General features: G+C 65.0%; 57 protein-coding genes, 2 tRNA genes and 1 pseudogene (1 of these 60 only partly in view). 31 read left to right on the top strand and 29 right to left on the bottom strand.

Annotation, left to right across the window (positions count from 1 at the left end; translation table 11 throughout):
- The 6 genes from V7066_RS03080 to V7066_RS03055 form a co-directional block, all read right to left on the bottom strand.
- A protein-coding gene (locus tag V7066_RS03080; protein ID WP_334181776.1) for a helix-turn-helix domain-containing protein crosses the window boundary here: on the bottom strand, window positions 1–198 show its 5' portion. The gene continues 24 nt to the left of window position 1, outside the view; the window shows 198 of its 222 coding nt (coding positions 1–198); its start codon is at window positions 196–198; its stop codon lies beyond the left edge, outside the window.
- Window positions 195–614 carry a CopG family transcriptional regulator gene (locus V7066_RS03075; RefSeq protein WP_334181775.1) on the bottom strand — a complete coding sequence of 140 codons (420 nt, stop codon included), beginning with the start codon at window positions 612–614 and terminating at the stop codon, window positions 195–197. Before V7066_RS03075 ends, V7066_RS03080 begins: the two co-directional genes overlap by 4 nt.
- A gap of 84 nt (window positions 615–698) precedes the next feature.
- On the bottom strand, window positions 699–2711 hold the full coding sequence (gene rlxS, locus V7066_RS03070; RefSeq protein WP_334181774.1) for a relaxase/mobilization nuclease RlxS: 2013 nt from the start codon (window positions 2709–2711) through the stop codon (window positions 699–701).
- Between the two features lie 540 nt (window positions 2712–3251).
- Window positions 3252–4160, bottom strand: coding sequence for a nucleotidyltransferase and HEPN domain-containing protein (locus V7066_RS03065; RefSeq protein ID WP_334181773.1), 909 nt, complete (start codon window positions 4158–4160; stop codon window positions 3252–3254).
- A 57-nt stretch (window positions 4161–4217) separates the two neighbouring features.
- Entirely contained in the window at window positions 4218–4463 is a 246-nt protein-coding gene (locus V7066_RS03060) for an RNA polymerase sigma factor (RefSeq protein ID WP_334181772.1), read from the bottom strand.
- Window positions 4464–4534: 71 nt separating this feature from the next.
- Entirely contained in the window at window positions 4535–5422 is an 888-nt protein-coding gene (locus V7066_RS03055) for an ArdC family protein (protein ID WP_334181771.1), read from the bottom strand.
- 413 nt (window positions 5423–5835) lie between these two features.
- Here V7066_RS03055 and V7066_RS03050 point away from each other — a divergent pair, with 413 nt between their 5' ends.
- The gene (locus V7066_RS03050) at window positions 5836–6006 is read left to right on the top strand and encodes a hypothetical protein (protein WP_334181770.1); all 171 of its coding nucleotides are present in this window, start codon (window positions 5836–5838) and stop codon (window positions 6004–6006) included.
- A 579-nt stretch (window positions 6007–6585) separates the two neighbouring features.
- On the opposite strand, the gene V7066_RS03045 is transcribed toward V7066_RS03050, so the two are convergent.
- Complete coding sequence (locus tag V7066_RS03045) at window positions 6586–6936, bottom strand: LysR substrate-binding domain-containing protein (RefSeq protein WP_334181769.1); 351 nt, start codon at window positions 6934–6936, stop codon at window positions 6586–6588.
- On the opposite strand from V7066_RS03045, the gene V7066_RS03040 reads away from it, so the two are divergent.
- From V7066_RS03040 to V7066_RS03025, 4 genes are all read left to right on the top strand, one after another.
- A complete protein-coding gene (locus V7066_RS03040; protein WP_334181768.1) occupies window positions 6929–7327 on the top strand; it encodes an excalibur calcium-binding domain-containing protein in 399 nt (132 codons plus the stop codon). The two genes, V7066_RS03045 and V7066_RS03040, sit on opposite strands and share 8 nt — an antisense overlap.
- Window positions 7328–7675: 348 nt before the next feature.
- Entirely contained in the window at window positions 7676–8257 is a 582-nt protein-coding gene (locus tag V7066_RS03035) for a hypothetical protein (RefSeq protein ID WP_334181767.1), read from the top strand.
- A gap of 327 nt (window positions 8258–8584) precedes the next feature.
- The gene (locus tag V7066_RS03030; RefSeq protein ID WP_334181766.1) at window positions 8585–8785 is read left to right on the top strand and encodes a helix-turn-helix transcriptional regulator; all 201 of its coding nucleotides are present in this window, start codon (window positions 8585–8587) and stop codon (window positions 8783–8785) included.
- Between the two features lie 106 nt (window positions 8786–8891).
- Window positions 8892–9218, top strand: coding sequence for a hypothetical protein (locus V7066_RS03025; RefSeq protein ID WP_334181765.1), 327 nt, complete (start codon window positions 8892–8894; stop codon window positions 9216–9218).
- 39 nt (window positions 9219–9257) lie between these two features.
- Here V7066_RS03025 and V7066_RS03020 read toward each other — a convergent pair whose 3' ends face one another.
- The 3 genes from V7066_RS03020 to V7066_RS03010 form a co-directional block, all read right to left on the bottom strand.
- Window positions 9258–9866, bottom strand: coding sequence for a glutathione S-transferase (locus V7066_RS03020; RefSeq protein WP_334181963.1), 609 nt, complete (start codon window positions 9864–9866; stop codon window positions 9258–9260).
- The gene (trhO, locus tag V7066_RS03015; protein WP_334181764.1) at window positions 9856–10854 is read right to left on the bottom strand and encodes an oxygen-dependent tRNA uridine(34) hydroxylase TrhO; all 999 of its coding nucleotides are present in this window, start codon (window positions 10852–10854) and stop codon (window positions 9856–9858) included. The genes V7066_RS03020 and trhO overlap by 11 nt, the downstream gene beginning before the upstream one ends.
- A 135-nt stretch (window positions 10855–10989) precedes the next feature.
- Entirely contained in the window at window positions 10990–12900 is a 1911-nt protein-coding gene (locus tag V7066_RS03010; RefSeq protein WP_334181962.1) for a ribonucleoside-diphosphate reductase subunit alpha, read from the bottom strand.
- Window positions 12901–13884: 984 nt separating this feature from the next.
- Here V7066_RS03010 and V7066_RS03005 point away from each other — a divergent pair.
- Genes V7066_RS03005 through V7066_RS02995 form a run of 3 tightly spaced genes read left to right on the top strand, consistent with a single transcriptional unit; the run spans window position 13885 to window position 14585 of the window.
- Window positions 13885–14130, top strand: a complete 246-nt coding sequence (locus tag V7066_RS03005; RefSeq protein WP_334181763.1) for a GlsB/YeaQ/YmgE family stress response membrane protein — start codon at window positions 13885–13887, stop codon at window positions 14128–14130.
- A gap of 51 nt (window positions 14131–14181) precedes the next feature.
- The gene (locus V7066_RS03000; protein WP_334181762.1) at window positions 14182–14379 is read left to right on the top strand and encodes a DUF4169 family protein; all 198 of its coding nucleotides are present in this window, start codon (window positions 14182–14184) and stop codon (window positions 14377–14379) included.
- A complete protein-coding gene (locus tag V7066_RS02995) occupies window positions 14379–14585 on the top strand; it encodes a hypothetical protein (RefSeq protein WP_334181761.1) in 207 nt (68 codons plus the stop codon). Before V7066_RS03000 ends, V7066_RS02995 begins: the two co-directional genes overlap by 1 nt.
- Window positions 14586–14603: 18 nt before the next feature.
- Here V7066_RS02995 and V7066_RS02990 read toward each other — a convergent pair whose 3' ends face one another.
- Window positions 14604–15098, bottom strand: a complete 495-nt coding sequence (locus V7066_RS02990; protein ID WP_334181760.1) for a hypothetical protein — start codon at window positions 15096–15098, stop codon at window positions 14604–14606.
- 185 nt (window positions 15099–15283) lie between these two features.
- The gene (locus V7066_RS02985; protein WP_334181759.1) at window positions 15284–16345 is read right to left on the bottom strand and encodes a L,D-transpeptidase family protein; all 1062 of its coding nucleotides are present in this window, start codon (window positions 16343–16345) and stop codon (window positions 15284–15286) included.
- A 148-nt stretch (window positions 16346–16493) separates the two neighbouring features.
- Here V7066_RS02985 and bioF point away from each other — a divergent pair, with 148 nt between their 5' ends.
- The 5 genes from bioF to V7066_RS02960 are packed head-to-tail and all read left to right on the top strand — an operon-like array spanning window position 16494 to window position 20926.
- The gene (bioF, locus tag V7066_RS02980; protein WP_334181758.1) at window positions 16494–17687 is read left to right on the top strand and encodes an 8-amino-7-oxononanoate synthase; all 1194 of its coding nucleotides are present in this window, start codon (window positions 16494–16496) and stop codon (window positions 17685–17687) included.
- Window positions 17684–18304 (top strand): alpha/beta fold hydrolase, encoded by a 621-nt coding sequence (locus tag V7066_RS02975; RefSeq protein WP_334181757.1) that lies wholly within the window; start codon window positions 17684–17686, stop codon window positions 18302–18304. The genes bioF and V7066_RS02975 overlap by 4 nt, the downstream gene beginning before the upstream one ends.
- Complete coding sequence (locus tag V7066_RS02970) at window positions 18301–19050, top strand: methyltransferase domain-containing protein (RefSeq protein ID WP_334181756.1); 750 nt, start codon at window positions 18301–18303, stop codon at window positions 19048–19050. The genes V7066_RS02975 and V7066_RS02970 overlap by 4 nt, the downstream gene beginning before the upstream one ends.
- Complete coding sequence (bioD, locus tag V7066_RS02965; RefSeq protein WP_334181755.1) at window positions 19047–19676, top strand: dethiobiotin synthase; 630 nt, start codon at window positions 19047–19049, stop codon at window positions 19674–19676. The genes V7066_RS02970 and bioD overlap by 4 nt, the downstream gene beginning before the upstream one ends.
- Entirely contained in the window at window positions 19673–20926 is a 1254-nt protein-coding gene (locus V7066_RS02960) for an adenosylmethionine--8-amino-7-oxononanoate transaminase (protein ID WP_334181754.1), read from the top strand. The genes bioD and V7066_RS02960 overlap by 4 nt, the downstream gene beginning before the upstream one ends.
- 215 nt (window positions 20927–21141) lie before the next feature.
- Here the strand turns inward: V7066_RS02960 and V7066_RS02955 are convergent.
- Together V7066_RS02955 and V7066_RS02950 are read right to left on the bottom strand one after the other, a co-directional pair.
- Window positions 21142–21216, bottom strand: a tRNA-Gly gene (locus V7066_RS02955).
- A 47-nt stretch (window positions 21217–21263) separates the two neighbouring features.
- Window positions 21264–21338: transfer RNA gene (locus V7066_RS02950), tRNA-Gly, on the bottom strand.
- Window positions 21339–21620: 282 nt separating this feature from the next.
- Here V7066_RS02950 and V7066_RS02945 point away from each other — a divergent pair.
- A complete protein-coding gene (locus V7066_RS02945; protein WP_334181961.1) occupies window positions 21621–22523 on the top strand; it encodes a tetratricopeptide repeat protein in 903 nt (300 codons plus the stop codon).
- Window position 22524: 1 nt separating this feature from the next.
- The gene (locus V7066_RS02940; RefSeq protein ID WP_334181753.1) at window positions 22525–23136 is read left to right on the top strand and encodes an LON peptidase substrate-binding domain-containing protein; all 612 of its coding nucleotides are present in this window, start codon (window positions 22525–22527) and stop codon (window positions 23134–23136) included.
- 2 nt (window positions 23137–23138) lie between these two features.
- Here V7066_RS02940 and V7066_RS02935 read toward each other — a convergent pair whose 3' ends face one another.
- The 8 genes from V7066_RS02935 to V7066_RS02900 all read right to left on the bottom strand — a co-directional run bounded on the left by V7066_RS02935 (window position 23139) and on the right by V7066_RS02900 (window position 28563).
- The gene (locus tag V7066_RS02935) at window positions 23139–23507 is read right to left on the bottom strand and encodes a hypothetical protein (protein WP_334181752.1); all 369 of its coding nucleotides are present in this window, start codon (window positions 23505–23507) and stop codon (window positions 23139–23141) included.
- Window positions 23508–23574: 67 nt separating this feature from the next.
- A complete protein-coding gene (locus V7066_RS02930; protein WP_334181751.1) occupies window positions 23575–24210 on the bottom strand; it encodes a MarC family protein in 636 nt (211 codons plus the stop codon).
- Between the two features lie 23 nt (window positions 24211–24233).
- Window positions 24234–24971, bottom strand: coding sequence for a hypothetical protein (locus V7066_RS02925; RefSeq protein WP_334181750.1), 738 nt, complete (start codon window positions 24969–24971; stop codon window positions 24234–24236).
- Window positions 24968–25864, bottom strand: a complete 897-nt coding sequence (folD, locus tag V7066_RS02920; protein ID WP_334181749.1) for a bifunctional methylenetetrahydrofolate dehydrogenase/methenyltetrahydrofolate cyclohydrolase FolD — start codon at window positions 25862–25864, stop codon at window positions 24968–24970. Before folD ends, V7066_RS02925 begins: the two co-directional genes overlap by 4 nt.
- 1 nt (window position 25865) lies before the next feature.
- Window positions 25866–26150: a YggT family protein gene (locus V7066_RS02915; RefSeq protein ID WP_147216720.1), complete on the bottom strand. Its 285-nt coding sequence runs from the start codon at window positions 26148–26150 to the stop codon at window positions 25866–25868.
- Between the two features lie 171 nt (window positions 26151–26321).
- Window positions 26322–26873: a hypothetical protein gene (locus V7066_RS02910; RefSeq protein WP_334181748.1), complete on the bottom strand. Its 552-nt coding sequence runs from the start codon at window positions 26871–26873 to the stop codon at window positions 26322–26324.
- Window positions 26874–26919: 46 nt separating this feature from the next.
- The gene (gene argB, locus V7066_RS02905) at window positions 26920–27819 is read right to left on the bottom strand and encodes an acetylglutamate kinase (RefSeq protein ID WP_334181747.1); all 900 of its coding nucleotides are present in this window, start codon (window positions 27817–27819) and stop codon (window positions 26920–26922) included.
- Window positions 27820–27885: 66 nt separating this feature from the next.
- Entirely contained in the window at window positions 27886–28563 is a 678-nt protein-coding gene (locus V7066_RS02900) for a queuosine precursor transporter (RefSeq protein WP_334181746.1), read from the bottom strand.
- 103 nt (window positions 28564–28666) lie between these two features.
- Here V7066_RS02900 and V7066_RS02895 point away from each other — a divergent pair, with 103 nt between their 5' ends.
- The 3 genes from V7066_RS02895 (at window position 28667) to V7066_RS02885 (ending at window position 32054) form a co-directional block, all read left to right on the top strand.
- The gene (locus V7066_RS02895; RefSeq protein WP_334181745.1) at window positions 28667–30007 is read left to right on the top strand and encodes a NupC/NupG family nucleoside CNT transporter; all 1341 of its coding nucleotides are present in this window, start codon (window positions 28667–28669) and stop codon (window positions 30005–30007) included.
- A 98-nt stretch (window positions 30008–30105) separates the two neighbouring features.
- Window positions 30106–31524, top strand: coding sequence for a metalloprotease TldD (tldD, locus tag V7066_RS02890; protein WP_334181744.1), 1419 nt, complete (start codon window positions 30106–30108; stop codon window positions 31522–31524).
- Between the two features lie 113 nt (window positions 31525–31637).
- Window positions 31638–32054: a hypothetical protein gene (locus tag V7066_RS02885; RefSeq protein WP_442947295.1), complete on the top strand. Its 417-nt coding sequence runs from the start codon at window positions 31638–31640 to the stop codon at window positions 32052–32054.
- A 60-nt stretch (window positions 32055–32114) separates the two neighbouring features.
- On the opposite strand, the gene V7066_RS02880 is transcribed toward V7066_RS02885, so the two are convergent.
- On the bottom strand, window positions 32115–32531 hold the full coding sequence (locus V7066_RS02880) for a GNAT family acetyltransferase (protein ID WP_334181743.1): 417 nt from the start codon (window positions 32529–32531) through the stop codon (window positions 32115–32117).
- Window positions 32532–32664: 133 nt separating this feature from the next.
- Here V7066_RS02880 and V7066_RS02875 point away from each other — a divergent pair, with 133 nt between their 5' ends.
- Entirely contained in the window at window positions 32665–33156 is a 492-nt protein-coding gene (locus V7066_RS02875; protein ID WP_334181742.1) for a methylated-DNA--[protein]-cysteine S-methyltransferase, read from the top strand.
- 62 nt (window positions 33157–33218) lie between these two features.
- Here V7066_RS02875 and guaA read toward each other — a convergent pair whose 3' ends face one another.
- The gene (guaA, locus tag V7066_RS02870; protein WP_334181741.1) at window positions 33219–34799 is read right to left on the bottom strand and encodes a glutamine-hydrolyzing GMP synthase; all 1581 of its coding nucleotides are present in this window, start codon (window positions 34797–34799) and stop codon (window positions 33219–33221) included.
- Between the two features lie 199 nt (window positions 34800–34998).
- Here guaA and V7066_RS02865 point away from each other — a divergent pair, with 199 nt between their 5' ends.
- The 3 genes from V7066_RS02865 to V7066_RS02855 all read left to right on the top strand — a co-directional run bounded on the left by V7066_RS02865 (window position 34999) and on the right by V7066_RS02855 (window position 38584).
- Window positions 34999–35124, top strand: a complete 126-nt coding sequence (locus V7066_RS02865; RefSeq protein ID WP_334181740.1) for a hypothetical protein — start codon at window positions 34999–35001, stop codon at window positions 35122–35124.
- A 234-nt stretch (window positions 35125–35358) separates the two neighbouring features.
- Window positions 35359–37896: a DNA topoisomerase (ATP-hydrolyzing) subunit B gene (gyrB, locus tag V7066_RS02860; RefSeq protein WP_334181739.1), complete on the top strand. Its 2538-nt coding sequence runs from the start codon at window positions 35359–35361 to the stop codon at window positions 37894–37896.
- A gap of 94 nt (window positions 37897–37990) precedes the next feature.
- A complete protein-coding gene (locus V7066_RS02855; protein WP_334181738.1) occupies window positions 37991–38584 on the top strand; it encodes a lysozyme in 594 nt (197 codons plus the stop codon).
- A gap of 13 nt (window positions 38585–38597) precedes the next feature.
- On the opposite strand, the gene V7066_RS02850 is transcribed toward V7066_RS02855, so the two are convergent.
- Together V7066_RS02850 and V7066_RS02845 are read right to left on the bottom strand one after the other, a co-directional pair.
- Window positions 38598–39437, bottom strand: coding sequence for an arginyltransferase (locus V7066_RS02850; RefSeq protein WP_334181737.1), 840 nt, complete (start codon window positions 39435–39437; stop codon window positions 38598–38600).
- Between the two features lie 399 nt (window positions 39438–39836).
- Entirely contained in the window at window positions 39837–41090 is a 1254-nt protein-coding gene (locus V7066_RS02845; protein WP_334181736.1) for a threonine ammonia-lyase, read from the bottom strand.
- A 207-nt stretch (window positions 41091–41297) separates the two neighbouring features.
- On the opposite strand from V7066_RS02845, the gene V7066_RS02840 reads away from it, so the two are divergent.
- From V7066_RS02840 to V7066_RS02830, 3 genes are all read left to right on the top strand, one after another.
- Window positions 41298–42194 (top strand): NAD(P)-dependent oxidoreductase, encoded by an 897-nt coding sequence (locus tag V7066_RS02840; RefSeq protein WP_334181735.1) that lies wholly within the window; start codon window positions 41298–41300, stop codon window positions 42192–42194.
- A 26-nt stretch (window positions 42195–42220) separates the two neighbouring features.
- Entirely contained in the window at window positions 42221–43945 is a 1725-nt protein-coding gene (locus V7066_RS02835; protein WP_442947301.1) for an amidohydrolase, read from the top strand.
- Window positions 43946–44069: 124 nt separating this feature from the next.
- Window positions 44070–45824: a cation:proton antiporter domain-containing protein gene (locus V7066_RS02830; protein WP_334181734.1), complete on the top strand. Its 1755-nt coding sequence runs from the start codon at window positions 44070–44072 to the stop codon at window positions 45822–45824.
- Between the two features lie 21 nt (window positions 45825–45845).
- On the opposite strand, the gene V7066_RS02825 is transcribed toward V7066_RS02830, so the two are convergent.
- Window positions 45846–46301: an Lrp/AsnC family transcriptional regulator gene (locus tag V7066_RS02825; protein ID WP_334181958.1), complete on the bottom strand. Its 456-nt coding sequence runs from the start codon at window positions 46299–46301 to the stop codon at window positions 45846–45848.
- Window positions 46302–46436: 135 nt separating this feature from the next.
- Here V7066_RS02825 and ald point away from each other — a divergent pair, with 135 nt between their 5' ends.
- A complete protein-coding gene (gene ald, locus V7066_RS02820; RefSeq protein ID WP_334181733.1) occupies window positions 46437–47552 on the top strand; it encodes an alanine dehydrogenase in 1116 nt (371 codons plus the stop codon).
- 227 nt (window positions 47553–47779) lie between these two features.
- Here the strand turns inward: ald and V7066_RS02815 are convergent, their stop codons facing one another.
- Both V7066_RS02815 and V7066_RS02810 read right to left on the bottom strand, forming a co-directional pair.
- Window positions 47780–48184 (bottom strand): acyl-CoA thioesterase, encoded by a 405-nt coding sequence (locus V7066_RS02815; RefSeq protein WP_334181732.1) that lies wholly within the window; start codon window positions 48182–48184, stop codon window positions 47780–47782.
- A complete protein-coding gene (locus V7066_RS02810) occupies window positions 48181–50277 on the bottom strand; it encodes a S9 family peptidase (RefSeq protein WP_442947294.1) in 2097 nt (698 codons plus the stop codon). The genes V7066_RS02815 and V7066_RS02810 overlap by 4 nt, the downstream gene beginning before the upstream one ends.
- Window positions 50278–50328: 51 nt before the next feature.
- Here V7066_RS02810 and V7066_RS02805 point away from each other — a divergent pair, with 51 nt between their 5' ends.
- From V7066_RS02805 to V7066_RS02785, 5 genes and pseudogenes are all read left to right on the top strand, one after another.
- Window positions 50329–52149, top strand: a complete 1821-nt coding sequence (locus tag V7066_RS02805) for an aminopeptidase P family protein (protein WP_334181730.1) — start codon at window positions 50329–50331, stop codon at window positions 52147–52149.
- 82 nt (window positions 52150–52231) lie between these two features.
- Window positions 52232–52633 carry a cupin domain-containing protein gene (locus tag V7066_RS02800; RefSeq protein ID WP_334181729.1) on the top strand — a complete coding sequence of 134 codons (402 nt, stop codon included), beginning with the start codon at window positions 52232–52234 and terminating at the stop codon, window positions 52631–52633.
- Window positions 52634–52829: 196 nt separating this feature from the next.
- Window positions 52830–53528 (top strand): EF-hand domain-containing protein, encoded by a 699-nt coding sequence (locus V7066_RS02795; RefSeq protein ID WP_334181728.1) that lies wholly within the window; start codon window positions 52830–52832, stop codon window positions 53526–53528.
- A gap of 36 nt (window positions 53529–53564) precedes the next feature.
- The gene (locus V7066_RS02790; RefSeq protein ID WP_334181727.1) at window positions 53565–54299 is read left to right on the top strand and encodes a response regulator; all 735 of its coding nucleotides are present in this window, start codon (window positions 53565–53567) and stop codon (window positions 54297–54299) included.
- A gap of 13 nt (window positions 54300–54312) precedes the next feature.
- Window positions 54313–54945, top strand: a pseudogene (locus tag V7066_RS02785) (two-component sensor histidine kinase); the annotation flags it as partial.

The following is a 54945-nucleotide window of genomic DNA, read 5'->3' as shown; positions in this document are numbered from 1 at the left end:
GAGTGTTCGCATTGGCACCAGAGTGATCGCTCCGACCTTGATGGTCTCGATGTCACCGCGGGCGATCATCTGATAGAGCTTCGAGCGTCCGATCCCGGTCAAGCGGCAAGCTTCGGGAATTCGAACGGCCAGAGGTTCGGTCAGCGGCTGATGGACGTGCTTGCTGCTAGTTGCTCGTGCCCGTTCTTCATCCATCATTTCGCTCCTTTGTTCGGGATCCGACCTTCACCCGCCTTTTCGCCTCCGCTTCGAGCGGCCTGCTCCGCAACCAGCCGGACGAAGGCGTCATATCGAGCCTGACCCAGCTTTCGGGTCACCGCATCGAATCCCGGATGGTGCGCCGTCAGCGTCAGTTGATGTCGTACGAAGAGCCCAACCACTTCGGTGAGGTAATCGAGCCTCCGCTCGATTCGCTCGACCACCCTCACCTGCTGCGCCAGCTTCTTCCCGAACTGTCTCTCCGCGTCGACATCCTCACGGCGCTCGAACCAGGTGCCAAGCGCCTCGGTCATGATCGCGGTCTTGGAATTGTTCGGCGCCGCCGCCAGCGCGTCGAGGCGCGCCGAGAGGTGATCGGGCAGGTAAAGCTGATGGCGGGTCTTGCGCGTCTGCATGCCCGCCAGGATGCCAGCCGGCCAGCCGCCGAGAAAGATACTCTCTGGTGCACCCAGGGTACTTTCCGCGGCATCTCGTGACCATCATGAGATTTCGGGCCCACCGCGATCGAGCCCGCGCCGCCAGGTGATTCCCGCTTCGCGCATGATCCCCGACACCTGCTGGTTCAGGTTCCTCTCCAGTTCGGGGCGCCAAGGCACCAGCGTAAATTCCCGCGATTTTTCGATCAGGGCAAACTTCTCACCGCCGATTTCCACGGCCCGGCGATAGGTGCCATCGATATGGGCATGCCGGTTTTCCGCGAAGGGAATGCCCAGTTCCTCCGAGAGCTGACCAGCCACGCGGCGAAGCTCGCGCTGCTGAAGATTGGCAAGGAGGTTCGCCTTGAAGCGGACCGTGTTGCCGTCCTGCTCGGCGAGATCCTGCTCGATCAGCCATTGCCGGCGCTGCTGAAGCGCACCGCGTACCTCGCCCCCCATTCGGCCCTGAAGCTGCTCGGGATCTTTCGCAACGCATTGCCGGTCGAGCCAGGTCGGCCCATCATGGCGAACCAACTGCTCCAGGGGCCGTTCGGCCAGAACCTCCACTGTGACCGGACGGCTTTGCTTCAAGCGCTGTTCGTACTGCTTAACCCGCTCAAGATGATCTGCGGGAATTGTCCAGCTGCCGTCGAGATGCCGCTCCACCCCGCCCTGCGCCCGCCGAACGGCCTCAAGACGCCGCACATGGGCCTGGGCATATTCGTGGGTGGCCGTAGGGTCATGAGCAAGGTGCTTCGCGGCGCTGTAGGCCCCGCCATTGGCAGCGGCGATTTCGGCGACGTTGCGATCGGCAATGCGGGTGCCGAAGCGCGCCTGCTCGATCCTGACCAACCGACCCTGCATGGCACCATCCGCCAGTTCGTGTCCAAGGTCGACGTAGTGGGTGCGGCCGTCGGTGGCCTCGACGATCATGTAATGGCGATCCCGGTGCTCGTCGGAGAGCCCGCGAGCCTCGATGCGTCCGACGATAGCGCGGTCCGTGCCGGGCTCGAAGATGGCGTAGTCGTGGGGGGCCAGTTCCGGACGTGCTTTCAGGCGCTCATGCATGGTGGCGATGATGTCGCCGCGCCTTCCCATCGTCCGCAGGGTACTCTCGATATCGGGATCGAGGCGGTAGCGGCCCTTCTCCTCTTCGATTGCGAGCCCCATGCGAACGAGCGTGCCAAGGCGCGCTGCGCGCAGGCCCTGCTCGACAGGATCACGGTGCCAGGCGGGCGCCAGTCCTTGCTCATCGAGCGATGTCAGCAAAGTTCGATCGAGGCGGGTGAAGCGTTCGGCAGTAATCTCGGAGCGCCGCGCTTCCTGTATTTCCAGTTCGGTGCGCGGGCCGAGATCGAGGCTGACGATCTCCGAAGCACGGGCGGCAATACCGCTGCTGATATAGTCGCGGGCGATGATCAGGTCCTGGCCGCGCTCGTCGACGCCGCGCACGACGATGTGGGTATGGGGATGGCCGGTGTTGTAGTGATCGACCGCCACCCATTCGAGGCGGGTATCGAGGTCCTTTTCGACCTGCTGCATCAGCCGGCGCGTGAGGTGTTTCAAATCCTCGTAGTGCTGGCCGTCCTCGGGCGAGACGATGAAGCGGAACTGGTGGCGATCGCCGGCACCGCGCTCGAGAAAGGCCTTGCCATCCGCAGCTTCGATTTCCGGACCGTAGAGCGTGCCGCGCTCGCCCTCACGGGTGGTGCCGTCACGCTGAAGGTAACGCAGATGCGCGGCGGCGGCCTTCGCGCCTTTTCCGGCCAGCTTCACATAGCGGGTCTTGACGATGACCCGGCGCGAGCGCGGCCCGCCAAACCGATCGCCGCTTCCCAGCAACTTTCCGGTAACGCCGCCACGGCCAGTCCGACTGCCGGTGAAACGCCCCTTCCCGCCACCCGAGGTTCGCCGCGCCCCTCCGGCCTGATTGATAGCGCGGCGCAGGTCATGCCGAAGAGGCCGTTCCTTGCCGACATGGCCTAGCCATACCTGGAAGTCATCATCCATCGCCCGTACCTCACCGGCAAAGACCTCGATGAAGGATTGCGCGCGCCTGGCTTCAAGGGCCTCCATCGCCGTAGCAGCCCAAACCCTTGGAATCGCGCCATTTCCGTGGCAAAACCTCCACCGGTGGAGGCAAGGTTCAGCCATTCCACACCCCGAGTCTCGCAAAAAACGATGTGCAGACAACAAGTTGGGTCGCTGCGCGAGACGACGCCTTTTAACTTGCCCTCCCCCTTCTTACCCTCTCCTGTCCTCCCCCCCTCTCCTCTGCCATGTTCTCCGAAGCGCCAGGCCGCCTTCCGACGGCAAGCATACGGCAACATCAAGAACCCTGCTTGTTGCCACTTCCACAGGTCTGCAGGTTTTCAGCGGCGGTGCCGGACGGGGCCTGCTGGGTGATATCGGGTCAAAGCTCGCCGATTTGGTCTCGCTCGCAGGTGCCGCACATACTCCTTTCGGGGTGTAACCAGGCCGCCAAAGGAGAAGAATTTCAAGCAGCGAACCGATCGGATCACGCCGATTTTCGCAACGAAAACCTGACAGAGAAACGGCGTCGCCGGTCACGGCGACGCCCTGGATTCGGCGCTCGATTTGAAGGAACCAGCGCGCCTAGATGTGGCTGCCGTTCTTCCTCAGATGGGTCTCGCAGACCTCTTTCGTCAGCGCATGGAGCATTTCCACGCGCTGGACGACCCACTCCAGTTCGACGTCCCGGATCGTGTAGTAAGGCGAGTATCTTGCCTTGACGTAGGCTTGCTGGAGCAGCTCGAAACATCGCCGAGCGAACTTTGTGTCTCGCGGCCATACCGGGATCAGATCGCGGGCGATGTCCTCGCTCTTGTTCCGCAGAAACTCGATATTGTGCGATTTCGGACTGTAAAGCGTCAGCGTCAACAGGACGGCGTGATAGGCATGCTCTGTCGCCTGATGGAGCAGGAAAGCCGCGCGATTCTTGTACCCTTTCTTTATTGCATCATGAGAAAGATCCAGGAACTCGGCGGCACTCCCAAACCACTGCTTGTAGTTATGCTCGGCCTCCAGGAATGCCACCGCCGTATCCAGCGGCTTGGGCATCTCGAAGTGCTGCTCTTCGAGCGAGTAGAGAACCACGCCCTCGCGCACGACATCCATGAAAAAGGGACGGCTGCGCGAGAGCTGACCATTCACATCGGCCATGCTGTGGACCACCATGCCCACCGGCGCCGAGATGCGCTTGGCGATGCTCCATTCGCGCATCAAGTGATCCTGCGCACGGTGCCAATACTCCGGGTCGGCCAGCCGCTCGTCGTTGACGATCACGAGGATATCGTAATCGGAATAATACCCGCCCTCGTGATCCTCGATCCAGTTTCCCCGGGCGTAGGAGCCATAGAGAATGATCTGGGCGATCCGCCCTTCCCGCTTCCACTTCTGGGTGGAAAGCGCGCGTGCATCCTCGAATTCCGAAAAGATGATCTGCACCACGCGTTCGAGATCGTGGCGCTTGCGGTCGGGGAGATGGTCGAGATCGGTCTTCATGGGCTTGGCTCGACTGTGGGCGTAAGGGGTGGCACGTGCAAGGAAAAGACGGCGGGGCTAAACCCCGCCGCTCTCCTCCAGCATTCGGGTGATGGCGCCAATGGCCCTGCTCATCCGTTTCTCGATGTCCTTCACCGAACGGCCGGTGCGCCGGGCGATTTCCACATAGCTCATGTTGTCGATACGCACGGCAAGGAACACTTCACGATCCACGGCAGGCAGTGCTGCCATGACCGCTTCCAGCCGCTCCACCAGTCCGGGCGGCGGCTCCCCCAACGCTTCCAGATCGATGGCGTGGGGCAAGATCGGCTGCGCAGGAGGTACGCGAAGAGCGCCCCTGCCCCTGCGCCACCGCAGCGAAAAGCGAAGGCCTCTCATGCCGCTTCCTCCCCGAATGCGAGGAGGAAATCGGCCGCCTTGCTGGCGGCACTGGCCGCCCGGAAGATCGCCTTTTCATCGGCACGCAGAACCTCAAGCCAGGACCCGATATAGTCCGAATGCCGCACCGTCGGATGGATCCCGAGCGAGGCGCAAGCGAAGGCCGCCGTCATCTCCGCGACCAGTTCTTCCCTGGCGTACGAGGCCGATCCAAACCGCCCGGTATGATCCCGGTTCAAACGACTGGTATGCCCGCTCCAGTGCCCCAGCTCATGCAGTGCGGTGCGAAACCAGTTAACCGGTTCATGGAAGGCAGCCTGCGGCGGAACCTGCACATAGTCGTGCTTGGGGGAGTAATAGGCCTCATCCCCGCCAATCCGAAAATCTGCGCCGGTAGCGGCAATCAGCCGGTCGACCTCGGCAATCGCAAGAATCGGATCCGGCACCGTACCGGCCTCCTCGAACCGCTCTGGCAGCCCGTCGATCTGATCCAGATTGAAGACGACAAAGCGCTTGAGAAAGGCAATCGTCCTTACCTCCCGGTCCTCGCCGCGCGCCTTGTCCGCCTCGTCCTGGGGCGTGAAGCGATCGGCATAACAAATGACCGTCCCCTTCTCGCCGCGCCGGACATTCCCGCCAGCCTGCTGTGCCTGCCGGTAGGTCAACCAGCGTTGCGAAGCGAACTCGCGTTCGACCGCCTCGCACCACAGGATCAGGACATTGATCCCGGAATAGATCCGCCCGGACACCGCATTGCGCGGCATCATGCAGGGACACCGCGTGCTGTCCCACGGCCGCACCCAGGGAAGCCGCCCCTCTTCAAGCTCGGCGATGATGCGGGAAGTGACCTCTTCATACAGGCCAAGACGCTGAATCTGGCTCATTACCCTACTCCTTTCTTCAACCGCCAATGACCGGCGCCGGGGTGGCGGGGGGCGGCAGGAGCGGACCAAGAGCCTCGCCAGGATGGCGGGGTGCACCCGAAGGGCCGGAACGAAGAGGAGGACCTGGCAACGCCCAGGTTGCGGCGCGCCATGGCGGGGCTATCGGTCCGTGACGCCCCCCGTCACCCTGGAGCCGAGGCATACGCCGCCGGGCCGCAAGGCACGGCGACAACATCCGGCCCACCAGGCCGCCCCTGTCAGGGATCGTCACCCGTCAGGGACGAGACGCCGTAAGGCGGCTCGGTTGAGCGCAGCGAAATAGAGCCCGGCCGCGCGGCGCGCGGGACAGCCGGACTTCAATCTGGATTATCCACTCAATACAAATTCAGGCCCCTGCCCACGAAGGACGACCCATGTCGCGCTACTATCCTGCATGGAACGGTATCCAGGTTCTGCCCGAAGACCTCATCAGGTTTGCCTGGTCCGAACCGATGCACGACCTTGCCACCAAGATCGGCATGTCCGACGTGGGTCTCAGAAAACTGTTCGTCTCGATGGGCATCGTCCCCCCGCCCCAGGGCTAACGGTTGTCAACACACGCCGGTCCTTCGAGTGCCCTGAAGCATGCAAAAACAAGGTATGAAATTTGCTCCAGGACTCGAACTTCTGCCAATTTGTACAAAAATTTTTTTGGGGGCCTATCAGGGGGCTTACTAGGCTAGCCTAAAATATAAATCATTTTTATTCAGCATGTTAGACATGACTTTCGAGTCACGTAAGCGCACTACCTTGCCCTCTCAGATCGTCTCAAACGCTCACGCCCGGGAATCTTCTTAATCGCGGTCCACTACTCAAGTTTTTGCCAGCGATTGCCCAACGAGCATTACTCAACCCGATCTTCCATGGTCTGCCGGACAAGCCGGTCACGAAAATACTGCATCGCTGGCTCCATCTTGCGCGAATACAGCTTGGTCAGCCAGTAGAACCCCGTATCGACATCGACCGAAAAGGTTGGATCAGGCGCTCCCCCGCGATCTCGCGCATGAACATGGTCGCCGGCGCGAGAGCTTCACCAAGTCCCGCCATCGCCGCGCTCACATCGATACGGAGCTGTCGAATATCGGCCCGCGCAGGACGGGTGACGGGATACCTGCGAGATCGAACTAGGCGCGCCACTCATCGGGACCATACGACCGCAGCGACACTTCGTGATGCAGATCCTGCGGCGTTCTCAGGCGCCTCGCCACCGATGGACTGCACAACGGCGTCAGCGGCGCGCGCATGAGCTGTTCGGCATGAGCGCGATGCCACGCGCCATCGCCGAAGCGAATTGAATAAAGAAGCGCCTCGCCTGCCAGATCGACCCGGTTGTTATTAATCGACACGGAAAAGGCGATGTGCGGATGAGTGGCCGTAAAGCCTTCGAGCCGTTCAAGCAGCCACCCGGTCGCGAAAGTGTCCACTACGCCGATGTTCAGGATGTGCTGGCAGCCCAGGGAAAAAGCGATGCGCAAAGACAGGCCGTATCGCGCGGTGCCGATCCAGCACGGTCGGCAGTTCCGCCGGCGCCGACTTCTCCGGGACCGGCGCGTAACCATCGGCCGTATTGGCATGTGTTTAGCCCTGGCTGCGCTCGTCGGCGGGGGTGCCGGTTATCTCAGCGTGCAAGGTAGCAGCATCCGCGAACTCACGGCGCGCCTGCTGCCGGACAAGAGCTTCTCGGCGGGTGCCAACAGCTGGGTCTATTATGCCGATTACGATCAGGCTCGCGCCGCAGGCCGAGCGCCGATCCAGGACACCGAGCCGGGCTACCGCGCCGAGCTCGATGCCGACGGTGACGGCACCGCCTGCAAGCTCTATCCCGGTCATCGTTCGCATCGCCGGAGATCGCGCTTCCTGTTCTAAGCCCGCTACGAGGTCGGCACGCCACAACGCACTGCCGAAGCGCCGCGCGATCCGCCCCGCCCAGTCAGTCCTTGGCCTAAGGATTCTCGTCTGTTATCCTGTGAGGGCGCTGCGCAAAGGGCAGCGCCGGGACTGGTAATCCCGCACACGAAGCAAGCTCGGAAAACAGGGTTTTCCGGGGTGCCGTCGCGCATGTCCAAACCTTCGGGTGAAAGGCGGCGGCGCATGACGTGTGCATGTTACCAGCTCCGGCGGCTCCCGCGCGTTAGCGTGCGGGAGTTCGGGACCGGTCCGCATGGTCCTTTAGCCTTCCGCAACCCCGCCCTGATGCGGACCCGGAGGTGCTAAATGAACAGCCTTGTTCCTGCGACTTCACCCGATGAAACGGCCGCCGTTGCGGCGGCGCTCAGTTCCCTGCCCCGCGACAATTCTGCGCTCGCAGCGCTGTGGAAGATCTACGGCGCCGAACCAGTGCGACTGGTCCGCACCCAGGAAGGCCGCAAGCTCAGCCTCGCACGATACGCCCGCGCCGAGGAATTCATGGGCAGCCTGGCGCCCGATGCGCCCGGGGGCTGGCCCGAGTTCCTCTATTCGACCGGCATCGTCGTGCAGCTCGCGCTGTCCGCGCATCTACTCGATGTCGGTTTTCCGGACAGCTGGTGCGCCCGCTACATCAGCCTCAATGTCGACCGTTCGCTTGCTTACGCCAACGTCACCGCGTTCGGCTACGATTGCGCCGAGACCGCGCGGCTGATTCAGGTGCTGGCGCCCTATTGGAAATGGAACCGCCGCCACTTCATGGACGGCAAGCATCCCGACGACGGCGGCTTCACCCCCGACGAGGTGCGGATGCTGGTCGGCGGGCTCGTCGATCACGTCTGCCATGTCACCGGGCATGCCCCCTCGCGCCGGCGAGTTATGCCGTCCTGACTTCGCCCTCGGCGCAGGTGATCGACGACGACCGAAGGCTCGGCCAGAGGAGCGCGCCCGAGCGTTCGGTCGTCTTAAATGCGGGAAAATCGCGAAGCACTGCATGCGCTGAGGTGGCATGAGACGCGAACACCGAAATCGCCGGTCCGATGCAGAAATTTTTTTGTGTCCACGAGTGTCCCGTGATGTCCCATGCGGTTCATCCTGAGGAATTCTGTCCGGCAATATCCAATAAACGCCAATTAGCGCCCTTGCGACAGGTGTAATTTAGCCCAATCTTGTTCATCGGCCGGCCAGTCCACCTCATCAAACCGGAGGACGTGCCACATGAACATGATGCCCCCAGATCGTTTTCTGCGCCTCAATGCCGTGCTCGACCGCACGGGCCTGTCCCGCGCACGGCTCTACCGCCGGGTCAAGACCGGAACCTTCCCGGCGCCGGTCCGCATTGCTGTGCGGTGCTGCGGCTGGCGGGAGAGCGCCGTCACCCAATGGATGAACAATCAGATATCCAATTCCAATGATTGATTTCCCGCGCCGCTCCGGAAGCGCGCTCGGCCTTAAGGACCTCTTTTGAACGTATCGTCACTTTCGACAAATCGAAAAAAGCAGCTTCTAAATGGAAAGGATAAGTATGTTCGAGATCCTGCCCCTTGAGCTCCACGGGCCCTGGTTCGTCCGAGTAATCGAAAACAAGGTTGCCGTCGGAGTGTTCTGTTGCTCTGAGAGTGAGCTCGCTGACCTGATTGACGAGTCTACAGATCCCCACGGATGCGAATACAAGTTGCTGCCATCGGGCGGATTCATATTTGGAGGCACGCCCGTTCTCCATCTGCCCGAGGATGAAAGTAGGGATGCCATGATGGCAGAATCGTATCTTACCGAAGGCTGGTACGAGGTGTATGAAAGCGATGGGACCTGGAGCCGCGTCTACACCCCAGACTTCGACAACGACGATTAGATCACGTACAAAAACGTCTTGTGTCCGTATTTATAATAGTCAGCTTCCATGCTGCCACAACGGTGTGCGGAACATAATTGCCCGGAACAAGGGTGATGCCAGATGATCGGTTAACCACCCTTGCAAGCGGGGCAAGCACTGTTCTGCAAACCAGTCTGGATCCGTCGCGGCGAACTGCCGAACAAAGGGCATGATCGCCGCGTCGGTTATTCCACGTGTCGCGCCGCAAAGCTGATGACTCTCCCCCAGCCGCGCATCGAGTTCGCGTAGAAAGGCGAGGCCGCTCTCTCGGTGGGCGACGGCATCGCTGCCGTGACGCTCGGGGTATTTGTAGCGATCGAGATCGTGTTTGAACGAACCGTCATTGGCCGCGATCAACGCTGCGTCGTCGCGAGCGAGCCAGTCTTCAGGATCGTTGCGTTCCAAGGCCCAACGCATGATGTCGAGGCTCTGGTCTATCACTGTACCATCGGGCAGCACCAGAACCGGCACCGTTCCCTTGGGCGAAGCTTCCAGCATCTCCGCCGGCTTGGCCGAGAGCTTCACCTCGCGCAGTTCGCAAGCCGTGCCGCTCACCAGCAGCGCCAGCCGCGCCCGCATTGCATAAGGGCAGCGGCGGAAGCTGTAGAGGATGGGATCAGTCGGCATCGGTATCGGCGGCATTCTCCGGCCTGCGCGCTGCACCGACATGGAGTTCTCCGCGTGCTGCCGCGAGCGCTTCCTGGCGGTGGCGTTCGCGATAGGAGGCGCGCTGCTCGTCGCTGCGCTCGTGGTGGCAAGCCGGGCAGCTGACGCCTTCCTCGTAGAGCGGCGAGACCTGATCCTCGGCGTTCACCGGGCGGCGACAGGCGTGGCACAGCGCATGGCTGCCCTGCACCAGGCCGTGACCGATGGTGACGCGCTGGTCGAACACGAAGCACTCGCCTTGCCACAGACTCTCTTCCTCGGGCACCGTTTCCAGGTACTTGAGGATGCCGCCCTTGAGGTGGAAGACTTCCTCCACGCCTTCCTGCTTGAGGAACGCGGTCGACTTCTCGCAGCGAATGCCGCCGGTGCAGAACATCGCGACTTTCGGCGGCTTTCCACCTTCCCGCCCGGCCGCCAGCAGCTTCTCGCGCTCGGTGCGGAACCACTCGGGGAAGTCGCGGAACGTCGCGGTTTGCGGGTCGATGGCGCCAGCAAACGTGCCGACCGCCACTTCGTAGTCGTTGCGGGTGTCGATCACGATCGTATCGGGATCGGAGATCAGCGCGTTCCAGTCCTGCGGCTCGACATAGGTGCCGACCACCGAGAGCGGATCGATATCGGGCTGCCCCATCGTCACGATCTCGCGCTTGAGGCGGACTTTCATGCGGTGGAACGGCATATCCTGAGCGCCCGAAAGCTTCACGTCCACGTCGGCGCAGCCCGGCAATGCCCGGACATGAGCGAGCAGGCGCGCGATGCCTTCGTGGCTGCCGGCAACCGTGCCGTTGATGCCCTCGGCCGCGAGCAGCAAGGTGCCCTTGATGCCTTCTTCCTCGCAGAGTGCCAGAAGCGGCGCGCGCAGCGCGGCGAAATCCGCGAAACGGGTGAACTGATAGAGTGCCGCGACGCATATCGCGGCATGGCCGACGCTATCGCCGGTGGGGGTCATGGGAGCACAGCCATTTTGCATGGCGCGGCCCTTAGCGCGGAATCGCGGAAAAATGAATGCCGCGCAGGCAAGAAGAAACCCCGGCAAGCTCGGCTCACCGGGGTCTCCGTAAAATCGTGACTTCCAATCAGCCTGTTACTGACAGGCCAGGCACTCGTCGTAGTCGGTGGTCTCGCCGATCTCGAACTTGGGCGCTTCGGGGGTGTTGTCCGCCTCGACACCGCCGCCGCCCGCGAAGCCCGCGCGCTGCACCGACTTCGAGCGCAGGTAGTAGAGCGACTTGATGCCCTTCTCCCAGGCCTGGAAGTGCAGCATCATCAGGTCCCACTTGTCGACGTCGGCCGGAATGAACAGGTTCAGCGACTGCGCCTGGTCGATATAGGGCGTGCGGTCGGCCGCGAATTCGAGCAGCCAGCGCTGGTCGATCTCGAAGCTGGTCTTGTAGACCGCCTTCTCGTCCGGCGTCAGGAAGTCGAGGTGCTGGACCGAGCCGCCGTGCTCCAGGATCGAATTCCATACGTTGTTGGAATCCTTGCTCTTCGAGGCAAGCAGCTTTTCCAGGTACGGGTTCTTCACCACGAACGAGCCCGAGAGCGTCTTGTGGGTGTAGATGTTCGCCGGGATCGGCTCGATGCAGGCCGAAGTGCCGCCGCAGATAATCGAGATCGACGCGGTGGGCGCGATCGCCATCTTGCAGCTGAAGCGCTGCATCACGCCCATGTCGGCCGCATCCGGGCAGGCACCGCGTTCCTGCGCGAGCATGAGCGAGGCCTCGTCCGCCTTGGCGGCGATGTGCTGGAACATCTGCATGTTCAGCGCCTTGGCCATCGCGCTCTCGAAGGCGATTCCGCGCTTCTGGAGGTACGAGTGGTAGCCCATGACGCCCATGCCGACCGAACGTTCACGCGCGGCGGAATAGCGGGCGCGGGCCATCTCGTCCGGCGCGCGGTCGATATAGTCCTGGAGGACGTTGTCGAGAAAGCGCAGCACGTCTTCGACGAAGCGCTTCTCGCCCTTCCACTCTTCCCAGGTTTCCAGGTTGAGCGAGGAGAGGCAGCACACGGCGGTACGGTCGTTGCCGAGGTGGTCGCGGCCGGTCGGCAGAGTGATTTCCGAGCAAAGGTTCGAGGTCGAGACCTTGAGGCCGAGATCGCGGTGATGCTTGGGCATCGTGCGGTTCACGGTGTCGGAGAACACCAGGTAAGGCTCACCGGTGGCGAGGCGGACCTCGACCAGTTTCTGGAACAGCGAGCGGGCGTGGACGGTGCCGCGCACCGAACCGTCCTTGGGGCTCTTGAGGTCGAAGTCCTTGCCGTCACGGACGGCTTCCATGAACTCGTCGGTCAGCAGCACGCCGTGGTGCAGGTTGAGCGCCTTGCGGTTGAAGTCACCCGAAGTCTTGCGGATCTCGAGGAACTCCTCGATCTCGGGGTGCGAGACGTCGAGATAGCAGGCTGCCGAACCGCGACGCAGCGAACCCTGCGAAATCGCGAGAGTCAGCGAATCCATCACGCGCACGAACGGGATGATGCCGCTGGTCTTGCCGTTGAGGCCGACCGGCTCACCGATGCCGCGCACGTTGCCCCAGTAGGTGCCGATGCCGCCGCCGCGCGAAGCGAGCCAGACGTTCTCGTTCCAGGTGGAGACGATGCCTTCGAGGCTGTCGTCCACCGAGTTGAGGTAGCACGAGATGGGAAGACCGCGCCCGGTGCCGCCGTTCGAGAGAACGGGGGTGGCAGGCATGAACCACAGCTTGGAGATGTAGTCGTAGAGACGCTGGGCGTGCTCCTGATCGTCCGCATAGGCATCGGCCACGCGGGCGAAGAGGTCCTGATACTTCTCGCCGGGCAGCAGGTAGCGGTCGTCGAGCGTTTCCTTGCCGAAGTCGGTCAGCAGCGCATCACGCGAATCGTCGGTGACGATGGTGAAGCGGCGCGCGTTGATCGTCTTCGAATCGGGACGCGCCTTTGCTTCGGGAGCAGCAGTAACGGCCGCCAGCATGGCGTCGGCCACAAGAGCGGCCGTAGCGGTATCGGTCTTGTCCATCGCGATCGCCGGGCTCTCGCCCGCCTCCTTTTCCTTTTTCGCCGCTACCTTTTTTACGGTTTTCGCCTTTTCGGCGACCTTTTCAGGCTTAACCGTTTCAATCGTAGGGGCCGGAGCCCGCGGCGTCGTCTCGAAACCGGGCATTTCAACCTGCCCATCATCCTGAATCATATCTGCCTGCATTACGTCGGAGCTGTTCACGTCAGCGTCGCTTCCGTTCCTGAAATCCAATTGCGCCCCCCGATTGCTCGAAATCTGCTTAAAGCCGCCCGTTTTTCCCGACCCGTTTCCGGATCATGTCATCGAAGCGCCAAAAAGCGCGTTCAGCATTGCACCAGGTCCGGCCCAACCATTCGACGCCCGTCCCGATTCGTCGACCGACGCACCGCAGACGGACACCAAAACTGATCACGAAATTCCTGACCGACCCTGGCGCGCGCTGCTCGCAAGATGCTCCGGACACCGGAAAACCGCCTTTCGGGCCACCTGACTGCCCAAGGACGATTTCTCTAGGTCTAGATGCCCCGCGATCGACGCGCCACAACCCATAGTGCCTGTTCTGAAATTTGACGCAAGGGGGCAGGCCTTGTGGAAGAGCCCGGCAAGTCTTGCCCCTTTACAGCCGAAGGGGTCTCGCGACGCGTGGGAACTCCTTCATCCCGCTCTTGCGCAAGGGGCTATTTCGAGAGCCATGCTAAAAATTTTTCCACATAAAACGGCGGTGAAACGAATCCCGTTTACGACGAAACGAGTCGCCGGATTTGCGGACATTCCCCCTCTGTCGAGACACTTGATCGGCGTTTCCCCATTCTTCGGCCCCGGTTCTCCGGATGGAAGCCGATCCGGCGAATCCCGGCCCGCTTCCCGTCGGGCACGGTACGCCTTTCGACGAGACCCGATTGCAACCCGCGCCCTGCTCACGACTTTAGGACGCGCAGCCTCCCCTACCCGGCTCCCGTCCGGCCCGAAGGATTTCGACAAGACATGATCAACATCATCAGTGCCATCATCAGCGGTTTCCTGATCGGCGTGCTGGCGCGCTATATCTATCCCGGCGCCGTGCCGATGAACTGGATCGCGACGATCCTGCTCGGCATCGGCGGCTCGCTTCTGGCCGGTCTCGTCACCACGCGCGGGCAGGGCGACTTCCAGCGGGCCGGATGCCTGGCCTCGATCATCGGCGCCATCGCGCTGATCTTCATCGGGCGTGCCCTCGGCATCGGAATGTAACTGACAGCCGCGCTCTTCCACTCACAGAGCCGGCGGGGTAACAAGGCCGCCATGGCCGAGATCATCAACCTCCGCATGGCCCGCAAGGCCAAGGCGCGCGATGCCGACAAGCATCAGGCGGACGCCAATCGCGCGCGCCATGGCCGCACCAAAGCCGAGCGCAGCGCAACCGAGGCCGAAGCCGCGCGCCTCACCCGCACGGTAGAGGGCGCCAGACGCGAGCATCCCGAAGCGGAAGGGCAAGACTGATGCGCACCACCTATCTCGACGCCACCGTGCGCCTCTACCACCTTGATTCCGGACCGGACGGGGGCGCAGCCAGCACCCTGTTCTACGGCACCCTGTCGGAAGCGATGGACATGGCCGCCCGTCAGCCGGAAGACGTGCAGGACGGCCTGTTCATCGCCACCGATAATGACGTGGTGGCCTACCTCGATCTCATAGAGGGCTGGTAGGCCGCCGCCGTCGACCGATCAGAACCGGGCCTGGAGACCCGCGGCCAGATAGTGGTCGCCGAAATTGCCCTTCACGTCGATCCGGGGCAGCAGCGGCATCGATACGGTGCCGTATGCCCGCACGTTATCGCCGATCAGGCGCGCACCGACGCCGAAGCCCAGCGAGGTCGGCAGGCGGTACATCGCCTCCACCTTGCCGAAGATCTTGGTCCCCGAGTTATCGCACTTGCCGTCCGAGACGCGGTCGCCGCTGGACTTGCTGAAGCACTGCGAATCCTGGTTGAAATAGCCGGGGTGGTCGCGGTGGTGGAAGAACACGCCGGCGCCCGGCGTGATGCTGAAGCCGCCGTCCGAGATCACCGGCACGCCCACCGCGAGTTCACCGCCCCAGTCCCCTTCCGCCCGTGCCACATTGGCCTCGGCCGTCACTTGCGCGGCGGCCGGTGCGGCGGCGGCGAAAAGAGCAGCCGGAACGGCTACGATCGCAAGGGCAAGGGTGGGGCGGAATTTCATGGCAGGTCCTTGATTTATGACAGCGGATTTTGCCTAGCGAGGACTAGGATTCCCGCGGGGTAGAGCACAAGATGGGCGGATTCGATCCGTCCCGGCCAAGGCTCTGTCCATCCCGCCAGCCTTAGCGCGGCGTTTACCAGGCTTGTCGAGTTCGTTTGAAAATTCGCTGAAGGCGAATTTCGCGACTAAGCCTGAAACACCACCTTCGTGCCCGCCGAGACCATCTGTGCCAGTCGTGCCGCGTCCCAGTTCGTCAGACGTACGCAGCCATGGCTCTCGGTCTTGCCGATGTTCTGCGGCTCGGGCGTGCCGTGGATGCCGTAATGCTCCTTGGAAAGATCGAGCCAGACCACGCCGACCGGGCCGTTCGGCCCCGGCGGCAGCAACTTGTCCTTGGCGTTCTTCTTTGCGTCCCAGAACAGGTCGGGATTGAAGTGATAGTCCGGATTGCGCGCCTCGCCGACGATCTTCCAGGTGCCGAGCGGCAGCGGATCGTGGCCGCTGCCGGTGGTGACCGGGAACTGCGCGATCAGCTTGCCGCCCGCGTCGTAGGCCCTGAGGGCACCATCCGACTTGTCGACGACGATATGGTCCGCCTTGGGCTGCTCGGCTGCAACGCCAAGGCTTTGCAGGGTCTTCGCCCAGCCGGTCTTGTCGTCGGGAATGTCGGCGAGAGCGGCGTCGGGGATATTCGGCACCCGGATCGTGCGCCCCGCCCCGAGCACCGTTCCCGGCCCGTTGAGCGCCAGCAGAGTCTCCGGCGTCGTGTGGAAGCGTTCGGCCAAAGCCTCTGACAAAGTGCGATAGCCAAGACGGTCGAACTTCGCCTGGCCCGCCATGTCCTTGGGCAAGTCGGGCACGAGAGGTCCGCGCGCGAAGGCAGCGGGAATGACGACACGGCGCGTGGCGGGCTCCTTGCCGGCAAGGAGCGCCTGCTGCGTCGCCGGATCGAGCTTGCCGCTCGTCGGTAGCCCGCGCGCTTCCTGGAAGCCGCGCAACGCCAGTGCATAAGACGCGCCCTCGCGCCCGTCGATCACGCCCGAAGTGAAGCCCTGCCGGTCCAGCGCGACTTGCGCGCGCAAGACGATACTGTCGGCTGCTTCGGCCTGCCCGCCGCCGGGCGCGGACGCGAAGGCTAAGGGATCGCTCGACTTCGCAGGCGCCTGCCCTTCTCCTGCGCCGTTCTCGCCGGAATGGCAGGCGGACAGCAGCAAGACGGCAGCGAGGGAAAGCGGCAGGGAACGCATCGGGCGGGCATCCTTCGATTTTTTCGTTTCTCCTCCAACGCACGAAAGGCCCGGCGGCTTCCCCGCACGCCGTGAAATCGATGGGTTACGGTTTCTTCTGCCCACTCCCCATTGTGCCGGCAGGCCGCTTGCCATACCGGCTGGCGGGATGAGCAGGCTCGATTCCTTCTTCGCAGCGGCACTCGATCGAATCGACCGCGCCGGACAACGCCGCACCTTGCGCCCCGCCGCACTCCAAGACGGGGGCCGCGTCCGCCGCGACGGACGCGAATTGATCGACTTTTCCAGCAACGACTATCTCGGCCTTGCCCGCCATCCCCTGCTGATCGAGCGCGCCCGCGCCTGGACCGAGGCCCACGGCACCGGCTCCGGCGCCTCGCGGCTGGTGACGGGGACCAGCGCGGCCCATCTCGCGATCGAAGCGCGCATTGCCCGGTTCAAGCATGCCGAAGCCGCGCTCGTCTTCGCCAGCGGCTGGCAGGCGAATGCAGCGGTGATCCCTGCCCTGATTGCCGCCGTGCCCAACTCCGCTTCTCCCAACTCCGCTTCTCAGGGCGCAGCCGTCTTCACCGACCGGCTGATCCACGCCTCCATGCATGCAGGCCTCGCCATTTCCGGCACCCGCCAGCACCGCTTCCGCCACAACGATCTCGATCATCTGGAGGAACTGCTCTCCACCAAGGGCGCCGAAGCCCCCGCCCGGCTGATCCTGACCGAAAGCGTGTTCTCGATGGACGGCGACCGCGCCGACATCGCCCGCCTGGCGGAGATCGCTGCCCGCCATGACGCCTTCCTCTTCGTCGACGAGGCCCATGCCACCGGCGTGCTCGGCCCCGACGGCGCGGGCCTCTCGGCGAAAGTGCCCGGCGGGATCGACCTGATCATGGGCACCTTCAGCAAGGCGCTGGGCGGTTTCGGCGCCTATGTCGCCGGATCGCAGGTCATGATCGACTACCTCGTCAATGCGGCGAGCGGCTTCATCTTCACCACCGCGCCCCCGCCCGCCGTGCTAGGCGCCATCGATGCCGCGCTCGATCTCGTACCGGGGATGGACGCCGAGCGTGCCCACCTTGCCGCGCTGGGCGAGCGGCTGCGCTCCGGACTCGCCACGCTGGGCATCGATCACGGCGCATCGAGCACGCAGATCGTCCCCGCCGTGATCGGCGCGGAAACCGCCGCGCTCGACCTCTCGCGCAAGCTGGAGGAACGCGGACTGCTCGCCTCCGCGATCCGCCCGCCCACGGTACCACCCGGCACCAGCCGCCTGCGCCTGGCGCTGCGGGCAACCCATGCGCCGAGCGATATCGACACTCTGCTGAACGCGATCGAGGCCTGCCGGTGAAACTGCTCTTCGCCCATGGCTGGGGCTTCGACCGGACATTCTGGACGCCGCTGGCAGATCTCTTGTCCGACCTGCCGGTGGAGATCGACGATCGCGGCTACTTCGGCAGGCCAAGGGCCCTGACCGTGGAAGGCCCCTGCCTCGCGATAACCCATTCCTTCGGCACCATGCGCGTGCTCACCGACCCGCCCGAGGATCTCGTCGGCGTGCTCGCGATCAACGGTTTCGAGCGTTTCTCCGCACGTCCGGGCCATCCCGGCGTGCCGGTCCGCGTGCTCGACCGCATGCTGCGGCGCTTCGGCGAAGACCCGCGCGCCGTGCTCGCGGAATTCCGCCGCCAATGCGGCGCAGACGCGGATTTCGGCGAGATCGATGCCCCCCTGCTGCACGGCGACCTCGTGCGGCTGCGCGACGAGGAAGCGCCAACTTCCTCCGTTCCCATCGTCTCGCTCCAAGCCGCGAACGATCCGCTCCTGCCCGACGCGATGCGAACGCAGACGTTCCGGAATGCATCCGTGCGCCGGATCGAGTGCGCAACGGGCAGCCACCTGCTGCCGCTCGAAGCGCCGGAATTCTGCGCACAGGCGGTGCGCGAAACAATCGAGGCTCTGGCATGAACGCGCCTCGCGAGCGCGTCAGCCGCGCCTTTGCCGCCGCTCCCGACTACGACGGCCACGCCCGCATCCAGCGCGAGGTCGCGCAGGCCCTCGCGGCCCGGATCGCCGCGCTCGACTTGCCCGACAAGCCGCGCGTGCTGGAGATCGGCTGCGGCACCGGCTTCCTTACGCAGGCCCTTGCCGGGCTTGGCGGCGACTGGCTCGTCACCGATCTCTCGCCCGAAATGCTGGAACGCTGCCGCAGTCGTCTGGGCGACAGCGCGCAGCACCGCTTTGCCGTGCTCGACGGCGAATACGGCAAGCCCGAAGATGGGCCGTTCGACCTGATCTGCTCCAGCCTCGCCGTGCAGTGGTTCGACGATGCCCCCGCCGCCCTTTCGCGCATGGCGGAATGGCTAGCGCCGGGCGGACACCTGATGGTGACGACACTCGGTCCCAACAGCTTCGCCGAATGGCGCGCCGCGCACGAGGCGGAAGGTCTCGAACCTGGCACCCCCCGCTTCGCAGGCGTCGCGGCCTTCGGAGACCACGTCCACGCGGTCGAGAACCTTGTCGAGCACCATGCAAACCCGCTGGCCTTTCTCCACGCGCTCAAGGCCATTGGCGCCCAGACCGCCGAGGCCAGCCACCGCCCGCTTTCCCCCGGCCAGCTTCGCCGCGTCATGGCGAGATTCGCCCAAAGCGGATGCAACGTGACTTACGAAGTCGTCACCTGCCACTTACACCGAGAATCGAGCCCTTCATGAGACCTCTTATCGTCACCGGAACCGATACCGAGATCGGCAAGACCGTCTTCGCCGCCGCGCTCGCGGGCGCCCTCGGCGCGCATTACTGGAAGCCGGTCCAGGCGGGCCTTGAGGAAGACGGCGGCGATGGCGACCGCGTCGGCCGCCTGTCCGGCCTGCCCGCCAGCCATATCCTGCCCGAGGCCTATAGGCTGACCACACCCTGCTCACCGCACCTCGCCGCCGAGATCGACGGGGTTGATATCGATCCCGAGCGCCTCGCCCTGCCGCAAGTCGACGGTCCGCTGGTCGTCGAAGGCGCAGGCGGCGTCCTCGTCCCGCTCACCCGCACGATGACTTATGCCGACCAGTTCGCGCGCTGGAACGCGCCGGTCGTGCTGGTGGCGCGCACGATGCTCGGCACGATCAACCATTCGCTGCTTTCCATCGAGGCGCTCCGCGCACGCGGCGTCGAAGTACTGGGCGTGGCTTTCGTCGGCGATCCGGTGGAGGACAGCGAAGCGACGATCTGCGCCATGGGCCAGGTCCGCCGCCTCGGCCGCCTGCCCCGCCTCGCCTCCCTGACACCCGAGAACCTGGCCGGGGCCTTCGCCGAAAACTTCCATATCGAGGACTTCAGGGCATGACATCATCGGTCTGGCACCCCTTCACGCAGCACGGCCTGAAGGAGCCGGTTCCGCTCGTCACCCATGCCGAGGGCGCCTTGCTCCACACGGCAGACGGCAGAGCCGTGGTGGACGCCGTTTCCTCGTGGTGGGTGACGACGCACGGCCATTCCCATCCGCGCATCAAGGCGGCAATTGCGGAACAGGCGCAAAAGCTGGACCAGATCATCTTCGCTGGATGGACGCACGAACCCGCCGAACAGGTCGCCGCAGGCCTGCGCGCCATCATGCCGGAAAGCCTGACACGGGTTTTCTTCTCCGATTCGGGATCGACCAGCGTGGAAGTCGCGCTGAAAATGGCGCTCGGCTACTGGCACTGGCGAGGAGAAAATCGCCACCGCATCGTCGTGATGGAGCACTCCTACCACGGCGACACCATCGGTGCGATGTCCGTGGGCGAGCGCGGGGTGTTCAACCAGCCCTACGATCCGCTGCTGTTCGATGTCGGCCGCATTCCTTTCCCCGCAGCAGGCGCCGAGCAGGCCGCGCTGGACGCACTCGAAGCGCTCTGCCGCCAGCCGGACACCGCTGCATTGATCGTCGAGCCGCTGCTCCTCGGAGCGGGCGGCATGCTGGTCTATCCGCCCGAAACGCTGGCGGCGATGCACGCGATCTGCGCGCGGTACGGCGTACTGTTCATCGCCGACGAAGTGATGACCGCCTGGGGCCGCACCGGCACCCTGCTCGCCTGCGAGCAGGCCGGGATCGTCCCGGACATCCTCTGCCTCTCCAAGGGGCTGACCGGCGGCGCGGTGCCGCTCGCGGTCACCATGGCCAGCGAGCCGATCTTCGAGGCGCACTACTCCCCCGACCGCGCGCGGATGTTCTTCCATTCCTCCAGCTACACGGCCAACCCGATCGCCTGCGCCGCCGCCGCCGCGAACCTGGCGATCTGGCGCGAGGAACCGGTGCTGGACCGCATCGCCGCGCTGGCCGGGAAGCAGGCGACGTGGATCGAGAAGCTCGGCAAGTTCTGCCACTTCGACAATCCCCGCACGATCGGCACGATCGCGGCACTGGACCTCAGAACCAGCGGCACCAGCGGCTATATGAGTGACCTTGCGCCGCGCCTCATGGCGTTCTTCCGCGAACGGGATGTGCTGCTGCGGCCGCTGGGGAACACCGTCTATGTCATGCCGCCCTACTGCATCACCGACGATCAACTCGGGCAGGTGTGGAATGCGATCGGGGAAGCGGTGATTTCGTTCTAAGAACAAAGGGAACAGCAGGGGCCATCGCCCCTGCATCCCGTTGCTGTCGAGGCCGCGCCCTGCACACTCCGTCTCGCGCCCCAAGGCTGCGTCGGGAGACATGATGGCTGCGCCGCAGGAAACGCAAAACGCCTCGCGATAGAGCGCGCGCCTCTGGATATTCGCGTAGTGCGAATATCAGGTTTCGGTGTGTCTGGATTTCCACGGAAGGAAACTGGAGCGGGCGAAGGGATTCGAACCCTCGACCCCAACCTTGGCAAGGTTGTGCTCTACCCCTGAGCTACGCCCGCTCTGGCGTTTCGGAGACTTCCGGCGAACCGGGAGTCCCTATGTGAACTGGAGCGGGCGAAGGGATTCGAACCCTCGACCCCAACCTTGGCAAGGTTGTGCTCTACCCCTGAGCTACGCCCGCTCTGACGTTCGAGACCTGCTGGTTTGTCCGGCAGGTCCGGGGTGGAGGCGCGCCACTAGCAGTGACCTTTGGGGCCTGCAAGAGGAAAATCGAAAGAATTTTCAAAATCCCGTAATATCGGGTTTTTCCAGGTGAGCGGAGCTGCGCGGGCCGCACCGGCCTTCTCGGCGGAAGCGAACCAAAACCGACAACCACCCTTCACAAACCCGTCCCGAAGGACGATCTAGGGTGCCATTCGTTTTTTACGCCATTCGATTTACGGGAGCACGTATCTTGGCCAGCATGGGTCTCAACCTCGACGAACAGAAGGCCGTCGACCGGTTCCGCAAGACGGTGGCCGAACCGTCGATGACGCAGTTGGTGATTCTCGATTTCTGGGCCGAATGGTGCGGCCCCTGCAAGGCGCTGACGCCGGTGCTGGAAAAGGTCGCCGCCGAATATGCCGACAAGGGCGTGATCCTCGCCAAGGTCAATGTCGATGAAGAGCAGTTCATCGCCTCGCAGTTCCAGGTGCGCTCGATCCCTACGGTCTATGCGATCTTCCAGGGCCAGCCGGTGGCCGACCTGACCAATGCCCGCACCGAATCGCAGCTCAAGCAGACGCTGGACCAGCTGCTTTCGCAGCTTCCCATTCAGCCGGGCGGCGCCGAGCCGCAGCAGGACCTCGCGCCGCTGATCGCCATGGGCGAGGAAGCCCTGTCCGAAGGCGATGGCGAACGCGCCGCCGCGATCTTCATGCAGATCCTCGAACTGGCGCCGGAAAACGCCGAAGTCATTGCCGGCTTCGTGCGCGCGCTGGTGCTGGCCGGACGCATTGACGAAGCCGAGCAGGTGCTCGCCGGCCTCGAACCCGCGCTTGCCGCCGATCCGCTCGTCGAACGCGCCCGTTCGGCGCTGACGCTCGCCAAGGACAAGCCGGAGGACAGCGAACTCGCCGCCCTGCGCGCCGCCGCCGCCGAACGTCCCGCCGACATGGACGCGCAGCTGGCTTTCGCCAACGCCGCTTTCGCTGCGGGTGAGCGCGATGCCGCCGCCGACACGCTGCTGCGCATGGTCGCTGCCGACCGCGAATGGAACGAGGGCGCCGCGCGCGCCAAGCTTCTGCAGATCTTCGAGGCGACCGGCCTGGAGGACCCGTGGGTCTCGGCGACCCGCCGCAAGCTCTCCACCGTCCTGTTCGGCTGACGTGGCGCGAATCACCATCTTTCCGCTCCCGGGCGCGGTGCTCTATCCGGGGCTGCAATTGCCGCTCCATATCTTCGAGCCCCGCTACCGGGCGATGGTGAGCGATGCCCTCGCCCGCGACCGGCGCATCGGCATGATCCAGCCGCAGCGCCCGGTCGAGGGCGCGCCGCTGTTCTCGATCGGCTGCCTCGGCCGCATCGGAGATGTCGAGGCGCTCGAAGACGGGCGCTTCAACATCGTGCTGACCGGCGAATCACGGTTTCGCGTGACCCGCGAACTCGACGTGACGACGCCGTTCCGGCAGATCGAGGCCGAACTCCTGATCGAGCGCGAGGATGAAGTGCTCGCCCCCATCGAGCGCGCCAGCTTCGAGCGCGAGGCGAAGCGCTTCGCCGATGCGCAGGGCTATGCGGTGGACTGGGACCAGGTCGGCCGGCTCGACGACATGGCGCTGATCAACGGCGTCTCGCAGATCGCCCCGTTCGACGCCGCCGCCAAGCAGGCCCTGCTCGAAGCCGAAAGCCTGCCCGCCCGCTGCGAGTTGCTGGTGCAACTCATGCAGTTCTTCGGCCGCCACTCGGACGACGATGACGACGGCGTGACCCTGCAATAAACTCAGCGACCGCCGCCGGGCGCACCGGCAAGGCTGTCGAGCGCGCGAGCGCGCATGTCCAGTTCGCGCGCTTCCGACGCGGAAAGCCCGTCGCTGCCGTAGCGCGCTGCCATCGCGCGGATCATGCGCCCCTCCTTGCGCAATGCCTTGGCCTGTTGCCGGGAAAGTCTTCCGGATTTGCGCCCCTCGCGAATCGTGCGCTCGGGCTGGCGCAAGTCCAGCCGATAACGCGCGTCATCCGCCTCGCTTCGGGCGTGATGGTCAGGCAGGCCATTGTCGCCGGAAGGAAGAGGTCCGACGATCTGGGCGTTGGCGGCAGTGACGGTGAGGAGCAGTGCTCCGGCGGAACAGGCAGACAGCAAGCGGAGCATCGCACCCTCCTCTGGCGGAGAAGGGTGAGACTGGCTCAAACCGCTGAACCTGCGATGAATTCCGCCGCTATTGCAGCAGGACCGTCTTCACCCCGTCGATCACGTACTGCGCGGCCAGCGCCGCCAGCAGCACACCGAGAAGGCGCGTGATCACCGCCTCCACCTTGTCGCCCAGCACCCGCATCAGCGGCCCGGCAGCGGCAAGCGCGGCGAAGCTCAGCGCCATCACGGCGATCATCGCCGCCAGCACCGCGAGTGTCTGCTCCATCCCGTGTGCGCGCGAGGTCAGCAGCATGATCGTCGCGATCGAGCCAGGTCCGGCCAGCATCGGCATCGCCATCGGGAACACCGAGACGTCATCCACTTCGGGCGTCTCGGCATGGTGGGCGATGATCTTCTCGGCCCGTTCCTCGCGGCGCTGCGTGCGCTTTTCGAAGACCATGTCGATGGCGATCATGAACAGCATGATGCCGCCCGCAATGCGGAAGGCGTTGAGTTCGATATGCAGCGCGCCCAGCAGCCGCGCACCGAACAGCGCGAAGACCACGAGGATGGCGGTCGCGATCATGCAGGCGCGCGCGGCCATGGAGATCGCCTGCGAGCGGCTCGCGTCTGCCGAAAGCCCGGCATAGATCGGTGCGCAGCCCGGCGGATCGATCACCACGAACAGCGTGACGAAGGCGCTGAGGAAGATTTCATACATGCGCGTTTTTGCCCCTTGGCCCCTTATTGCGCCTTGGGCGCCGCTACGTCGCTACGTAGCACTTCGGTCATCGTCCCGTTCTTCAGCAGCGAGACCGACAGCGAACGCGAATGGTCCGCATTGACGTGATAGCTCCAGCGCAAGGTGCCGTCCTTCGAGCGCCCCTTGCCGTCCATGCCCGGCGCCGTCTTCGGGGCCTTGCCCTCGACCACCAGGGCCTCGGGCTCCGACCGTTCGCCGGGGCGGGCGCAATCGGCGACCGAGGCGGAGAGCGTGTCGGAATTCGGCACCGCCTGCGCCGGCGGCAGTGTGTCGCCCTGGTCGAGCACCCAGCGATAGTCGCCCTTCTTGCGCCGCTGCCAGATCGTCGTGAAATAGCCGACCGAGCCGTCCGGCTGCTGCCAGCCGCCCTTGGTGACACCCAGAGTGCCGTCGCAGCTCATCCAGACTTGCGAGGCCTGCCACTGCACCGGCGCAGCCGGTTCCTTGCGGCCGCTGAGCCAGTCCCTGGCGCGCACCGGCTCGGGCACGAACATGACCGCCTCATCGTCGGCGAATTCGTCGAAGGCCTTCCACTGGCCCTTCTCGCGCGCCGTCCGCGCAAAGGCGATCTCGGCCGCGACAAGGGCGCTGGGATTGGCGGTGCCGACACCGGGGGCATATTCCGGACGGCGCCTGGCATCGGCCGGGCCGGCGGCAAGCGCCAGAATGGCGATCCCGCCGGCGAAGGCTGTCAGGCGCCGGGCCGGAACTCGGCTCAAAGCGCGGTCTCGTCCAGCGCAAGACCGGCGTTGCGATGGGCCGCGACCACCGTGTTGCGCAGCAGGACGGCGATGGTCATCGGCCCGACACCGCCCGGAACCGGGGTGATGGCGCCCGCGACCGCGGCGGCCGAAGCGAAATCGACATCGCCTACCAGCCTGGTCTTGCCTTCCTCAGCAGCGGGAACGCGGTTGATGCCCACGTCGATCACAGTCGCGCCGGGCTTGAGCCAGTCACCCTTGACCATCTCCGGACGGCCGACGGCGGCCACCACGATATCGGCACGGCGCACGACTTCGGGCAGGTCCTTGGTGCGGCTATGCGCAACGGTGACGGTGCAGCTCTCGGCGATCAGCAGTTGCGCCATCGGCTTGCCGACGATGTTCGAGCGACCGATCACCACGGCATCGAGGCCGGACAGCGAACCCAGCTTGTCCTTCAGCAACATCACGCAGCCCAGCGGCGTGCAGGGCACGAAGCCCGGCAGGCCGGTGGCGAGACGCCCTACATTGACGACATGGAAGCCGTCCACGTCCTTGTCGGGATTGATGGTGGCGATGACCTTCTGCTCGTTCATGTGCGACGGCAGCGGCAGCTGGACGAGGATGCCGTCCACCGCCGGGTCGGCGTTGAGCTGCTCGACCACGGCCAGCAGGTCCGCTTCCGAAGTCTCGGCGGGCAGCTTGTGCTCGAAGCTCTCCATGCCTGCGGCCAGGGTCTGCTTGCCCTTGTTGCGGACATAGACCTGGCTGGCCGGGTCCTCGCCCACGAGCACGACCGCGAGCCCTGCCTTGCGGCCGGCCTTCGCTTCGAAATCGGCGGCGACGGCGGCGATGCGGGTGCGCAGGCCCTCGGCGAAGGCCTTTCCGTCGATGATGTTTGCGGCGCTCATGTCAGGCATAGGCCATCGGCTGGAGGATCATGATGATCACGTTGAGGCTGATGATCAGCACCATCGGCGAGAAGTCGATTCCGCCGGTATTGGGCATGATCCGCCGGATCGGGCCGAGGATCGGATCGAGCAGCGCATTGAGCGCGCGCCAGATCGCCTCGACGAAGCGGTTGTGCAGGTTCACCACGTTGAAGGAGATCAGCAGGCTGAGCACGAACTGGACGAGCACGAGCGTGGTCAGGATCTGCACGAGGTAGATAAGGGCGTTGATCACACCGCCGAGCATGGGCGTGGGGCCTTTCTGAGGAATGAAGCCTGCGCCTGATAGCCGAGGCAAGGCGGGTGGAGCAAGCGCGGGAACGGAGCCGGACAGTTCCGGCAACGCTCGGTTACAGAGCCGCAGGGCGAGAAGGCCGGTGCCGCAACGAAAATGCCAGAAACGGCATTTTCCAAACCATCAACGCGTGACGGTGGACATCCGCTCGATACGCCAGTTCAGCTGCTGCTCGCTGGCGCCGGGCACATCGTTCACGCGGCGCAGGACGATGCTGCCGCGCCGTGCCGGTCGGCCATCGGCAAAATCGAGCACGACCGGCGCCTCGTAGTAGATCGAACCGGCGGCCGTGCTGGTATCGCCCCGGCCCAGCGCGATCCGGGGCCCGGCATCGCCGCCGAATTCCTCGGCCAGACGGTTCGGCGTCATCTGCGCGTCGAGGGTCCAGGCCTTGGCGGCATCGTCCCAGTCGCCGATGCGCAGGGCATTGATGTAATAGCGCAGGACCCGCTCGGGATCGCGGCGCTCGCCCAGCGCGGTCTGGTCGAGCTGGGCCGCGAGGCCGCTCTGGGCGGCTTCGGACGCATCTCCGCTGGGCTCTTCCGAGGCGGCGATGGCCTCGCTTGCCGCTGCCGTCGCATCGCTGCTGGGCTCGGCTATCGGTTCCTGGTTGCATGCGGCGAGCAGGAGGGCGACGGCCGAAACGGCACTGGCGATGACGACGGTATTACGCATTGGGCTTGAAACGCCTTTCAGCCGGATAGTTCCTCTTGCAGGTCGTTCAGCCCGCCCGGATCAGCGTGCCTGCACCTTCCTGCGTGAATATTTCCAACAGCATGGCATGGGAAACCCGCCCGTCAAGCACGACGGCGGCTTCGCAGCCCGCCTCGACCGCATGGATGCAGGTTTCGAGCTTGGGGATCATGCCGCCCGTGATCGTGCCGTCCTGCTGGAGTTTGACGATGTCGGAAGGGGTCAGGTCGGTCAGCAGTTCGCCCTGCTTGTCGAGCACGCCGCGCACGTCGGTGAGCAGGAACAGGCGCGAGGCGCCGAGCGCCGCGGCGACGGCACCGGCCATCGTATCGGCATTGATGTTGTAGGTCTGGCCGTCCTCGCCCGGCGCGATCGGAGCGATGACCGGGATCATGCCCGCCGCCGAGATCGTCTCGATCACGCTGGTGTCGATCTTCGCGGGCTCGCCCACGAAACCGAGATCGACGACGCGCTCGATATTGCTGTCCGGGTCCTTGGCGGTGCGCTGCACCTTGCTCGCGGTAACGAGGCCGCCGTCCTTGCCGGAAATGCCCATGGCCTTGCCGCCGGCTCCGGCGATCCAGCCGACGATTTCCTTGTTGATGACGCCCGAGAGCACCATCTCGGCGACTTTCGCCGTCTCCTTGTCGGTGACGCGAAGTCCATCCACGAAGCGCGATTCGACGCCCATGGTCTTGAGCATGGCGCCGATCTGCGGGCCGCCGCCGTGGACGACCACGGGGTTGATGCCCACGGCCTTGAGCAGGACCACGTCTTCCGCGAAATCGCGCGCCAGTTCGGGATCGCCCATGGCATGGCCGCCGTACTTCACGACGAACGTGCGACCGGCATAACGCTGCAAATAGGGCAGCGCATCGACGAGCGTCTCGGCTTTCGAGAGCATGGCGGGATCGTGCGGAATCGGCATGGGGCGCTATTAGCCCCCCTGCTCAGAATTTAAAGCCAGTTTCCCGCACAAGACCGCCAAATTATTTCACGCTCCGTCGAGTTTCCGGCCGAGCTTCACGAAGAGCCAGATGAACGGCGGCACCATGATCGTCGAGAGCACCAGCTTGGCGATGATCTGTCCGCCCATGATGTCCCAGATCGGCAAGACGCCCGCGAAGGAGATCGTGATGAAGATCAGCGTGTCCACGACTTGCGACAGCAGGCTGGCGATCCAGGCCCGCAGCATCAGCATCCGCCCTTCGCTTCCGGCGGAAAGCCGCGCGAACACCGTGACATTGAGGGTCTGCGACACGCCGTAGGACACGAGGCCCGCGAACTGCATGCGTGCACCTTGGCCCAGCAGGCGGGCATAGGCCTCCTGGTCGTCCCAGAACGGAGCAGGCGGGACGACGTGGATCACCAGCGTCAACAGGCACATGGAGACGATCAGCGGGATGAACCCGAAGCGCACGAGGCGATTGGCGACCTTCGTGCCGTGCAGTTCCGCCACCGCGCTCGACAGCACGACAAGCAGCAGAAACGCGAAGATTCCGGATTCGACGGCGAGGTCGCCCAGCACCGGCCAGTTGCCGAGATAGGCGATCTTGATGCCCAGGACGCCCGCCAGAACGACCAGCCCGCCATAGAGCGTGGAGAAGACGAACATGGAGCGGGGAATGAGAATCGCGCGTGACTGCGCGCTTGCCGGGGCTTGCGGTTCCATGGCGATGCTCTAACGGGCTTGGAACAATTGCACTAGCCGTCACGAATGCGCCCCTTTAGGTTTGCGCACAGATTCAGCACGTATTTTCGGAGAAATGGGCACGATGCACGTCGCCTACAGCCTGCTCGGCATCGTTCTCATCATGGTCGCCGCCTTTCTGCTCTCCACCGATCGCCGGGCGATCCGGCTGCGCGTGGTCGGTGCGGCCTTTGCCCTTCAGGCGGGTCTTGCCGCGCTCGTGCTCTACGTTCCGCTGGGCAAGGACCTGCTCGGCGGCGCTGCCTCGGGCGTGGAAAGCCTGCTCGGCTATGCCCACGCCGGTGTCGACTTCCTGTTCGGCCCGCTCGCCAGTCCCGAGATCGGCGGCCACAGCTTCGCCATCTCCGCCCTGCCGGTGATCATCTTCTTCGCCTCGCTGATCTCGATCCTCTACTACCTCAAGATCATGCCGCTGGTGGTCCGCTGGATCGGCGGCGGGCTGGAGAAGCTGACCGGCATTAGCAAGGTCGAGAGCCTCTGCGCGGCCTCGAACATCTTCGTCGGCCAGAGCGAAGCGCCCTTGGTGATCCGCCCCTACCTCGCCGCACTCAATCCCTCGCAGCTGTTCTGCGTGATGAGCGTGGGCCTCGCAGGCGTCGCCGGAACGATCCTGGCCGCCTATGCCTCGATGGGCATCCGCATCGACTACCTCGTCGCCGCCGCCTTCATGTCGGCACCGGGCGGCATCTTCATGGCGAAGATGATCATGCCCGATCCGCGACCTGTCCCCGTCGAGACCGTCGCGGGTGAGGAAGCGGACGTGCACGAAGGCACCCTGCCCCCGGCAGGCGCCGCCGCCGCCGCGCTGAACCGCGCCGACGTCACCCACCTGCCCGGCGTCCACGTCGACGAGCCGGAAGCCGTCGAGCACGAGGAAGAAAAGCCCGCCAACATCATCATGGCCGCCTCGCAGGGCGCCCAGACCGGCGTGAAGCTGGCGGTGGCGGTGGGCGCCATGGTGCTCGCTTTCGTGGCGCTGATCGCGCTGGCCAACGGCCTCGTCGGCTGGATCGGCGGCCTGTTCGGCTTTGCCGGCGTAACCTTCCAGGGCCTGCTCGGCTATATCTTCGCCCCGGTCTTCTATCTGCTCGCCACGCCAGACTGGCACGAAGCGATGCAGGCCGGCAGCCTGTTCGGCAGCAAGATCGTGCTGAACGAATTCGTGGCCTTCATCGATCTCGGCCAGATGACCGCGCTGTCCCCGCGCACCGTTGCCGTCGTCACCTTTGCCCTGTGCGGGTTTGCGAACTTCTCGTCGATCGCCATCCAGATGGCGGTGACCGGCAGCCTCGCTCCGAACCAGCGCCCCATCATCGCCCGCCTCGGCGTCCGCGCGCTCTGCGCGGGCAGCCTCTCGAACCTGATGAGCGCCGCGCTGGCCGGCCTGTTCCTCGGCCTGGCTTGATCCGGACTTAGCGCCGGGCGCCCAGCGACAAGCTGGAACATGCGCCCGGCCCCACTCCCTTTATTGCCTCCTGCCACGTGCGGCCTATATCGGGGGGCATGACCATCACCGATCCGCGCTCGCTCCTCTACCGCCAGCTTTCGCCCGAGGACGCCCAGGCGCTCGCCGCCGAGACCTTGCGCAACTGCGAGGACGGCGAACTCTACATGCAGTTCATGGCCACCGAGGCCTTCGGCTTCGATGACGGCCGCCTGAAAACCGCCGACTATTCGCGCGATGCCGGTTTCGGCCTGCGCGGCGTCACCGGTGAGATGACCGGCTTCGCCCACGCCAACGAGATTTCCCCCGCCGCCATCCGCCGCGCGGGCGAGACCCTGCAGCTGCTCGATCCCGCCGGTGCCGTGCGCGCCGCAGCGCCGCAAAAGAGCAACCGCCACCTCTACACCCACGTCTCGCCGCTCGACCTCGTGCCCTTCGAGGAGAAGGTGAAGCTGCTGGAGACGATCGACGCTGCCGCCCGCGCCCGCGACCCGCGCGTCTCGCAAGTCAGCGCCAGCCTGACCGGCCAGTGGTCGGTGATCGAGATCGTCCGGCCCGACGGTTTCATCGCCACCGACGTACGCCCGCTGGTGCGCCTCAGCGTCTCGATCGTCGCCGAAAGCAACGGCCGCCGCGAGACCGGCTCCTTCGGCATGGGCGGCCGTCACCTCTACGATTCACTGTTCGACCCGGCCAACTGGAACCGCGCGATCGATACCGCCCTGAACCAGGCGCTCGTCAATCTCGAAAGCGTGGATGCACCCGCAGGCGAAATGACCGTGCTGCTCGCACCCGGCTGGCCCGGCGTCATCCTGCACGAAGCCGTCGGCCACGGGCTTGAGGGCGATTTCAACCGCAAGGGCACATCCGCCTTCTCGGGCCGCATCGGCGAGCGCGTCGCCGCGCCCGGCGTCACCATCGTCGACGACGGTTCGATCGCCGACCGCCGCGGCTCGCTCTCGATCGACGACGAGGGCACGCCGACGCAGGAAACCGTGCTGATCGAGGACGGCATCCTCAAGGGCTACATGCAGGACCGCATGAACGCGCGCCTTATGGGCGTCCAGTCGACCGGCAACGGCCGCCGCGAGAACTATGCCCACGCCCCCCAGGTCCGCATGACCAACACCTTCATGAAAGCGGGCAACGACGATCCCGCCGAACTGCTCTCGCGCATGAAGAACGGCATCTTCGTGAAGTCGATGGGCGGCGGCCAGGTCGACATCGTCTCGGGCAAGTTCGTGTTCTCGTGCAACGAGGCCTACAAGGTCGAGAACGGCAAGCTCGGCGCCCCGATCAAGGGCGCGACGCTGATCGGCGACGGCCCCTCGGTGCTGACCCGCGTGACCGGCATCGGCAACGACCTCGAACTCGATCGCGGCGTCGGCGTCTGCGGCAAGGGCGGCCAGAGCGTGCCCGCCGGTGTCGGCCAGCCCACCCTGCTGATCGAAGGCATCACCGTCGGCGGCACGGCGTAATTCGTTTGGGTCTTTTGTCCGCCGCGACGTCAAACGACCCAAAAATTTCAGCGCAGGTTCAGACGAACCGTGGCATACCGTCGATCTAGGGTTGGGAAAGTGAGGTAAAGACCATGTTACTGAAGCATGTCGTCGGCGCCACGCTGATCGCGGCCAGCCTGCTTGCCGCGCCCACCGTGTACGCACGACAAAAACTGACCGGCGAGGAGCAACTCGCCAAGATTCTCGATGGCCGTGTAGCCGGAAAGCCGGTGAACTGCATTCCGCTCAACCAGTCCCAGAGCACGCAGATCATCGACAAGACGGCTATCGTTTATAAGGTTGGCAGCACGTACTACGTGAACCGACCGACCAATGCCGATACGCTGGATTCGGACGATATCCTGGTCACGAAGCTATATTCGAGCCAGCTCTGCCGTCTCGACACCGTCCAGCTTCGGGATCGGACGATGACGAGCATGTGGAACGGGTTCGTGGGCTTGCAGGACTTCGTGCCTTATACGAAGCCCAAAGCCACGGCCTCCAGATAGGGCTTTCGAGACAATCCCGAGAAAGCGGCCGCGGCGCAAACCACGGCCGCTTTTCCGGCATCACCGATCGTCGAGCCGTCGGCCCAGCGTGAACACGTCCTGCACTTCGTAACCGAGCGCAGCGTAGAACCCCAACGCCGCCGCATTCTCGCCCCGGACCATCAGTTGCGTCTTCGGGCACCCCAGCGCCGCCAGCCATCCTTCAGCGCGCTGCATGAGCAGCCGCGCAATCCCCCGACGGCGGCGAGCCTCCGCAATGGCAAGGTAATAGACCCAGCCGCGATGCCCGTCGAAACCGACCATGATCGTGCCTGCCGCATCGCTACCATCGCGGGCGATCAGCACCGTACTGGTCGAATTGGCCAGCGCCAGATCGAAATCCGCAACCGGGTCGTTCCACGGCCGCGTCAGTTCCGCCTCGCGCCAGAGCGCGATGACGGCCTCGCGATCCCCGGCACGCGCTTCGAAAATTTCCAATTCCGTGAACTCCTTCCCCAGCATTCATCCCGGACGCCTCTCAGAAATCAAGGAATTCCTTGCAGCGTCTGGCCTGCCGTGTACCTGCCATGACCATACCGAACACACGCGCCGAACACGCAAGGACACCCACATGGCCCTCGCCCGCAGCACGATGATTTCGCCCGTCGGCGAACTGACCCTGATCGCCAGCGATGCCGGACTCGTCGCCGTGCTCTGGGAAAACGACGATCCCGCCCGCGTGCGGCTCGGCGAAGTGCAGGACATGGCCGACCACCCGGTTCTCGCCCGCACCGCCGCGCAACTGGCCGAATACTTCGCAGGAGAACGCCGCGCGTTCGACCTCCCGCTCGACTTCCGCGGCACCGATTTCCAGAAAAGCGTCTGGGCTCAACTCCTGACGATCCCCTTCGGCGAGACCCGCAGCTACGGCGAACTCGCCCGAGCGCTCGGCAACCCCACCGCCAGCCGCGCGGTCGGTGCGGCGAACGGCCGCAACCCGATCTCGATCATCGCCCCCTGCCACCGCGTGGTCGGTGCCAGCGGCTCCCTCACCGGATTTGCAGGAGGACTGGAGACCAAAGCGTTTCTGCTGAAGCTGGAAGGCCCGAAACTCCTGCTCTGAAACGAAAAGAGCCGGTCCCCCCAAGGAAACCGGCTCTTCGCGAATTCATGATGCGGAGGAAATCACTCCCACTCGATCGTGCCCGGCGGCTTCGAGGTATAGTCGTAGACCACGCGGTTGATGCCCTTCACCTCGTTGATGATGCGGGTCGCCACGCGCGACAGGAAGGCGGCATCGAAGGGATAGATGTCGGCGGTCATGCCGTCGGTCGATGTGACCGCGCGCAGGCCGCAGACGCTGTCGTATGTGCGACCGTCGCCCATGACGCCCACGGTCTTCACCGGCAGCAGCACTGCGAAGGCCTGCCAGATCGCGTCGTAGAGGCCGGCATTGCGGATTTCCTCAAGGTAGATCGCGTCGGCCTTGCGCAGGATGTCGCAGCGTTCGCGCGTCACTTCGCCGGGGATACGGATCGCGAGACCCGGTCCGGGGAACGGATGGCGACCCACGAAGACTTCCGGCAGGCCCAGTTCGCGGCCGAGCACGCGAACTTCGTCCTTGAACAGTTCGCGCAGCGGCTCGACGAGCTTCATGTTCATGCGCTCGGGCAGGCCGCCGACGTTGTGGTGGCTCTTGATCGTCACCGAGGGACCGCCGGTGAACGAGACCGATTCGATCACGTCCGGATAGAGCGTGCCCTGCGCCAAGAACTCGGCGCCGCCGATCTTCTTCGCTTCGTCCTCGAAGACGTCGATGAAGGTCTTGCCGATGAACTTGCGCTTGGCCTCGGGGTCGGTGACGCCTTCAAGACCCTTGAGGAACAGCGTCGAGGCATCGACGTGGACCAGCGGGATATTGTAGTGGCCGCGGAACAGGCTGACGACCTGCTCGGCCTCGCCCATACGCAGGATACCGCCGTCGACGAAGACGCACGTCAGCTGGTCGCCGATCGCTTCATGGATCAGCAGGGCGGCAACCGCGGAATCAACACCGCCCGACAGGCCGCAGATCACGCGCTTGTTGCCGACTTGGGCGCGGATCTCGTCGATCTTGGTCTTGCGGAACTCGGCCATGGTCCAGTCGCCGGCAAGGCCGCAGACGTGACGGACGAAGTTCTTGAGCAGCTTTCCGCCGTCGGGCGTGTGCACGACTTCGGGGTGGAACTGCATCGCGTAGATGCGCTTCTCGTCGTTGGCGATCACTGCAAAGGGTGCGCCGGCGCTCGATGCCACCGGGCGGAAGCCGGGGGCGAGGCTGGTCACCTTGTCGCCGTGGCTCATCCACACCTGGTGGCTTTCGCCCTTGGCCCAGAGACCGTCGAACAGCGCGCAATCGTCACCGATCTCGATGAAGGCGCGGCCGAATTCACCCGAATCGCCGGACAGCACTTCACCGCCGAGCTGGTGCATCAACGACTGCTGACCGTAGCAGATGCCGAGCATCGGCAGCCCGCTCTCGAGAATCTCCGCAGGGATGCGCGGGCCGTTCTCGTCGAGCACCGAGGCAGGCGATCCGGACAGGATCACGCCGGCCGGGTTCATGCGGGCGAAGGCTTCCTTCGCGGCATTGAACGGAGCGATTTCGGAATAGACGCCGGCTTCGCGCACGCGGCGTGCGATCAGCTGCGTTACCTGACTGCCGAAATCGACAATTAGGATGGAATCGGACGTCTGCGTAGTCTGGTCAGGAGTCGGATTAGTCATGGCCGGCCACTATAGGGGGATAGTGCAGGTGTCCAGTACGATGGGCCGGATTTCGCAAGCCCTTGCGGTAACGGGCGCGGGACGTGGCGCGGAACCGGATTTGAGTTGCATTACTTGCAAGCAAGATTGTTTCTTTTGACGTTGCGAAAATTCCAATGAAGCCTATCTCGCACTTGCAGCATGAGCGACAAGAAGAGCCATGCATGCGATAAAAAGAAAACAAGATGTTTGCAGGAGCATTTCAATGACCATCGTCGAAAAGACGTTCGGTTTTGCCGCAGCGCTGGGTGTGAGCGCTCTGGCATTTGCCGTCACCCTCATCTGAGGCGCGGTAAATCCGACTAGACAGAAGGGCGGCCCGAGTGGCCGCCTTTTTTGCGTCTGGAGCAATCGGCTTTCCCGATTCCCAGTTCATCTGCGATGCGATGCGCGCAACTGGACGCGCCGAGGCAACCGACCGGCGACGACACTTCGGACAACCCGTCAGACTCTGTGGAAAAGCCCCACGCGAGACCCGGTTTTGCTTGGGTTTATGGCCGTCAAACCCTATATGCTCGGCATGGCAAGCACTGAAGGCACCGTGCCTGAAAACGGCAAGAACCAGAACAGCTACGGCGCGGATTCGATCAAGGTCCTCAAGGGCCTCGACGCGGTTCGCAAGCGTCCCGGCATGTACATCGGCGATACCGACGATGGCTCGGGCCTGCACCACATGGTCTTCGAAGTCTCCGACAACGCCATCGACGAGGCACTGGCAGGTCACTGCGACCTCGTGCTGATCGAACTCAACGCCGACGGCTCGGTCTCGGTGGAAGACAACGGACGCGGCATTCCTACCGGCATCCATGCCGAGGAAGGCGTCTCCGCCGCCGAAGTCATCATGACCCAGCTCCACGCGGGCGGCAAGTTCGAGAATACCTCGGACGACAATGCCTACAAGGTCTCGGGCGGCCTCCACGGCGTGGGCGTCTCGGTGGTCAACGCCCTGTCCGAATGGCTGGAACTCACGATCTGGCGCGAGGGCAAGGAACACTGGATGAAGTTCGCCCACGGCGATGCCGTGGCCCCGCTGGAAGTGCGCGGCGCAGCGCCGAAGGTGAGCGAGAACCCGGACGACAACGGCTTCAAGAAGGGCACCCGCGTGACCTTCCTGGCCTCGACCGAGACGTTCAAGAACGTCACCGAATTCGATTTCGACAAGCTGGAACACCGCTACCGCGAACTCGCCTTCCTCAACTCCGGCGTGCGCATCAAGCTGCGCGACAAGCGCCATGAGGAAGCCCTCGAGCACGATCTCTATTACGAAGGTGGCATCGGCGCCTTCGTGAAGTATCTCGACCGCAACAAGCAGGCGCTCATGCCCGAACCGATCGCGATCGGCGCGGACAAGGACGGCATCGGCATGGAAGTCGCGCTCGAATGGAACGATTCCTATTACGAGAACGTACTGTGCTTCACGAACAACATCCCGCAGCGTGACGGCGGCACCCACCTCGCCGCCTTCCGCGCCGCGCTGACCCGCACGCTGAACGGCTATGCCGAGCGTTCGGGCCTGCTGAAGAAGGAAAAGGTCTCGCTCTCGGGCGAGGACATGCGCGAAGGCCTGACCGCGATCGTCTCGGTCAAGCTGCCCGATCCCAAGTTCTCGTCGCAGACCAAGGACAAGCTGGTCTCCTCGGAAGTGCGCCAGCCGCTCGAAGCGCTGATGGCCGACAAGATGAGCGAATGGCTGGAGGAAAACCCCGGCCACGCCAAGACCATCATCCAGAAGGTGGTCGATGCCGCCGCCGCGCGCGAAGCCGCCAAGCGCGCCCGTGAACTCACCCGCCGCAAGGGCGCGATGGACATCGCCTCGCTGCCCGGCAAGCTGGCCGACTGCCAGGAACGCGATCCCAGCAAGTGCGAACTGTTCCTGGTCGAGGGTGACTCCGCAGGCGGCTCCGCCAAGCAGGGCCGCGACCGCAAGATCCAGGCGATCCTGCCGCTCAAGGGCAAGATTCTCAACGTCGAGCGCGCGCGGTTCGACCGCATCATTTCCTCGAAGGAAGTCGGCACGCTGATCCAGGCCATGGGCACGGGCATCCGCGACGACTTCAACCTGGAAAAGCTGCGCTACCACAAGATCGTCATCATGACCGACGCCGACGTCGACGGCGCGCACATCCGCACCCTGCTGCTGACGTTCTTCCATCGCCAGATGCCGGACATCATCCGCGCCGGACACCTCTTCATCGCCCAGCCGCCGCTCTACAAGGTCGCCAAGGGGCGCAGCGAAGTCTACCTGAAGGACAACGCCGCGCTCGACCGCTACCTGGTCGAAGCCGGTCTTGCCGGTCGCGTGCTCGAAACCACGGGCGGCGCCCGCACGGGCAGCGATCTCGAAGCGCTGGTCGAACATGCGATCCGCATGCGCAACATCATGGCCTTCGTGCCGCGCCGCTTCGATCCGGTCATCATCGAGGCGCTGGCGATCGCCGGTGCGCTCGCCGCCGACCTTTCGCCCGCCGATCGCATGGCGGCCCTGAATCGCGCGGCCGAATGGCTGGATCGCGGCGATCCGGAAGCCCGGTGGACCGCGCGCCTGACCGAAGCGGGCAATCTCGAAGTCGAGCGCCTGTGGCGCGGCGTCACCGATCACCACAAGATCGAGGCCGGTTTCGTCGCCAGCGCCGAAGCCCGCAAGCTCGCCCGCCTCGCCTCCGAGAACACGGACGTCTACTCCGGCGCCGCCCGCCTCGTGCGCGCGGGCACCGAGACGGTCGAAGTCGAAGCCCCTGAGGGCGAAGACGATACCCCGGCGACCCGTCCGGTCGCTGGCGGCGACACGATCAGCCGCCCCTCGCAGCTGCTCGACGCGGTGCTGGCCACCGGCCGCAAGGGCCTGTCGATCCAGCGCTACAAGGGTCTGGGCGAGATGAATGCCGACCAGCTCTGGGAAACCACGCTGGACCCGGAAAACCGCGCGCTGCTCCAGGTCAAGGTCGAGGATGCCGACGTCACCGACGAGATCTTCACCCGCCTGATGGGCGACGTAGTGGAGCCGCGCCGCGACTTCATCCAGGAAAACGCGCTGAACGTCGCCAACCTCGACGTCTGACCTGTTCGGAAAACGGTTTCGCGAAAAGAAACCGTTTTCCTACAACCCTGCATCCGGCTTACTTGATCGGCCTTTCTCAACCAAGGAGAGGCCGATGTTCCATCGCAAGCCGATTTTCGACGAAGTGCGCCTGCTGCTCGGGCGCGGATTCACGGCGCAGGAAGTCTCCAAGCTCGATCGGGCGATCGACGCGGCGCTGGCAACGGATCCCGTAGACGGAGGTGGTCTCTCGCTCGGGTCCGCAGGGCAGGCGCTGATCCGCAAATGGGAAGGCTGCGCCCGGCGCCGCGCCGATGGGCTTTTCGAAGCCTATCCCGATCCCGGCAGCAAGGACGGCAAGCCCTGGACGATCGGTTGGGGCTCCACCGGCGCCGACATCGGGCCGGGAACGATCTGGACCCAGGCCCAGTGCGACGCCCGCTTCGACAGCGAGATCACCCACTATGTCCGCGACGTCGCCGCCGCGATCGGCAATGCCGCGACTTCGCCGAACCAGTTCGATGCGCTCGTGTCCTTCCATTACAACACCGGCGCCATCGCCAAGGCCACGCTGACGAAACTGCACCGCCAGGGCCGCTTCACCGAGGCGGCAGCGGAGTTCGGCAAGTGGATCTACAATGACGGGAAGGTTCTGGAGGGCCTGAAGCGGCGACGCGCCGAAGAGGCTGCGCTCTATGCAGCCGGATAGTTCGGAATAAGCCTTACTGCGTGATCGAGGGAACGCCGTCCTTGCGGGCACCCTCGTTCACGTCGTCGCGGCTGCGCGGATTGGCGACCGCCGCCGAGATCAGGCGGTCCTGCTCGACAGGCGAGAAGCGCTCCCAGCCCGCACGGCCCAGCTTTTCCATCGGGCGGAAGCGGACCTTGTACTGCATGCGCGGCGCGCCTTCGACCCAGTAGCCGAGGTAGACGTAAGCAAGCTCCATCTCCGTGGCGCGGCGGATGTGGTCGAGGATGATGTAAGTGCCGAGGCCCTGGCGATCCTCGTGATGGGGATCGTAGAAGCTGTAGATCATCGACAACCCGTCGCACTGGCGATCGGTGAGGCAGGCGCCGACCAGACGGCCGGGAGTCTCGCCGTCTTCCGAAGGCTCGCGATATTCGATCACGTAGCTGGTGACCGGGGTATGCTCGACCATGTCGGCAAAATCGACTTCGTCCATCGAGGTCATGCCGCCCTCGGGATGGCGGACGGAGAGATAGCGCTGGAGCAGGTCAAACTGCTCGCTGGTGGACCAGGGACGGCAGACGGTGGCGACGAGATCGTCGTTGCGCTTCAGCAGGCGCTTCTGCGTGCTGGACGGTGCGAATTCCCCGGCGACGACGCGGACCGAAATGCAGGCGTTGCAATCCAGGCAGGAGGGACGATAGGCGACGGTCTGGCTGCGACGGAAGCCGATGCGGCCCAGCGCGTCGTTAAGCGAATCGGCGTGAGGCCCCTTGAGTTCGGTAAAGACCTTCCGCTCGCTGCGGCCCGGCAGATAGGGGCACGGCGCCGGGCTGGTCACGAAGAACCGGGGAAAACGAACAGGTGCCGTCACGGACGAAACTGACCCTCTAGACTGATGGAGGTCCGCCGCGACGCCGGCGCTTCCTCCTTGTTAGCCCTGAATATGCATAGCCCATGCGCCGGTTGAAAGCGTTTTAACCACGAAACCTGCCCCACCTGCCCCGGAATCGAGACCAATTGGGTGGCGATTCCGCCCGGTTGTCCCGGATTGGTTCTTTCTCGTGCCGAGAAGTTAGCAGATTGCGCGCGCGCAGTTAACGCCCCAACTCGATACCACCGAACTTGCCCCCTCATGCCGCCGCTCTCCCCAAAGCGCGCTTATGCACCTCCCCGCCCGATTCGCAATAAGGCCGATTCGCAATAAGGCGGCGGGAAGCTGCTGCCTCCCGCCGCCTTATTGTAGAAGAATTTTCGCGATTCGCAGGAAAGTCTACTCGGTCTCGACCTGCTTGACCTCGTAACCCTCGCGCCGCAGCGCAGCCACCAGGGCATCGAGTTGATCCTTGTCGCGCGCTTCGCACTCGATCTCGGTCACCAGTCCCTTGGCGGGCAGATGGGTGAAGATGCGCTGGTGGAAGACCTCGATGATGTTCACGTTGTGCTCGTGGAACACCTTGGCCACCTTGAACAGTGCGCCGGCGCGGTCCTGCAAACCGATCCGCAACCGGGCAAGACGGCCGGAGCGCGCCAGATCGCGCAGCAGGACGTTCGCCAGCAGGCGAGTGTCGATATTGCCGCCCGACAGCACGATGCCGACCTTCCGCCCCGCGAACAGCTCGCGATTCGCCATGACCGCCGCGAGGCCCGTGGCGCCCGCACCCTCGACCAGCGTCTTCTCGATCTGGAGCAACAGCGCGAGCGCGCTCTCGATGCCCGATTCGCTGACCAGCAGGAACTCGTCGAGCAGGTTGCGCAGCACCGAGGAGGTGAACTGGCCGGGCGAGAACACGGCGATGCCTTCCGCCAGGGTATCGCCGCCGATCGGCAGGCTGGTGCCCTTCAGCAGATTGTACATCGAGGGATAGAGCTGCGCCTCGACGCCGACGAGGCGGATGTCCGGATTGATCGCGCGCGCCGCCGTGCCCATGCCGGTGGCAAGGCCGCCGCCGCCGATCGGCAGGACCAGCGTGTCGAGATCGGGAACATCCTCCAGCATTTCCAGCGCGACGGTGCCCTGCCCCGCCGCGACGTGCGGATGGTCGAAGGGATGGATGAAGGTCAGGCCCAGTTCGGCTTCCAGCTTGCGGGCATGGGCATAGGCCTCATCGAAGCTCTCGCCCTCCAGCACGACTTTGCCGCCGACGCTTTCGGTCTGCATGACCTTCACGGTCGGCGTGGTGCGCGGCATCACGATCGTCACCGGCACGCCCAGCCGGGTGCCGTGGTACGACAGGCCCTGGGCATGATTTCCGGCCGAAGCGGCGATCACGCCGCGCGACTTGCGCTCCTCGTCGAGCAGCAACAGGGCATTGAGAGCGCCGCGCTCCTTATAGGCAGCGGTGAACTGAAGGTTCTCGAACTTGAGCCAGATATCCGCGCCGGTGATCGCGCTGAGCGTCTTGGAGTAGAGCGTCGGGGTGCGGACGATCTTGCCAATAATGCGCTCCGCCGCCGCACGAACGTCTTCGGCAGTCAGCGTAGCCTCTTCGGGCTCCGCAGCGATCTTGAGCAATGGCTGTTCCATGGGGCGCGCCTAAAGGAAAGCGTGCCGAATGGAAAGCCGCACGTTAGGAAAAATTCCCCCCATCGTTTAACGCCGTAATATTATTATTCGAATTGGCCGCTGCGAAATCGGCTCTTGCGGTCGGATCGTCCGCCGACTGCGCCGGAACGAAAAGATTTCCCTGCCCCAGGCGGTTTGCTTTCGTGCAAAAAGCGCTAGAACGCTTGCATGAACGAAAAACGCAAGGTTTCCTTCATCGGCCTGGGTGTCATGGGCGGCGCGATCGCGCGCCATATCGCGCTGGCCGGTCACGAACTCACCATCTTCAATCGCTCGCCGGAGCGGGCGCACAAGTGGTCGCAGGACAACCCCGGCCTTGCGCATCGCATCGCCGCGAACCCGGCCCATGCGGCCCAGGACGCGGATGTCGTCATCACTTGCGTGGGCAACGACGACGACCTGTCGGAAGTCGTGCTCGGCCCGAACGGCGTTTTCCGCATGCTCAAGAAGGGCGGCGTCTTCATCGACCACACGACGGTTTCGGCGCGCATCGCCCGCCAGATTTCGGTCGAGGCGCGGGACTTGCGCATCCACTGCGTCGATGCGCCGATGACCGGGTCGCAGATCGGCGCCGAGAAGGGCACGCTCACCCTCATGTGCGGCGGCCGTGACGAGGCGATCGAAGCCGCGCACCCGGTGATGGAGGCCTATTCCAGCCGCATCGTCCATGTCGGCAAGGCGGGTTCGGGCCAGATCGCCAAGATGGCCAACCAGATCTGCATCGCCGGCAATGTCGCCGCGCTGGCAGAAGCCGTGCGCTTCGCCCAGGCTTCCCACCTCGACATGGACAAGGTCTATGAGGCGATCTCCGGCGGCGCCGCCCAGTCCTGGCAGATGGACAACCGCTGGCAGACGATGAACGATGACCAGTTCGACTTCGGCTTCGCGATCGACTGGATGCGCAAGGACCTCGGCCTCAGCCTCGATGAAGGGCGCGGACTTGGCGTCTCGCTGCCGGTCGCCGCGCTGATCGACCAGTTCTTCGCGGACATTCAGGCACAGGGCGGCGGCCGCCTCGACACCAGCGCGATCATCAAGCGTCTCCCGAAAAAGGGTATCAAGTGAATTCCACGAATGGCGCAGCTTTCGCGCTGCTGCTCGTTTCCACCGCCATCGCGGCAAGCCCCGCGCTGGCGCCCGCCGCTTTTGCCGACGTTCTGGTAGATAATGTCGACGGCGTAACGGCGGACGGCAAGGGCGGCGTCGAGCGCTTCGAGGGCTTCCTGATCGGCAATGACGGACGCATCGCCGAAGTTTACAGGCACGGTGACAAGCGGCCCAAGAAGGTCGACTATCAGGTGGACGGCAAGGGCCGCGCGGTCGTGCCGGGGATGATCGATGCCCACGGCCACGTCATGGGCACCGGCTTCGCGAAAATGACGCTCGACCTGTCGATGGCCAAGACCCTCGACGAGGCACTGTCGCGCATCTCGGCCTGGGCAGCCGCCCATCCCGACGCGCCGTGGATTCTCGGCAGCGGCTGGAACCAGGTGCAGTGGGGGCTGGACCGCATGCCCACCGCCGCCGAACTTGACGGAGCGACCGGCGGCAAGCCCGCCTGGCTCACCCGCGTCGACGGCCATGCCGGCTGGGCCAACTCCGCCGCGATCTCCGCCGCCGGGGTTACCGCGACGACCGCCGCGCCTGCCGGAGGGGAGATCTTGCGGATCGCCGGCAGCGCCCCGGGTAGAAATGGGCAACCTTCCGGCGTCTTCGTGGACGGTGCCATGACGCTGATCGAAGCGAAGATGCCCAAGCCCCGCCCCGAAGATCGCGACACCGCGCTGGGCGAGGCGCAGCTTGCGCTGCTGGCCCAAGGCGTGACCGCGATCGCCGACATGGGCACCTCGATCGAGGACTGGCAATCGATGCGCCGCACCGCCGACGCCGGCCGCCTGCGCATCCGCATCGTCACGTATGCCGACGGCATCGACAACATGACGCTGATCGGCGGCCCTCGCCCGACGCCGTGGCTCTACGACGATCATCTCAAGATGAACGGGGTGAAGCTCTATCTCGACGGCGCGCTCGGTTCGCGCGGCGCCTGGCTCAAGCAGCCCTACGCCGACGCCGCAGGCACCAGGGGCCTGCCGCGCATGAACGAGACGCAGCTCAACAATCTGATGAGCCGCGCGGCGATGGACAACTTCCAGATCGCGGTCCACGCCATCGGCGACAAGGCCAATGCCACCGTGCTCGATTCGATCGAGGAGCTTTCCGCCACCTACAAGGGCGACCGCCGCTGGCGCATCGAACATGCGCAGATCGTCGATCCCGCCGACCTGCCGCGCTTCGGCAAGTTCGGCACGATCGCCTCGATGCAGCCGCAGCACGAAGCCTCGGACAGGACGATGGCCGAAGCCCGCCTCGGCCCCGACCGTCTGGGCGGCGCCTATGCCTGGAAGTCGATCGCGGCCACCGGCGCGCCGCTGGCCTTCGGTTCGGACACGCCGGTCGAGCCCGCCCAGCCTTTCGTCGGCCTGGCCGTGGCCATCACCCGCCAGGGTGCGGACGGCCAGCCCTTCAATGGCTGGCAGCCGCAGGAAGCGCTCAGCCGCGAAGCCGCGCTCAGCGCCTATACCACCGGCGCGGCCTACGCGATGTTCGCCGAGGACCGTCTCGGCCGCATCGCCAAGGGCTACCGCGCGGACTTCCTCTTCGTCGATGCCGACCCGATGCTGGCCGCGCCCGACAAGCTGCGCGCAACCAAGGTGCTCGAAACCTGGATCGGCGGACAGATGGCCTGGTCGGCGGCCAAGGACCGCGTGATCCCGGCGAAGGACGTGCCAACGGGCGAATCCGCAAAGGGTCGCTGATCCTGCCACGCTGATTGGGGTCTTTTGCCGCCCCTCACCCGATCGAGGGGTTACGCGCCCTTGCGGAACGCCCTAAGAAAGCGGTTCGCCTCCCCGTTTCCCGCTTCCCGCCCGAAAGGCTCCGATGGAAGATCATTCCCAGGCATTCCTGCTGAACGACGGCTTCCTGCTGCTCGGTACGGCGCTTGCCTTCGTCCTGCTGTTCCGCCGTCTCGGCCTGGGTGCCACCTTGGGCTACCTGCTCGCGGGCGCCATTCTCGGGCCTTATGCCTTCGGCCTTGTCGGCGATGCGGAGAACAAGCTGGGCATCGCGGAGCTGGGGATCACCCTGCTGCTGTTCATCGTCGGCCTTGAACTGGCGCCGCGGCGGCTCTGGCGGATGCGCAGCGAAATCTTCGGCCTCGGGTTCCTGCAAGTGGCGCTCTGCGGTCTCGCGGTCTCGGCGGTGATCTATTTCACCGCCGGATTCAGCCTGGCGGCCGCCCTGGCGCTCGGCCTGCCGCTCGGCCTCTCCTCGACGGCGCAGGTCCTGCCGATGCTCCAGAGCGCGGGGCGCCTGAACACGCCGTTCGGCGAGCGATCCTTCGCGATCCTGCTGTTCCAGGACCTTTCGATCATTCCGCTGATCACGATCATCGCAGCGATGAACCGCAACCCGCACTTGCCCGAAGGTCCTCCGGGCTGGATCCTGGTGCTGGAGACGCTGGCCGCGATCGCCGGCCTGATCCTGGCGGGCCGCTTCGTGATCCGGCCGCTGTTCCGCCTGATCGGCAACCTCGGCGAGCGCGAGATGTTCGTGTTCGCAGCGCTGTTCACGGTGATCGCCTCGGCGGCACTGATGCAGTCGCTGGGCCTTTCGACCGCGCTCGGCGCCTTCATCGCCGGGGTCATGCTGGCGGACACGCCCTATCGCCACGAACTGGAGGCCGACGTCGAGCCGTTCCGCTCGATCCTGCTCGGCCTGTTCTTTATGTCGGTGGGCATGATGCTGGACCTATCGGCCATTGCCGAGCGGCCCATGTTCGTGGCCTTGATGGCGCTGGCGCTGATCGCGGTGAAGGCCTCGGTGATCTTCGGCCTCGGCCTGCTGTTCAAGATGAACTGGCGCAGCGCGCTGGCGCTCGGACTGCTGCTGAGCCAGGGCGGCGAATTCGGCTTCGTGCTCTTCGCCCAGGCCCAGAGCGCCTGGCTGATCGAGCCGAAGGCGGCCAGCCTGTTCAGCGCCATCGTCACGCTTTCGATGGTCACCACCCCGTTCCTGATGATGGCGACCAAGCGCATCCGCGAAATGCCGGTGAGCAAGGAAACCCGCGAAGGCCCACGCAAGGACGGCGCCAGCGCACTCGTCGTCGGCTACGGCCGTTACGGCCAGACCGTGGCGCAAGTGCTGATCGCCGCCGAGATCCAGGTGACGCTGATCGACACCGATATCGAGATGATCGACGTGGCCAGCGGCTTCGGCGCGAAAGTCTGGTTCGGAGACGGCACCCGCATCGACCTGCTGCGCCAGGCCGGAGCGGGCAGCGCGCAGATGATCGTGTTCTGCATCGACGGCGACCAGCTTTCCGAAAGCTTCCTCCAGAACGTCCACGAGGCATTCCCCGATGCCCGGATCATCGCCCGCGTCTACGACCGGCGCGCGATGATCCGCCTTAAGGACGCGCCCGTCACCTTCATGGTCCGCGAAGTGATGGAATCGGCCGTCGTCATGGCGCGCGAGGCATTGGAAGTGCTCGGCCTCTCGGTCGAGCAGATCGACAATGCCGAGGACATGTACCGTTCCAGCGACAAGGAACGCCTGTCGATCCAGTACGAGACCGGCGACCTTCGCGCCGCCCGCGACCGCATCCTCACGCAGGACCTGCGCGACGCCCATTGAGACCCGCCGGGCTCGGCCCGGTCAGGGCACCGAATAACCCTCGAACCGCTTGATTCGGCGCAGCGAGAAACTCGTCCGCATCGAGGAGACGCCGGGCAGGCGGGCGAGGCAGTCTCGGTGAATGCGGTCGTAGTGGTCAAGGTCGGCAGCGGCGACGCGCAGCTGATAGTCCGCCGCGCCCGACATCAGGTGGCATTCGAGAATATCATCGAAATCCCCGACCGCGCGCTCGAAGCGTTCCATGGCCTCGCGGCTCTGGCTGGTCAGCGTGATCTCCACGAAAACCTCCACCGACAGTCCCAGCCGCTTCGCGTCGACCCGCGCGGCATAGCCCAAAATCAGGCCCTGTTCCTCCAGCGCCCGGATGCGGCGGTGGCAGGCCGAGGGCGACAGGTTCACCAGCGCGGCCAGATCGGCGATCGAGCGCGACGAGTCTGCCTGCAACGCTTCAAGAAGTGCGCGGTCCGCCCGGTCCATGGAAAATTCTCTTGCCGTTTGTTTCAAGAGTGGGAAATATTCCTGTTCCGCTTTCTGACAAGCCCCAATTCGGTGAAACTTTGCAGGAGCGCGGGTGTATCTGGGCGGCAGAAAAGTTTTTGCGGAGTCGAGAATATGCGTGTCGGTACGGTCCGGGAAATCAAGAATCACGAATATCGCGTCGGCCTGACGCCGGAGAGCGCCCGCGAACTGGTGGCCCACGGGCACGAAGTCTGGGTGGAAAGCGGCGCGGGTCTCGGCATCGGCGCCAGCGACGCCGACTACACCCGTCAGGGCGCCAGGATCGTCGCCACCGCGAAGGAGGTCTTCGACGGCTGCGAGATGGTCGTGAAGGTCAAGGAACCGCAGGCGGGTGAACGCGCGATGCTGCGCGAAGGCCAGATCCTCTACACCTACCTCCACCTCGCCCCCGATCCCGAGCAGACCGCCGATCTCGTGAAGTCCGGCGTCACCGCCATCGCCTATGAGACCGTGACCGGCCCCGGCGGGCAGCTGCCGCTGCTCAAGCCGATGAGCCAGGTCGCGGGCCGCATGTCGATCCAGGCCGGTGCCACCGCGCTGGAGAAGGCCCACGGCGGCCGCGGCGTGCTGCTGGGCGGCGTTCCCGGCGTTATGCCGGGCAAAGTCGCGGTGATCGGCGGCGGCGTGGTCGGCTTCAACGCCGCGCAGATGGCCGTGGGCCTCGGTGCCGACGTGACCATTCTCGACCGCAGCCCCGACGTGCTCGAACGCCTCGGCATCCATTTCGAGGCGCGCGCCAAGACCCGCTTCTCCAGCACCGCCAACCTCGCCGAGAGCGTGGCCGAGGCCGACCTCGTGATCGGCGCCGTGCTGATCCCCGGCGCCGCCGCGCCCAAGCTGGTGACGCGCGAGATGCTGGGCACCATGAAGCCCGGCGCGGTACTGGTGGACGTCGCCATCGACCAGGGCGGCTGCTTCGAGACCAGCCATGCCACCACCCACGCCGAACCGACTTTCGTGGTCGACGGCATCGTCCACTACTGCGTCGCCAACATGCCGGGCGCCGTGGCGCGTACCAGCACTTATGCGCTGAACAACGTGACCCTGCCGCACGCGCTGGCGATCGCCAACCTCGGCTGGAAGGCGGCGCTGAAGGCCGATCCGCACCTCGCCGAGGGGCTCAACGTCCATGCCGGAAAAGTGACGTTCGAGGCTGTCGCAACCGAGCTTGGCTACGATTACGTGCCGGTCAGCGAAGTGCTGGCCTGAGTTTGCTCTATCGTCGTCCCGGTCAGAACCGGGACGACGATGACACCCCCACCCGTCAAAAAACCACCGTCACCCTGAACTCGTTTCAGGGTCCATCCTGCCACATACCCCGGTGCCCGTTTCCAGATGAGGACGCTGCGGCGTTCCCCTTCCCAATGGCAGCGCATGCTGAGGAATAGACCCTGAAACGAGTTCAGGATGACGAAGTGCTGTAGGGCAGCCAGTGGCTATCCGGCCTCGCTCCAGAACGGTGCCGCCACGTCCGGCGGCACGCGCATCAGGCGCTGCGAAGCGATCTCGATCATCGCCCAGGTCGTCCGAGCCGAAACGAGAATCTTGCCCGCGGCATTGCGGAAATCCACCCGGCGCACGAACCGCGCGCCCGAGGGGCCTTCGGGAATGAAGGTCTCGCCGATCACGCTCTCGCCTTCGCGGATATTGCCGCGATAGTCGATCTCGTGCCGGGTCACGACCCAGGCGTACTTCGCCTGATGCTCCGGCGGCGCCACTGCTTCCCAGTGCGCGGTGGCCATCGCTTCCATCCACTGCACCCAGACCGCATTGTTGACGTGGCCCATGACGTCGATGTCATGGGCCTGCGCCGTGAAGGTCAGGGCAAAGGGCGGCTTCACCCTTCGATGCCGAGCTGCCAGAGGATGAAGGCGAATTCCTCCGCCGTTTCCTTCAGGCTCTCGAACCGGCCCGACTTGCCGCCGTGGCCCGCGCCCATGTTGGTCTTGAGGATCAGCTCGTTGCTGTCGGTCTTGAGTTCACGCAGCTTCGCCACCCACTTGGCGGGTTCCCAGTACGTCACGCGCGGGTCGTTGAGGCCCGCCGTCACCATGAGCGGCGGATAGGCCTGGGCCTTGACCTGATCGTAAGGCGAATAGCTCAGGATCAGCTCGAAGGCGGCCTTGTCCTCGATGGGATTACCCCATTCCGGCCATTCGCCCGGCGTCAGCGGCAGGGTGTCGTCGAGCATGGTACTGAGCACGTCCACGAAGGGCACATGCGCCACGACCGCGCCGAACAGTTCGGGATCGGAGTTGACCACCGCACCCATCAGTTCGCCGCCCGCCGAGCCGCCCGAGATCGAGATCCTGCCCGCCTCGGTGAAACCGCGCGCGATCAGGCCCTTGGCGACGTCCACGAAGTCGTTGAAGGTGTTGGCCCGCTGCTCCAGCTTGCCCGCCTTGTACCAGGCCCGGCCGAGGTCGTCGCCGCCGCGGATATGCGCGATGGCATACGCGAAACCGCGATCGACGAGGCTGAGCCGGGTGGTCGAGAAACCGGGATCGATGGAAATGCCGTAGGCACCGTAGCCGTAGAGGTGCAGCGGCCCGGCACCCGTCCGGTCGCGCCGATAGACGATCGAGACCGGGATCATCGTGCCGTCGCGCGCCGCGATCTCCAGCCGCTCGGTGGCATAGAGCGAAGCATCGTAGCCATAGGGGATTTCCTGGACCTTGAGCACGTCCATCGTGCGCGCCGCCACGTCGTAGTCGATGACCGACGAAGGGCTGACCATCGATTCGTAGGTCAGGCGCAGCACGTCCATGTGCCATTCGGGGTTGTTCGAAAGGCCCGCCGAATAGCTGGCTTCCGGGAATGTGATCGGCTCCACGCGGGCGGGATCGTCGTAGTAACGGACCTCGATCTGGTCCAGCCCCGCGCCGTGGCCCACCAGCTTGCGGCCTTCGGTCACGTAGAAGTCGCGGAACAGGTCGGCACCGGTCAGGTAGAAGGCATCGGTGCCCGCGATCAGCGTCGTCCATTCGCCGGGGTTTTCCAGCGGCGCGGTGGCGAAGCGGAAGTTCTCGTGGGTGTCATTGGTGTGGATGTAGAGCACGCCGTCGCGCTCATCGACATCGTATTCCACGCCCTTCGCGCGCGGCTTCACGAGGATCTGCTCGCCCAGCGGATCGCTGGCGAGGACCATGCGGCATTCGCTGGTCTCGTGATCGCTGGTGCCGATCAGCAGCCACTTCTCGTTGGAGGAGAGCGAGGAACCGACGCGGAAGCCCTCGTCGTCCTCGTGATAGAGTTCGACGTCGTTTTCCAGCGGCTGGCCCAGCCAGTGCAGGCGCGCGTTGTCGGTGCGCCACTGCTCGTTGGCGAGCGAGTAGACGAGGCCCTTGTCATCCGCGACCCAGACGAGACCGGACAGCGTGCCGGGAATCTCATCCGCCAGAAGCTCTCCGGTCGCCAGCACCTTGATGCGGACGGTGAAGCGTTCGGATCCGTTGTCGTCCACCGAATAGGCGAGCAGCTTGCCGTCGTTGCTGGTCGCGATGGCGCCGAGGTTGAAGTATTCCTTGCCCTCGGCCAGCGCCACTTCGTCGAGGATCAGTTCGTCGGCAGAAGCGTCATCTTTGGCTGCGACGGGCCTGCGCCACCACTTCTTGTACTCGGCGCCTTCCTCGAACTCGATCCAGTAGAGCCAGTCGCCGTCCTTCTGCGGCACCGACTTGTCGGCTTCCTTGATGCGGGCGCGCATTTCCGTGAACAGCGCATCGGTCCGGGCCTTTTGCTCCGCCATGCGCGCCTCGAACCAGCGGTTTTCCGCTTCGAGGTGCTCCAGCACGGCCTTGTCGGTGACTTCGGGATAACCGGCGTCGCGCAGCCAGGCGTAGTCGTCTTCGACGGTGATGCCGTGGTGGGTGAAGCCATGCGGCTTCTTCGCCGCCTGTGGAGGACCGGCTAGGGTCTGGGTGGAATCTGCCATGAGCACCATCTATGTTGCGCACATGACCCCCGCAAGCCGGATACCCTTTCCATGTTGATGAATACCCATGAAGCGCGCCTCGATGCCCTGCGCCAGGAACTGAAATCGCGCGGCCTCGACGGCTTCGTGATTCCGATCTCCGACGAGCACATGAGCGAATATGTCGGCGCCTATGCCCAGCGCCTGGCCTGGCTGACCGGCTTCGGCGGCTCGGCCGGAACCGCCGTGGTGCTGACCGACCCCGCGCTCTCGCCCGCCGCCGCGATGTTCGTGGACGGGCGCTATACCCTACAAGTCCGCGAGCAGGTGGACGGCAAGGCCTACGCCTACGAAAGCGTGCCGCAGACCAGCCCCGCCCTTTGGCTGGGCGCCAACGCGCCCAAGGGTGCGAAGATCGGCTACGACGCCTGGCTCCACGGTTCGAAGTGGGTGGAAGCAGCGAAGGCCGCGCTCGCCCGTAATGGCGGCACGCTCGTTGCGGTGGACGGCAATCCGATCGATGCGGTCTGGGCCGACCAGCCCGCCCCCTCGGCCGACCCGGCCCTCGTCCATGACGACGGCCTCGCGGGCGAGACGAGCAAGGCCAAGCGCGCCGCCGTCTCCGAATGGCTCACCGCGCGCGGACTCGACGCCACGGTGATCTCGGCGCTCGATTCGATCGCCTGGCTGCTCAATGTGCGCGGCACCGACGTGAAGCGCACCCCCGTGACGCTCTCCTATGTCGTCGCCCATGCCGACGGCACCGCCGACTTCTACATCCCCGACGAGAAGGTCACGCCTGCGCTTCGCCAGCACCTCGGCAATGCCGTGCGCATTCAGCCGCGTGATGCTTTCGTCGCGGGCCTCGGCAAGCTGGCGGGCAAGCGCGTCTCGGTCGATCCCGATAATGCCGTGGCCGCCGTGTTCGAGGCGCTGCGCACCGTCGGCGCCACGATCGTCGAGGAACGCGACCCGACGATCCTGCCCAAGGCGGTGAAGAATCCGGTCGAGCAACAGGGCCATCGCAAGGCCCAGGCGATCGACGGCGTAGCGGTGACGCGCTTCCTGCACTGGCTCTCGCTCGAAGGTCCGAAGGGCGAAGTCACCGAGCTGAGCGCGGCGGCCAAGCTGCTCGAATTCCGCCAGCTTTGCGGCGACTTGCGCGATCTCTCGTTCGACACGATCTCCGGCGCGGGGCCAAACGGCGCCAGCCCGCACTACAGCGTCAGCGAGGAATCGAGCCTGACCCTCGCGCCAGAGAGCGTCTACCTCTTCGATTCCGGCGGCCAGTATCCTTACGGCACCACCGACATCACCCGCACCGTCTGGATCGGCAACGGTGAACCGTTCGCCGAAGTGAAGGACCGCTTCACCCGCGTGCTCAAGGGCACGATGGCCATCGACCGCGCGGTGTTCCCCAAGGGCACCAACGGCGGCCAGCTCGACGTGCTGGCGCGCCAGTTCCTGTGGCAGGTCGGTCTCGACTTTGCCCACGGCACCGGCCACGGCGTCGGCAGCTTCCTCTCGGTTCACGAGGGACCGCAGCGCATCGGCAAGCCCGCAGGCGGCCAGTCGGGCACCTCGCAGGAACTGCTCGCGGGCATGATCCTCAGCGACGAGCCGGGCTACTACAAGGCAGGCGAATACGGCATCCGCATCGAGAACCTCGTGCTGGTCGAACCGCGCGCATTCGCAGGTGCGGACGGCGAATACTTCGGCTTCGAGACCCTCACTCTCGCGCCGATCGAGCGCCGCCTCGTCGATACCGACCTGCTCACGCGCGACGAAACGGCATGGTGGAACGCCTATCACGCCAAGGTGCTGCAAGTGATCGGCCCGCAGCTCGACGGCGAAGTGAAGAGCTGGCTCAAAGAGCAGTGCCGTCCTCTCTGATCCAGACGCTCTTGCTGTTGTGAGCCTGCAAACGCAGGCGTAGCATCCTCCCGGCGGCAGGCCCGCCGGGAGGAGTCGCGCGATGACGCAGGCAGTCCACGATCTCAGGACCCATCCGGTCCATCTCGGCCTCGGCGCGGTGGCCGAGGCGCAGCCCGCCTTCACCGGCATGGAATGGTACGCCGGCTATATCGAGCGCACCGCCGGTGACGGCGCCGAAGGCCGCCTCGTCTCGATGTACGATTTCGCGGAAAGCTGGGACAGCTGGGAGATGCACCCGGCGGGCGACGAGCTTGTCGTCTGCCTCTCCGGCGCCCTGACGCTGCATCAGGAACTCGCGGACGGCAGCGCCCGCACCGTCACCCTCGGTCCCGGCGAATATGCGATCAACCCGCCCGGCGCCTGGCACACCGCCGATGTCGACGGCCCCGCCACCGCCCTGTTCATTACCGCGGGCGAGGGAACGCGACATCGCCCCAGATGATTCTACAAGAGACTTGCCCCCTGCTGAATGAAGCACCGGGTCTGTGACAATTGGCGACAATAAACCCGCAAGACGACACAACTGCGCGACAAGCGGCGATTAGACCGGGCATCAGAAAGCCGCGGGGCGTTTCTTCCCCCTCCCTTCCCCGCCCAACGGCTTTCGCCGATTTCGCCAAGAAAAGAGAGCCATGAGGATGAACCGCTTCAGCAAGATCACCATCGGCATTTCCGCCGTCGCCCTGGCGATCGGCGGCGCGGCCTGCGCGCAAAGTCCGGCGGCAGCCCCGGAACGCGACCGTGATCGTACCGAAACCCGCGCCGAGGCCCAGGCCCGCGCCGAAGCGATGTTCGCCCGTCTCGACGTCAACAAGGACGGCAAGCTCGATCGCGCCGACCGCGAAGCCCGCCGCCAGCAGATGCGCGAGGCCCTGTTCGACCGGCTCGACACCAATAAGGACGGCGCGATCTCCAGGGCCGAGTTCCTCGCCGATCGCGGCCCCGAAGGCGATCGCGGCCCGCGTCCAGACGGTGATCGTCCGGGCGACATGCCCCCGCCGCCTCCGGGCGCGGATGGCGCAATGCCGCCCCCGCCTCCCGGCGGTCCGGAAGGGGACCGGCCCGGCCGCGACCATCCCGAACGCCGCGGTCCCCACCACGGCATGAAAGGCCCGATGATGGGCTTCGGAAAGGCCGATGTCGACGGCGACCGCAGCGTCACCCAGGCGGAATTCGTCGCCGCCGCGCTCCAGCGCTTCGACGCCATGGACGCCAACAAGGACGGCAAGGTCACCCCCGAGGAACGCCGAGCCGCGCATGAGAAGATGCGCGGCGAATGGAAGGCCCGGAAAGGCGAACGGGGTGGACCTGACGCGCGCCCGCCTGCAAAGAACTGACGGGACGCTTCCGGAAGCGGTCGGAAAAGGACTGGAATGAACGATATCTCGCCCGCCCGCATCCTGCTGGTCGACGACGAAGCTGCACTCCGCGAGCCCCTGGCCGACTATCTGTCGCGCCAGGGGTTTGCCGTAACGCCGGCGAGCAGCGCCGCCGAGGCCCGCAGCAGACTGCGCGACGAGAAGCCCGATCTCGTCCTGCTCGACATCATGATGCCCGGCGAGGACGGCCTCTCGCTCTGCCGCCATCTGGTGGAAGCCCAGGACATCCCGGTGATCTTCCTGACCGCGCGCGGCGAGGCGACCGACCGCATCGTCGGCCTTGAAATCGGCGCCGACGACTATGTGGTGAAGCCCTTCGAGCCGCGCGAACTGGTCGCCCGCATCCGCTCGGTGCTGCGCCGCGCCAATCGCGTTCCGACGCAAGCCCCCGAGAACGAGGCCTTCGCTTTCGAGGGCTGGCTGCTCGATCCGCTCAAGCGCCGCCTCACCGACGCCGAGGGCGCCACGGTGGCGATTTCCTCGGTCGAGTTCCGCCTGCTCATGGCCTTCCTCGAACATCCGCGTCAGGTGCTCAACCGCGACCGCCTGCTCGACATGGTGCAGGGCCGCGAGGCGCATCTGTTCGACCGGGCGGTGGACAACCAGGTCAGCCGCCTGCGCCGCAAGATCGAGGTCGATTCGCGCAATCCGCAACTGATCCAGACCGTCTGGGGCGGCGGCTACATGCTGGCCACCGACGTCCGGCGCGTGCCGCTGGAAGCGGAGTGACCGGGCCCTCGCCATGTCGAACCTGAAGATGCCGCGCCCTCACAGCCTGATGGGCCAGATGCTGCTGGCAGTGGCAGTGGCGCTCATGCTCGTGCAGGGTCTCGGCGCGTTCTTCGTCTACCGCGCCCAGCGCGAAGGCTACGAGGCGAGCATGCTCAATGCCTCGGCCTTCCGCCTCATCATGGAAACGCGCGGCCCCCGTGCCCTGTCGCGCCACCGCGAGGGTCAGCGCGACGGCCCGCGCGTGCCGCTTTCCGGGCCGCCCCCCAAGGGCTACCACCTCGAATACAGCACCCGCTCGCCCGCGGCCCCCGGCGAGATCCGCGACGAAGAGGCCGAGGCGGGCCTCGCCAAGATCCTCACCGACCAGGAGTTTCCGGTCCGCGAGATCGTCGTGGTCCACCGCGACGTTGCGCGCGACCGCGTCGCCCGCCGCAATGCCCTGGATCGGGCCGCCGACTATGCGCTTTCGCACGAGGATACCGAGCGGCTGATGCGCTCCAACCTGCTCGTCGTCGGCGTCCGCACCGACGAGAACGGCAGCTGGATCATCTCGCGCGTGCGCGCCCCGCACCCGGAAAACGTGCTGCTCACGCCGATCGTCGTCCAGACACTGCTGATCTACGTCGTCGTCATGGCCGCCGTC

It is taken from the genome of Novosphingobium sp., assembly GCF_036820275.1.
Taxonomy (GTDB): domain Bacteria; phylum Pseudomonadota; class Alphaproteobacteria; order Sphingomonadales; family Sphingomonadaceae; genus Novosphingobium.
Note: the sequence above shows the minus strand (reverse complement) of the source record. Positions and strands in the feature narration are given on the sequence as shown.

What these genes read in the sequence shown, in the direction of transcription:
- V7066_RS03075 (WP_334181775.1), bottom strand. Translation starts at nt 614, where the DNA reads ATGCAGACGCGCAAGACCCGCCATCAGCTTTACCTGCCCGATCACCTC.
- rlxS (WP_334181774.1), bottom strand. Translation starts at nt 2,711, where the DNA reads ATGGAGGCCCTTGAAGCCAGGCGCGCGCAATCCTTCATCGAGGTCTTT.
- V7066_RS03065 (WP_334181773.1), bottom strand. Translation starts at nt 4,160, where the DNA reads ATGAAGACCGATCTCGACCATCTCCCCGACCGCAAGCGCCACGATCTC.
- V7066_RS03055 (WP_334181771.1), bottom strand. Translation starts at nt 5,422, where the DNA reads ATGAGCCAGATTCAGCGTCTTGGCCTGTATGAAGAGGTCACTTCCCGC.
- V7066_RS03050 (WP_334181770.1), top strand. Translation starts at nt 5,836, where the DNA reads ATGTCGCGCTACTATCCTGCATGGAACGGTATCCAGGTTCTGCCCGAA.
- V7066_RS03040 (WP_334181768.1), top strand. Translation starts at nt 6,929, where the DNA reads ATGCGCAAAGACAGGCCGTATCGCGCGGTGCCGATCCAGCACGGTCGG.
- V7066_RS03035 (WP_334181767.1), top strand. Translation starts at nt 7,676, where the DNA reads ATGAACAGCCTTGTTCCTGCGACTTCACCCGATGAAACGGCCGCCGTT.
- V7066_RS03030 (WP_334181766.1), top strand. Translation starts at nt 8,585, where the DNA reads ATGAACATGATGCCCCCAGATCGTTTTCTGCGCCTCAATGCCGTGCTC.
- V7066_RS03025 (WP_334181765.1), top strand. Translation starts at nt 8,892, where the DNA reads ATGTTCGAGATCCTGCCCCTTGAGCTCCACGGGCCCTGGTTCGTCCGA.
- V7066_RS03020 (WP_334181963.1), bottom strand. Translation starts at nt 9,866, where the DNA reads ATGCCGACTGATCCCATCCTCTACAGCTTCCGCCGCTGCCCTTATGCA.
- trhO (WP_334181764.1), bottom strand. Translation starts at nt 10,854, where the DNA reads ATGACCCCCACCGGCGATAGCGTCGGCCATGCCGCGATATGCGTCGCG.
- V7066_RS03010 (WP_334181962.1), bottom strand. Translation starts at nt 12,900, where the DNA reads ATGGACAAGACCGATACCGCTACGGCCGCTCTTGTGGCCGACGCCATG.
- V7066_RS03005 (WP_334181763.1), top strand. Translation starts at nt 13,885, where the DNA reads ATGATCAACATCATCAGTGCCATCATCAGCGGTTTCCTGATCGGCGTG.
- V7066_RS03000 (WP_334181762.1), top strand. Translation starts at nt 14,182, where the DNA reads ATGGCCGAGATCATCAACCTCCGCATGGCCCGCAAGGCCAAGGCGCGC.
- V7066_RS02995 (WP_334181761.1), top strand. Translation starts at nt 14,379, where the DNA reads ATGCGCACCACCTATCTCGACGCCACCGTGCGCCTCTACCACCTTGAT.
- V7066_RS02990 (WP_334181760.1), bottom strand. Translation starts at nt 15,098, where the DNA reads ATGAAATTCCGCCCCACCCTTGCCCTTGCGATCGTAGCCGTTCCGGCT.
- V7066_RS02985 (WP_334181759.1), bottom strand. Translation starts at nt 16,345, where the DNA reads ATGCGTTCCCTGCCGCTTTCCCTCGCTGCCGTCTTGCTGCTGTCCGCC.
- bioF (WP_334181758.1), top strand. Translation starts at nt 16,494, where the DNA reads ATGAGCAGGCTCGATTCCTTCTTCGCAGCGGCACTCGATCGAATCGAC.
- V7066_RS02970 (WP_334181756.1), top strand. Translation starts at nt 18,301, where the DNA reads ATGAACGCGCCTCGCGAGCGCGTCAGCCGCGCCTTTGCCGCCGCTCCC.
- bioD (WP_334181755.1), top strand. Translation starts at nt 19,047, where the DNA reads ATGAGACCTCTTATCGTCACCGGAACCGATACCGAGATCGGCAAGACC.
- V7066_RS02960 (WP_334181754.1), top strand. Translation starts at nt 19,673, where the DNA reads ATGACATCATCGGTCTGGCACCCCTTCACGCAGCACGGCCTGAAGGAG.
- V7066_RS02945 (WP_334181961.1), top strand. Translation starts at nt 21,621, where the DNA reads ATGGGTCTCAACCTCGACGAACAGAAGGCCGTCGACCGGTTCCGCAAG.
- V7066_RS02935 (WP_334181752.1), bottom strand. Translation starts at nt 23,507, where the DNA reads ATGCTCCGCTTGCTGTCTGCCTGTTCCGCCGGAGCACTGCTCCTCACC.
- V7066_RS02930 (WP_334181751.1), bottom strand. Translation starts at nt 24,210, where the DNA reads ATGTATGAAATCTTCCTCAGCGCCTTCGTCACGCTGTTCGTGGTGATC.
- folD (WP_334181749.1), bottom strand. Translation starts at nt 25,864, where the DNA reads ATGAGCGCCGCAAACATCATCGACGGAAAGGCCTTCGCCGAGGGCCTG.
- V7066_RS02915 (WP_147216720.1), bottom strand. Translation starts at nt 26,150, where the DNA reads ATGCTCGGCGGTGTGATCAACGCCCTTATCTACCTCGTGCAGATCCTG.
- V7066_RS02910 (WP_334181748.1), bottom strand. Translation starts at nt 26,873, where the DNA reads ATGCGTAATACCGTCGTCATCGCCAGTGCCGTTTCGGCCGTCGCCCTC.
- argB (WP_334181747.1), bottom strand. Translation starts at nt 27,819, where the DNA reads ATGCCGATTCCGCACGATCCCGCCATGCTCTCGAAAGCCGAGACGCTC.
- V7066_RS02900 (WP_334181746.1), bottom strand. Translation starts at nt 28,563, where the DNA reads ATGGAACCGCAAGCCCCGGCAAGCGCGCAGTCACGCGCGATTCTCATT.
- V7066_RS02895 (WP_334181745.1), top strand. Translation starts at nt 28,667, where the DNA reads ATGCACGTCGCCTACAGCCTGCTCGGCATCGTTCTCATCATGGTCGCC.
- tldD (WP_334181744.1), top strand. Translation starts at nt 30,106, where the DNA reads ATGACCATCACCGATCCGCGCTCGCTCCTCTACCGCCAGCTTTCGCCC.
- V7066_RS02885 (WP_442947295.1), top strand. Translation starts at nt 31,638, where the DNA reads ATGTTACTGAAGCATGTCGTCGGCGCCACGCTGATCGCGGCCAGCCTG.
- V7066_RS02875 (WP_334181742.1), top strand. Translation starts at nt 32,665, where the DNA reads ATGGCCCTCGCCCGCAGCACGATGATTTCGCCCGTCGGCGAACTGACC.
- guaA (WP_334181741.1), bottom strand. Translation starts at nt 34,799, where the DNA reads ATGACTAATCCGACTCCTGACCAGACTACGCAGACGTCCGATTCCATC.
- V7066_RS02865 (WP_334181740.1), top strand. Translation starts at nt 34,999, where the DNA reads ATGCATGCGATAAAAAGAAAACAAGATGTTTGCAGGAGCATTTCAATG.
- gyrB (WP_334181739.1), top strand. Translation starts at nt 35,359, where the DNA reads ATGGCAAGCACTGAAGGCACCGTGCCTGAAAACGGCAAGAACCAGAAC.
- V7066_RS02855 (WP_334181738.1), top strand. Translation starts at nt 37,991, where the DNA reads ATGTTCCATCGCAAGCCGATTTTCGACGAAGTGCGCCTGCTGCTCGGG.
- V7066_RS02845 (WP_334181736.1), bottom strand. Translation starts at nt 41,090, where the DNA reads ATGGAACAGCCATTGCTCAAGATCGCTGCGGAGCCCGAAGAGGCTACG.
- V7066_RS02840 (WP_334181735.1), top strand. Translation starts at nt 41,298, where the DNA reads ATGAACGAAAAACGCAAGGTTTCCTTCATCGGCCTGGGTGTCATGGGC.
- V7066_RS02830 (WP_334181734.1), top strand. Translation starts at nt 44,070, where the DNA reads ATGGAAGATCATTCCCAGGCATTCCTGCTGAACGACGGCTTCCTGCTG.
- V7066_RS02825 (WP_334181958.1), bottom strand. Translation starts at nt 46,301, where the DNA reads ATGGACCGGGCGGACCGCGCACTTCTTGAAGCGTTGCAGGCAGACTCG.
- ald (WP_334181733.1), top strand. Translation starts at nt 46,437, where the DNA reads ATGCGTGTCGGTACGGTCCGGGAAATCAAGAATCACGAATATCGCGTC.
- V7066_RS02810 (WP_442947294.1), bottom strand. Translation starts at nt 50,277, where the DNA reads ATGGCAGATTCCACCCAGACCCTAGCCGGTCCTCCACAGGCGGCGAAG.
- V7066_RS02805 (WP_334181730.1), top strand. Translation starts at nt 50,329, where the DNA reads ATGTTGATGAATACCCATGAAGCGCGCCTCGATGCCCTGCGCCAGGAA.
- V7066_RS02800 (WP_334181729.1), top strand. Translation starts at nt 52,232, where the DNA reads ATGACGCAGGCAGTCCACGATCTCAGGACCCATCCGGTCCATCTCGGC.
- V7066_RS02795 (WP_334181728.1), top strand. Translation starts at nt 52,830, where the DNA reads ATGAACCGCTTCAGCAAGATCACCATCGGCATTTCCGCCGTCGCCCTG.
- V7066_RS02790 (WP_334181727.1), top strand. Translation starts at nt 53,565, where the DNA reads ATGAACGATATCTCGCCCGCCCGCATCCTGCTGGTCGACGACGAAGCT.